Origin of the sequence: Paraburkholderia sp. RL17-373-BIF-A, assembly GCF_046030175.1 — a bacterium.
Classification (GTDB): domain Bacteria; phylum Pseudomonadota; class Gammaproteobacteria; order Burkholderiales; family Burkholderiaceae; genus Paraburkholderia.
This window is the reverse complement of record NZ_JARESO010000052.1, coordinates 1-55,833: the sequence shown is the minus strand read 5'-3', so window position 1 is coordinate 55,833 and position 55,833 is coordinate 1. Positions and strand designations below refer to the sequence as shown.

At 63.3% G+C, this 55,833-nt stretch carries 58 protein-coding genes (1 of these 58 only partly in view); 15 read left to right on the top strand and 43 right to left on the bottom strand.

Features of this window, described 5'->3' with window-relative positions; genetic code table 11:
- The 3 genes from P0D80_RS38425 to P0D80_RS38415 form a co-directional block, all read right to left on the bottom strand.
- On the bottom strand, positions 1-758 hold part of the coding region annotated (locus P0D80_RS38425) for an ABC transporter ATP-binding protein (protein WP_408291621.1) (this coding region is incomplete at its 3' end). Its footprint begins 310 nt before the window's first position; 758 of 1,068 annotated nt are visible.
- 84 nt (positions 759-842) lie between these two features.
- Positions 843-2,012: an extracellular solute-binding protein gene (locus P0D80_RS38420; RefSeq protein ID WP_408175224.1), complete on the bottom strand. Its 1,170-nt coding sequence runs from the start codon at positions 2,010-2,012 to the stop codon at positions 843-845.
- A gap of 239 nt (positions 2,013-2,251) precedes the next feature.
- Entirely contained in the window at positions 2,252-3,190 is a 939-nt protein-coding gene (locus P0D80_RS38415; protein ID WP_408291624.1) for an SMP-30/gluconolactonase/LRE family protein, read from the bottom strand.
- A gap of 41 nt (positions 3,191-3,231) precedes the next feature.
- Here P0D80_RS38415 and P0D80_RS38410 point away from each other — a divergent pair, with 41 nt between their 5' ends.
- Complete coding sequence (locus P0D80_RS38410) at positions 3,232-3,567, top strand: hypothetical protein (RefSeq protein WP_408291619.1); 336 nt, start codon at positions 3,232-3,234, stop codon at positions 3,565-3,567.
- Between the two features lie 333 nt (positions 3,568-3,900).
- Positions 3,901-4,605, top strand: coding sequence for a helix-turn-helix transcriptional regulator (locus tag P0D80_RS38405; RefSeq protein ID WP_408291617.1), 705 nt, complete (start codon positions 3,901-3,903; stop codon positions 4,603-4,605).
- On the opposite strand, the gene P0D80_RS38400 is transcribed toward P0D80_RS38405, so the two are convergent.
- Entirely contained in the window at positions 4,589-4,906 is a 318-nt protein-coding gene (locus tag P0D80_RS38400) for a helix-turn-helix domain-containing protein (protein ID WP_408175227.1), read from the bottom strand. The genes P0D80_RS38405 and P0D80_RS38400 overlap by 17 nt on opposite strands.
- A 154-nt stretch (positions 4,907-5,060) precedes the next feature.
- On the opposite strand from P0D80_RS38400, the gene P0D80_RS38395 reads away from it, so the two are divergent.
- Positions 5,061-5,654: an acyl-homoserine-lactone synthase gene (locus P0D80_RS38395; RefSeq protein ID WP_408291615.1), complete on the top strand. Its 594-nt coding sequence runs from the start codon at positions 5,061-5,063 to the stop codon at positions 5,652-5,654.
- Between the two features lie 134 nt (positions 5,655-5,788).
- Here the strand turns inward: P0D80_RS38395 and P0D80_RS38390 are convergent, their stop codons facing one another.
- Positions 5,789-6,478 carry a FadR/GntR family transcriptional regulator gene (locus P0D80_RS38390; protein ID WP_408175229.1) on the bottom strand — a complete coding sequence of 230 codons (690 nt, stop codon included), beginning with the start codon at positions 6,476-6,478 and terminating at the stop codon, positions 5,789-5,791.
- A gap of 291 nt (positions 6,479-6,769) precedes the next feature.
- Here P0D80_RS38390 and P0D80_RS38385 point away from each other — a divergent pair, with 291 nt between their 5' ends.
- The 3 genes from P0D80_RS38385 (at position 6,770) to P0D80_RS38375 (ending at position 9,730) form a co-directional block, all read left to right on the top strand.
- Positions 6,770-7,237: a universal stress protein gene (locus tag P0D80_RS38385; RefSeq protein ID WP_408291612.1), complete on the top strand. Its 468-nt coding sequence runs from the start codon at positions 6,770-6,772 to the stop codon at positions 7,235-7,237.
- A 250-nt stretch (positions 7,238-7,487) separates the two neighbouring features.
- Complete coding sequence (locus P0D80_RS38380; RefSeq protein ID WP_408175382.1) at positions 7,488-8,291, top strand: helix-turn-helix domain-containing protein; 804 nt, start codon at positions 7,488-7,490, stop codon at positions 8,289-8,291.
- Between the two features lie 131 nt (positions 8,292-8,422).
- Complete coding sequence (locus P0D80_RS38375) at positions 8,423-9,730, top strand: SUMF1/EgtB/PvdO family nonheme iron enzyme (RefSeq protein ID WP_408291611.1); 1,308 nt, start codon at positions 8,423-8,425, stop codon at positions 9,728-9,730.
- 93 nt (positions 9,731-9,823) lie between these two features.
- On the opposite strand, the gene P0D80_RS38370 is transcribed toward P0D80_RS38375, so the two are convergent.
- The 7 genes from P0D80_RS38370 to P0D80_RS38340 all read right to left on the bottom strand — a co-directional run bounded on the left by P0D80_RS38370 (position 9,824) and on the right by P0D80_RS38340 (position 16,908).
- Positions 9,824-10,186: a DUF4387 domain-containing protein gene (locus P0D80_RS38370; protein WP_408291609.1), complete on the bottom strand. Its 363-nt coding sequence runs from the start codon at positions 10,184-10,186 to the stop codon at positions 9,824-9,826.
- 4 nt (positions 10,187-10,190) lie between these two features.
- Complete coding sequence (locus P0D80_RS38365) at positions 10,191-11,549, bottom strand: acyclic terpene utilization AtuA family protein (protein ID WP_408291607.1); 1,359 nt, start codon at positions 11,547-11,549, stop codon at positions 10,191-10,193.
- A 49-nt stretch (positions 11,550-11,598) separates the two neighbouring features.
- Positions 11,599-12,414 (bottom strand): N-acyl homoserine lactonase family protein, encoded by an 816-nt coding sequence (locus P0D80_RS38360; RefSeq protein ID WP_408291605.1) that lies wholly within the window; start codon positions 12,412-12,414, stop codon positions 11,599-11,601.
- Entirely contained in the window at positions 12,415-13,800 is a 1,386-nt protein-coding gene (locus P0D80_RS38355; protein ID WP_408291603.1) for an MFS transporter, read from the bottom strand.
- Positions 13,801-13,868: 68 nt separating this feature from the next.
- Positions 13,869-14,870: a LysR family transcriptional regulator gene (locus P0D80_RS38350; protein ID WP_342960625.1), complete on the bottom strand. Its 1,002-nt coding sequence runs from the start codon at positions 14,868-14,870 to the stop codon at positions 13,869-13,871.
- Positions 14,863-15,687, bottom strand: a complete 825-nt coding sequence (locus tag P0D80_RS38345; protein ID WP_408291601.1) for an HpcH/HpaI aldolase/citrate lyase family protein — start codon at positions 15,685-15,687, stop codon at positions 14,863-14,865. Before P0D80_RS38345 ends, P0D80_RS38350 begins: the two co-directional genes overlap by 8 nt.
- 30 nt (positions 15,688-15,717) lie before the next feature.
- Positions 15,718-16,908 carry a CaiB/BaiF CoA transferase family protein gene (locus tag P0D80_RS38340; protein ID WP_408175238.1) on the bottom strand — a complete coding sequence of 397 codons (1,191 nt, stop codon included), beginning with the start codon at positions 16,906-16,908 and terminating at the stop codon, positions 15,718-15,720.
- Between the two features lie 332 nt (positions 16,909-17,240).
- Here P0D80_RS38340 and P0D80_RS38335 point away from each other — a divergent pair, with 332 nt between their 5' ends.
- Both P0D80_RS38335 and P0D80_RS38330 read left to right on the top strand, forming a co-directional pair.
- A complete protein-coding gene (locus P0D80_RS38335; RefSeq protein ID WP_408175240.1) occupies positions 17,241-18,014 on the top strand; it encodes a carboxymuconolactone decarboxylase family protein in 774 nt (257 codons plus the stop codon).
- 85 nt (positions 18,015-18,099) lie between these two features.
- Entirely contained in the window at positions 18,100-19,386 is a 1,287-nt protein-coding gene (locus P0D80_RS38330) for an MFS transporter (protein ID WP_408291598.1), read from the top strand.
- An 88-nt stretch (positions 19,387-19,474) separates the two neighbouring features.
- On the opposite strand, the gene P0D80_RS38325 is transcribed toward P0D80_RS38330, so the two are convergent.
- The 16 genes from P0D80_RS38325 to P0D80_RS38250 all read right to left on the bottom strand — a co-directional run bounded on the left by P0D80_RS38325 (position 19,475) and on the right by P0D80_RS38250 (position 34,300).
- A complete protein-coding gene (locus tag P0D80_RS38325; protein ID WP_132378295.1) occupies positions 19,475-20,143 on the bottom strand; it encodes a GntR family transcriptional regulator in 669 nt (222 codons plus the stop codon).
- Between the two features lie 109 nt (positions 20,144-20,252).
- Complete coding sequence (locus tag P0D80_RS38320) at positions 20,253-20,975, bottom strand: 2,3-bisphosphoglycerate-dependent phosphoglycerate mutase (RefSeq protein WP_132378297.1); 723 nt, start codon at positions 20,973-20,975, stop codon at positions 20,253-20,255.
- A gap of 13 nt (positions 20,976-20,988) precedes the next feature.
- Entirely contained in the window at positions 20,989-21,204 is a 216-nt protein-coding gene (locus tag P0D80_RS38315) for a hypothetical protein (RefSeq protein WP_408291595.1), read from the bottom strand.
- Positions 21,197-21,982: a carboxymuconolactone decarboxylase family protein gene (locus P0D80_RS38310; protein WP_408291593.1), complete on the bottom strand. Its 786-nt coding sequence runs from the start codon at positions 21,980-21,982 to the stop codon at positions 21,197-21,199. Before P0D80_RS38310 ends, P0D80_RS38315 begins: the two co-directional genes overlap by 8 nt.
- Positions 21,983-22,077: 95 nt before the next feature.
- Positions 22,078-22,470 (bottom strand): cupin domain-containing protein, encoded by a 393-nt coding sequence (locus P0D80_RS38305; RefSeq protein WP_132378303.1) that lies wholly within the window; start codon positions 22,468-22,470, stop codon positions 22,078-22,080.
- The gene (locus tag P0D80_RS38300) at positions 22,467-23,381 is read right to left on the bottom strand and encodes an NAD(P)-dependent oxidoreductase (RefSeq protein ID WP_408291591.1); all 915 of its coding nucleotides are present in this window, start codon (positions 23,379-23,381) and stop codon (positions 22,467-22,469) included. Before P0D80_RS38300 ends, P0D80_RS38305 begins: the two co-directional genes overlap by 4 nt.
- Positions 23,382-23,405: 24 nt before the next feature.
- Complete coding sequence (locus tag P0D80_RS38295) at positions 23,406-24,755, bottom strand: MFS transporter (RefSeq protein ID WP_408291589.1); 1,350 nt, start codon at positions 24,753-24,755, stop codon at positions 23,406-23,408.
- 92 nt (positions 24,756-24,847) lie between these two features.
- On the bottom strand, positions 24,848-25,243 hold the full coding sequence (locus P0D80_RS38290; protein WP_132378308.1) for a carboxymuconolactone decarboxylase family protein: 396 nt from the start codon (positions 25,241-25,243) through the stop codon (positions 24,848-24,850).
- 157 nt (positions 25,244-25,400) lie between these two features.
- Positions 25,401-26,831, bottom strand: a complete 1,431-nt coding sequence (locus P0D80_RS38285) for an aldehyde dehydrogenase family protein (protein WP_408291587.1) — start codon at positions 26,829-26,831, stop codon at positions 25,401-25,403.
- Positions 26,832-26,865: 34 nt separating this feature from the next.
- Entirely contained in the window at positions 26,866-27,765 is a 900-nt protein-coding gene (locus P0D80_RS38280; protein WP_408175251.1) for an NAD(P)-dependent oxidoreductase, read from the bottom strand.
- Between the two features lie 12 nt (positions 27,766-27,777).
- A complete protein-coding gene (locus P0D80_RS38275) occupies positions 27,778-28,104 on the bottom strand; it encodes an NIPSNAP family protein (RefSeq protein WP_132378314.1) in 327 nt (108 codons plus the stop codon).
- A gap of 69 nt (positions 28,105-28,173) precedes the next feature.
- Entirely contained in the window at positions 28,174-29,085 is a 912-nt protein-coding gene (locus P0D80_RS38270; RefSeq protein ID WP_408291584.1) for an NAD(P)-dependent oxidoreductase, read from the bottom strand.
- 64 nt (positions 29,086-29,149) lie between these two features.
- Positions 29,150-30,565 (bottom strand): MmgE/PrpD family protein, encoded by a 1,416-nt coding sequence (locus tag P0D80_RS38265; RefSeq protein WP_408291582.1) that lies wholly within the window; start codon positions 30,563-30,565, stop codon positions 29,150-29,152.
- A gap of 55 nt (positions 30,566-30,620) precedes the next feature.
- Positions 30,621-32,036: an MFS transporter gene (locus P0D80_RS38260; protein WP_408291580.1), complete on the bottom strand. Its 1,416-nt coding sequence runs from the start codon at positions 32,034-32,036 to the stop codon at positions 30,621-30,623.
- 222 nt (positions 32,037-32,258) lie between these two features.
- The gene (locus P0D80_RS38255; RefSeq protein ID WP_408175259.1) at positions 32,259-33,038 is read right to left on the bottom strand and encodes an SDR family NAD(P)-dependent oxidoreductase; all 780 of its coding nucleotides are present in this window, start codon (positions 33,036-33,038) and stop codon (positions 32,259-32,261) included.
- Positions 33,039-33,277: 239 nt separating this feature from the next.
- Complete coding sequence (locus P0D80_RS38250; protein ID WP_408291578.1) at positions 33,278-34,300, bottom strand: LacI family DNA-binding transcriptional regulator; 1,023 nt, start codon at positions 34,298-34,300, stop codon at positions 33,278-33,280.
- A gap of 279 nt (positions 34,301-34,579) precedes the next feature.
- Between P0D80_RS38250 and P0D80_RS38245 the strand changes: the two genes are divergently transcribed.
- Positions 34,580-35,380, top strand: a complete 801-nt coding sequence (locus P0D80_RS38245; RefSeq protein WP_132378326.1) for an N-acyl homoserine lactonase family protein — start codon at positions 34,580-34,582, stop codon at positions 35,378-35,380.
- Between the two features lie 342 nt (positions 35,381-35,722).
- On the opposite strand, the gene P0D80_RS38240 is transcribed toward P0D80_RS38245, so the two are convergent.
- The gene (locus tag P0D80_RS38240; protein WP_408291576.1) at positions 35,723-36,646 is read right to left on the bottom strand and encodes a LysR family transcriptional regulator; all 924 of its coding nucleotides are present in this window, start codon (positions 36,644-36,646) and stop codon (positions 35,723-35,725) included.
- A gap of 108 nt (positions 36,647-36,754) precedes the next feature.
- On the opposite strand from P0D80_RS38240, the gene P0D80_RS38235 reads away from it, so the two are divergent.
- The 4 genes from P0D80_RS38235 (at position 36,755) to P0D80_RS38220 (ending at position 42,221) form a co-directional block, all read left to right on the top strand.
- Entirely contained in the window at positions 36,755-37,849 is a 1,095-nt protein-coding gene (locus tag P0D80_RS38235) for a tartrate dehydrogenase (protein WP_132378330.1), read from the top strand.
- A 152-nt stretch (positions 37,850-38,001) separates the two neighbouring features.
- Complete coding sequence (locus P0D80_RS38230) at positions 38,002-39,342, top strand: glycerate kinase type-2 family protein (RefSeq protein WP_408291573.1); 1,341 nt, start codon at positions 38,002-38,004, stop codon at positions 39,340-39,342.
- A gap of 2 nt (positions 39,343-39,344) precedes the next feature.
- The gene (pyk, locus tag P0D80_RS38225; protein ID WP_408291571.1) at positions 39,345-40,763 is read left to right on the top strand and encodes a pyruvate kinase; all 1,419 of its coding nucleotides are present in this window, start codon (positions 39,345-39,347) and stop codon (positions 40,761-40,763) included.
- Between the two features lie 147 nt (positions 40,764-40,910).
- Entirely contained in the window at positions 40,911-42,221 is a 1,311-nt protein-coding gene (locus P0D80_RS38220; RefSeq protein ID WP_408175264.1) for an MFS transporter, read from the top strand.
- Between the two features lie 9 nt (positions 42,222-42,230).
- On the opposite strand, the gene P0D80_RS38215 is transcribed toward P0D80_RS38220, so the two are convergent.
- From P0D80_RS38215 to P0D80_RS38160, 12 genes are all read right to left on the bottom strand, one after another.
- Complete coding sequence (locus tag P0D80_RS38215) at positions 42,231-42,926, bottom strand: GntR family transcriptional regulator (protein ID WP_408291569.1); 696 nt, start codon at positions 42,924-42,926, stop codon at positions 42,231-42,233.
- 17 nt (positions 42,927-42,943) lie between these two features.
- Entirely contained in the window at positions 42,944-44,035 is a 1,092-nt protein-coding gene (locus tag P0D80_RS38210) for an ABC transporter ATP-binding protein (protein ID WP_408291567.1), read from the bottom strand.
- A gap of 16 nt (positions 44,036-44,051) precedes the next feature.
- Positions 44,052-44,846: an ABC transporter permease gene (locus tag P0D80_RS38205; protein ID WP_408175268.1), complete on the bottom strand. Its 795-nt coding sequence runs from the start codon at positions 44,844-44,846 to the stop codon at positions 44,052-44,054.
- 86 nt (positions 44,847-44,932) lie between these two features.
- Positions 44,933-45,817 (bottom strand): ABC transporter permease, encoded by an 885-nt coding sequence (locus P0D80_RS38200; RefSeq protein WP_408291565.1) that lies wholly within the window; start codon positions 45,815-45,817, stop codon positions 44,933-44,935.
- A 50-nt stretch (positions 45,818-45,867) separates the two neighbouring features.
- A complete protein-coding gene (locus P0D80_RS38195) occupies positions 45,868-46,899 on the bottom strand; it encodes an ABC transporter substrate-binding protein (protein WP_408291563.1) in 1,032 nt (343 codons plus the stop codon).
- 64 nt (positions 46,900-46,963) lie between these two features.
- Positions 46,964-47,278, bottom strand: coding sequence for an NIPSNAP family protein (locus P0D80_RS38190; protein WP_408175272.1), 315 nt, complete (start codon positions 47,276-47,278; stop codon positions 46,964-46,966).
- Between the two features lie 29 nt (positions 47,279-47,307).
- Positions 47,308-48,780 carry an aldehyde dehydrogenase gene (locus P0D80_RS38185; protein ID WP_408291561.1) on the bottom strand — a complete coding sequence of 491 codons (1,473 nt, stop codon included), beginning with the start codon at positions 48,778-48,780 and terminating at the stop codon, positions 47,308-47,310.
- 36 nt (positions 48,781-48,816) lie between these two features.
- Entirely contained in the window at positions 48,817-49,860 is a 1,044-nt protein-coding gene (locus P0D80_RS38180; protein ID WP_408291559.1) for an LLM class flavin-dependent oxidoreductase, read from the bottom strand.
- 115 nt (positions 49,861-49,975) lie between these two features.
- Positions 49,976-50,944: a flavin reductase gene (locus P0D80_RS38175; protein ID WP_408175276.1), complete on the bottom strand. Its 969-nt coding sequence runs from the start codon at positions 50,942-50,944 to the stop codon at positions 49,976-49,978.
- Positions 50,937-51,815, bottom strand: coding sequence for an alpha/beta fold hydrolase (locus tag P0D80_RS38170; protein ID WP_408291556.1), 879 nt, complete (start codon positions 51,813-51,815; stop codon positions 50,937-50,939). The genes P0D80_RS38175 and P0D80_RS38170 overlap by 8 nt, the downstream gene beginning before the upstream one ends.
- Positions 51,805-52,392, bottom strand: a complete 588-nt coding sequence (locus P0D80_RS38165) for an amino acid synthesis family protein (protein WP_408291554.1) — start codon at positions 52,390-52,392, stop codon at positions 51,805-51,807. Before P0D80_RS38165 ends, P0D80_RS38170 begins: the two co-directional genes overlap by 11 nt.
- A gap of 280 nt (positions 52,393-52,672) precedes the next feature.
- A complete protein-coding gene (locus tag P0D80_RS38160) occupies positions 52,673-53,359 on the bottom strand; it encodes a GntR family transcriptional regulator (RefSeq protein ID WP_408175281.1) in 687 nt (228 codons plus the stop codon).
- Between the two features lie 219 nt (positions 53,360-53,578).
- Between P0D80_RS38160 and P0D80_RS38155 the strand changes: the two genes are divergently transcribed.
- Positions 53,579-54,121, top strand: a complete 543-nt coding sequence (locus P0D80_RS38155) for a DUF488 domain-containing protein (protein WP_408291552.1) — start codon at positions 53,579-53,581, stop codon at positions 54,119-54,121.
- Positions 54,122-54,166: 45 nt separating this feature from the next.
- Positions 54,167-54,781 carry a uracil-DNA glycosylase family protein gene (locus P0D80_RS38150; RefSeq protein WP_408291550.1) on the top strand — a complete coding sequence of 205 codons (615 nt, stop codon included), beginning with the start codon at positions 54,167-54,169 and terminating at the stop codon, positions 54,779-54,781.
- Between the two features lie 36 nt (positions 54,782-54,817).
- Here P0D80_RS38150 and P0D80_RS38145 read toward each other — a convergent pair whose 3' ends face one another.
- Together P0D80_RS38145 and P0D80_RS38140 are read right to left on the bottom strand one after the other, a co-directional pair.
- Positions 54,818-55,507, bottom strand: coding sequence for a substrate-binding domain-containing protein (locus P0D80_RS38145; RefSeq protein WP_408291547.1), 690 nt, complete (start codon positions 55,505-55,507; stop codon positions 54,818-54,820).
- A 14-nt stretch (positions 55,508-55,521) separates the two neighbouring features.
- The coding region (locus P0D80_RS38140; protein WP_459252769.1) for an RraA family protein at positions 55,522-55,833 on the bottom strand (312 nt) is incomplete at its 5' end.

Sequence of the window (55,833 nt, the reverse complement as noted above, 5' to 3'; positions counted from 1 at the left end):
AGTTCGAATTCGGCCACGTTGCGATAACCCATGAAGCGCGCGACGTGCAGATTCTGCGGCCGCGTGTAGACCTCTTTCGGCGTGGCAACCTGTTGCACGACACCCTCCCTCATCACGACGATGCGGTCGGCCATGGAAAGCGCTTCGTCCTGATCGTGCGTCACGTAGAGCGTCGCACGCTCGAGCTGGCTGTGGATGCGGCGAATCTCCGCGCGCATTTCGATCCGCAGTTTGGTATCGAGATTCGACAACGGTTCGTCCATCAGAATCAGCGGCGGCTCGATCACGATCGCGCGCGCAATCGCCACGCGCTGCTGCTGGCCGCCGGACAGTTGTCCGGGCAGCTTGCGTTCATGCCCGACGAGTTGCACGAGCTGCAACGCTTCACGCACGCGGCGCACGGCTTCGCTCCTGCCGACGCCGCGCATCTTCAAACCGAAGCCGACGTTGTCGAGCACGCTCATATGCGGAAACAGCGCGTAGTTCTGAAACACCATGCCGAAGCCGCGCTTCTCCGGCGGCAGCACGTCGATGCGTTTGTCGTCGAGCCAGATGCCGCCGGCGCTCAACGGCTGCAATCCGGCGATGCAATTGAGCGCCGTCGATTTGCCGCAACCGGAAGGCCCCAGCAGAGCGATGAACTCGCCACGTTGGATGGTCAGATCGAGGCCGCGCAGCGCCGCGATCGCCTGGCCTTCCGCATTCGTAAAACTGCGGCTCACCGAGTCGAGCCGCAACTGCTCAAAGTGATGCTTCATGGCGGTTTCCCGATACGCGTGGTGCGCCGTGTCACGTATCACGCGTGGATCGCAACATCATGCATGCACGGCCAGACGAGGAGACTATTTGGTCTTCTGCGCGCCGACCTCGGTGTCCCATTTCTTGAAAGCCGCGACCATCGCCGCGGCGTTCAGCGGCAAGACGTGCGGACGCTCGGCCAACAGCTTCGCGTACTCCGGCCGGCCGTATTTCTTCAGCACGTCCTGGCTGTGCGCGGGCGCCTGCTCGACGCTCACGCCCTTGATCGCCGGACCGGGGTAGAAGTAACCGTCGTCATAGGTCATGGCCTGCTGCGCCGGTTCGAGCATGAAGTTCATCAGCTTGTAGAGCACGTCGAGCTTTTCCTTCGGCACGCCTTTCGGAATCACCATGTAGTGCGCGTCGTTCACCCACGTCATGTTGTCGAACGCCTGCACGCGGAATTCCGCCGGCACGATACCGAGCGCGCGCGGATTGATGTCCCAGCCCGTCACGGTCACCGTCATATCGCGGGTGCCTTCGCCAAGCTCCTTCATCACCGCCGACGTGCCGCCCGGATAGTAAGGAATGCAATCGTTCAGTTGCTTGAGAAAGGCCCACGTCTTGTCCCAGCCGTGAATCGGATCCTGCGGATCCTTGTCGCCGAGTATGTAGGGCAAGCCCATCAGGAACGTGCGGCCCGGACCGGAATTCGCCGGGCGTGCGTAGATCAGCTTGTCCGGATGCGCCTTGCACCATTGCAGCAATTGCTCGGGCGTCTTCGGCGGGTCGCTGACTTTGGCGGGGTTGTATTCGAGCAGCGGGCCGGCCGGCATATACGCGACTTCGAGCCCGTAGCCTTGGGCTAGATCCTGCATCTTGCGCGGACCCGGCGCGTACTTATCGAGCACGCCAGGGAACGCCGCCGCGTTCTCGGGCAGCAGCTTCATCCAGAGACTCTGTTCGATGCCGGCGGCAAGCGCGTCGGTGCCGGTCAGCACGAGATCGATATCGGAGCGGCCCGCGGCCTGCATCGCCTTGATCTTGCCGGGCAACTGCGGCGCCGGTGCGTTCGTGAAGGTGAGATTGGCGACGAGGTTCGGGTATTTCGCCTTGAAGGCCTCGAAGCCCTTTTGCGTGAGTTGAAGGTCGCCGGCCACGTCGACGATATTGAGTGTGACCGGATCGGCCGCATGCGCGGCGGATGCGAAAGCGGCGCTCGCCGCGAGACATACGGACACCAGCCTGAGCGCCAACCTGTGTGAAACAGTCATTGCGTCTCCTCGCTTCTTGGTATGGAAATCCGCCGGTCGAATGCGCTGCGGGCGGTGTCTTTCTACCAATGGAACATAGCGAAGCGGAACAGCTGATGTCAAGCAAATACTCGTGGCGGCTCCGGGCTCATGAAAGCCGCCATTTTCGCGGTGAATCCTTGCCGCTCAACGGCTTGCGCGCTGCATCCAAGGGCAAACCCGGAGCCGCTCATGACCTCTGATGACGACTTGTCTGGCAACTAGCCGCCTTGCACGCCTTGCGTATTCACGTAGAGCGAATAGAGGCCGTGGCTTGCCGCCATGAAGAGCCGGTTGCGATGCCGTCCGCCGAAGCATACGTTCGCACAGCGCTCCGGCAATGCTATGTGGCCAAGCGGCTCGCCTTGCGACGTGAAGACGCGCACGCCGTCGAGTTCGTCGGTGCCCATGCCCCAGCCGCACCACAGATTGCCGTGGACATCGACGCGAAAGCCGTCCGGCGTGCCCGGGCCGGCGTCGATCAGCACGCGGTTGTTCGACAGCGCGCCGCCGTCGCCGTCGACATCGAACGCACGGATCTTGCGCGGCTCACCGCGCGATTCGACGATGTACAGCACCGACTCGTCCGGAGAAAACGCCAGACCGTTGGGGCCTAGCACGTCATCGGCGACGACGGTGACTTCGCCGGATTGGCCGTCGACGCGGTACACGCACGCCGTCAGTTCCGACTCCTGCCGCTCGCCCTCATAGAATCCGTCGATGCCGAAGGTCGGATCGCTGAACCAGATCGAGCCGTCCGATTTCACGACCACGTCGTTCGGCGAATTGAAGCGCTTGCCGCGGTAGCGGTCGGCGAGCACGGTGATCGATCCGTCGTATTCGGTGCGCGTGACGCGCCTCGTCAAATGCTCGCAGCTGACGAGGCGCCCCTGACGGTCGCGCGTATGGCCGTTGGCATTGTTCGACGACTGGCGAAACGTCGACACCGTGCCGCTCGGTTCGTCCCAGCGCAGGATGCGGTCGTTCGGAATGTCGCTCCACAGCAGATAGCGGCCGTCGCCGAACCAGACCGGGCCCTCGGACCAGCGGGCGCCCTGATACAGACACTCGACGGACGCGGAAGCCAGGATCAGTGCTTTGAAGCGCGGATCGAACACGCGGATGGAGGGATCGGGATAGCGTCGGTTGTTGTCGGTCATGCTGGTGGCTTCGGGCTCAAGGTTCAGTGGCATGGGTTGGCTTGCGCGAATTCGTGCTCCAACGCGAGCAGCGCCCGCGCGGCGTGCTCGATCTTCGCATGATGCTCGGGCGGCGTCGCGAATCGGGGATTCGTTCACGTGGCCTCACACCGGGAGCGGGACAGAATGGAGCGCTCAAGGTAGCACCGGGCTCCGAATGTTGTCAAACAACTTGGCGGCAAGCCCGGCTTCGCGAATTCTTCGCGCGGATCGCGAAGGCCGCAAACTACGCGGTGTTGCTTTTGTATGACAATATAGCTTGGACGGTGACGTTTATGTCGCGGCAACCGTGCAGCCCGCAAACATTCAATATCGGCAATCAGTGCGATTTTGACTGAAATTTTGGCAGCGGCCGCCAATTAGAATGCTTTCACAATAATGTTGCCAACGAATGGCATCAAAACGGCTACTACGCGAAAATTACCCACATTAACCATCGGTGAATGTTAATTCGGTCAGAAAATCGGATACAAAGCGCGATTCATTCGCATTCTCGCTAAACCATCACCGTCGCCATTTTGTTAGAAATCACTTCTGGCTTTGCGAAATAAATTTTGGTGATAGATTGTGAAGATAAAAACCAACGGACGGAATGCCGTACCGCAATTTACCGCAACGGGATGTTTGCGAGCCTGAGAGAGTAAAAATTGTCGCTACATTTTATCGAGCAGATGGCACCTCTACTGGACGCCGCCGACGATGCGGAATGGTTCGGTGCAATCGCGGGCCTCGCCGAGACGTGGGGCTTCGACAGGCTTTTGATCGCCATGCTGCCGCGCCCGACCATTCGCCTCGAAGACGCTTATGTGCGTAGCACGTACTCCCCCACCTGGCGCCGTACTTATGACGAGCAGGGACTGGTTCACATCGATCCGACCGTCGCGCATTGCGCGACGCGCGCCACGCCGCTGATCTGGTCGCCGGATATCTTCACGACCGCACCGCAGCTTTCCATGTACGAAGAAGCCCGCGCGCATGGGTTGCGCGCCGGCGTGACATTGCCGATTCATGGACCGAACCAGGAAGCCGGCATGATGTGCTTCGTCAATGACAACAATCCCAACGACGAATTCTGGCGCCATATCAACGTGGCATTGCCGAATCTGGTGTTATTGCGCGATCTTGTAATCGATACCAGCCAGCGGCATTTGAATACGCACGCTCAGACCTTATTGCCCAAGCTCACGCCGCGTGAACGCGAATGCCTGAAATGGACCGCACGCGGCAAATCCACCTGGGAAATCTCCCACATCCTGAACTGTTCGGAAGCCGTGGTGAACTTCCACATGAAGAACATCAGGACGAAATTCGGTGTGAATTCGCGGCGTGCGGCGGCCGTGATTGCAGCCCAGCTCGGGCTTATTGACCCGGGTTGAGAAAGGCCGCGGCGTCGCGGCTGTAGAGCACGCGCTCGGCGCGGCCCAGATCGGCGTCGGACACGGTTTTGGTGAAGTACAGACCGAGCAGGATCGACACCGGCGCCGGGATTTCAGCACCCGACTCGAACCGGCTGCCGCGCGACTGCGTGACGCCGAAGCGGGCCCAGAAACGGCGTTGGCTCTCTTTTTTCTTCTTGCGGTAAGCAATGATCAGAACGCGGTCCACCGCCGTGGAAGGCTCCGCCGGGCGGGTTTGAAGACCGGCTTGCGGTTGCCAATGATTGTCGAGGAGTTCCATTTTTTCGGTCCTGTCGGTTGAGTGCAGTGCTTGTCTCGAATTTTGCGTTACCCGATAAGCATGCGCACCTATCCAGGTAGGTAGGTGGCAGAAACATTCAAAATGCATAAGTTTTCTTGCGTATTGGGTACCCCAACACGTTCAGGAGAACGTCATGCAAACAGCAATCCGGATTGGAATGCGTCAGGAATTCGACAACGCGGACATTAACGAGATGTACCGCCTGCGGGCGCGGGTGTTTCACGGCCGGCTCGGGTGGGATATCGCTACCATCGCGGGCATGGAGATCGACGGCTACGACGCGCTCGGGCCGCATTACATGCTGATCCAGGCGGACGACGGGCAAGTGCGCGGCTGTTGGCGCCTGATGCCGACCGAGGGCCCCAACATGCTGAAGGACACCTTCCCGCAGTTGCTGCACGGCGCGGCGGCGCCGGTTGGGCGGCACATCTGGGAATTGAGCCGGTTCGCGATTGAAACCGGCGGCGAGGAGCAATCGTTTGGCTTTGCGGACCTGACCATGCAGGCGATCCACGAACTCGTGACGTTCGCCGACCAGATGGGCATCACGCGGTATGTCACGGTGACCACCACGCCGATCGAGCGGCTGCTGCGCAAGACCGGGATCGAGATCAGCCGGCTCGGGTCGCCGTTGCAGATCGGCGTGGAGCGGGCGGTGGCGCTGGATATCGCTGTGAGTCCCAAGACTCGTACCGCGCTGTTCGGACCGATGGCCGCCGCTGCTTAGCTGTTTTACTTCGCCGGAGGTTCGCTGCCGCGAGAGCGGCAGGTTCTACGCCCTGTCGCACCGTGCGGGAATTACCGCGGCACGGTGGCCCGATGGCGCTGCGGCCCCGCCGCGCGGCGACAGCGCGCGGACACTCAGGAGCCGAACATCCGCTCGAGCGCGTTCTCGAGATGCGCTCGCATGGCGCTTGCAGCGCCCGGCGCGTCCTTGCGCCGGATCGCCTCGAGCACGGCCATATGCTCCGCCTGCACGAGCCGCTGCCGCGCCACAGTCTTCACCAGCGAAAGATTGCGCGACAGGTTCATGCTGAACAGGATTTGCTCCTCGATAAACGACATGACCGTGATGAAAAAGGGGTTCTTCGACGCGCGCGCCACCGCCAGGTGAAACATGAAGTCGTCTTTCGCGCCGATACCCTGCGTCTCGATGATCCGCTCCAACTGGTCCCAGGCGTGCTGGATGGCGGCGATGTCGTCGGCGTCGGCTTTGAGCGCCGCCTGCTCCGCCGCGCCCGCTTCTGTCACGATGCGAAATTCATAGCAGCGGCGGATGTCGGACAGCGTTTCGAGCGGCGCGAAGCGGCGCACGTCCGGATCCGGCCGCCGCGCGACCGTCGTGCCCGATCCGTGCCGCGTCATGATGATGCCGTCCGCCCGCAAGCGCGCCAGCGCTTCGCGCACCGTCGGCCTGGACGTCGCGAATCGCTCCGCCAGCGCATGCTCGGTCGGCAAGCGCTCACCTTCCTTGTACTCGCCCTCGACAATGCGGTTGAGAATGTCGCCGTAGATCTTGTCGGGCAAGCCCGTCGTTTTGCGCTCGTTCATCAGCGGACTGAAGCAGCTTGTCTGAGTAGGCTGTAATTGTAAGGCAAACCCGGCCTTATCTTGGCCGCCGATATGCATTGCAAATTGGAGCGAAGTCCCGCCGACGCTTGCTGACCGGCGCTTGCCGAACAGGACAGCCTCGTCGCAAAATTTGACAAGAGTTTGATTTACATCCAGGTCGAATGCATGTTTTTCAGCGATCATTTAAGCTCGCATCAGCAATGAATCTTCATTGCGCCCAGCCGGTTGGAAACAGCTGCGGCATCCGGATCCTTCAGACGCGGAGTCGATATGTACACACGCATTGTTGTAGCGGTCGACGGCAGCAACACCTCCCGCCGTGCATTCGAAGCAGCGCTCGCGCTCGCCAAATCCAGCGGCGCGGTCTTGCAGCCGTTCTATGTCGTCGAAAACACGCCGATGTATTTCGAAGCGCCCGGTTATGACCCATCCGTCTTGCGTAACCGGCTCGTCGAAGAGGGCAAGGAACTCGGCGCCGAATTCGCCAAGGCCATGACCGAGCAAGGCGTGAAGGGCGAGCTCGTGGTAGGCGAGGCATCCACGATCGACGATGTTTCGGTGGTCGTGCTCAAGGCCGCGGCTGACTTCAACGCCGATCTGCTGGTCATGGGCACACACGGACGGCGCGGTTTTCAGCGGCTGATTCTTGGCAGTGTCGCCGAGCGCTGCGTGCGGCAAGCGACTTTGCCCGTGCTGTTGATCCCATCCGCCGCGGGCAAGTCCGGCGACGCGGATTGATGAACGCGGCGCGAGTGAGCAACGCGCGCTTTACATCGGCGGCAGGTGTTCCAGGTTGCCGATCTCCTTTTCGCCAAAGTGTGAGCAGGGTCTGCCTGCTCGCACTCCATAGCAGTCCATAAACAAATTCACCGACGCCGGTGTGACACTGCTCAACGTGCCTGACTGCCTGAACGCGTCATTTTGCCGCGAAGCGGGCAACGTGGTCGATGGGACAATCTGTCATTACCCTGACCACCGGCTGCTGAACATGCTCACTCCTATCGCTGTTACGCACTCCGCCGGCACTGCCGATTCCGTGGCCTCTGCCGCAAGTTCATCGCCGGCGCGCGGCAGCCGTCGTGCGGCACCGCCACGGGCAAACGCGCGCTCCGCCGCGCGCTGTTCGAGCTGCGCAATGCGGCAGCTCTGCATGCCCCAAGGTTTGTCGCCCGACGAACTGATGAAACTCGAAACGCTCATCTGTTCCGCGCGCTCCGTTCAGCGCGGTGAAGCCCTGTATCGCAGCGGCGACCGCTTCGACAGTATTTACGCCGTGCGCTCCGGTTCGATGAAAACCGTCATGGCGCATCGTGACGGCCGCGAACAGGTCACCGGTTTGCGGCTCGCCGGCGAGGCGCTCGGCCTCGACGGCATCAGCGACGACGTGCATGCCTGCAGCGCGCTCGCCCTCGAAGACAGCACGGTTTGCATCGTCCCCTACACCGCCCTCAAGTCACTGTGCCGCGAAATCAGTTCGATGCAGGAGCGCATGCACAAACTGCTGGGCGAGCAGATCGTCCGTGAAGCCGCGCAGATGATGGTGCTTGGGTCGCTCTCGGCGGACGAACGGGTCGCGGCATTCCTGCTCGACGTCTCCGAGCGCAACGCGCGGCGAGGTTATTCGTCGGCGGAATTCAATCTGCGCATGACGCGCGAGGACATGGGCAGCTACCTCGGCATGACGCTCGAAACCGTGAGCCGCACCCTGTCAAGATTTCAAAAGCGCGGCCTGATCGACACACACGGCAAGCACATCCGGATCGTCGATCTGGACGGCCTGCGGCAAGTCTAGGCCACCGACGGGAGCCCGGCCCGCGCCGCCGCGCCCCCCGCCCACTTCCTTTTTTACGCGCTTTCGTCTTGGCATGGCTCCTGCAAGCAGGTACAGTCTTTAGTCCCTCCCCCGCAAGGAGACCCGGCGAAATGAATCGCGACCCCGCCCCGCATCACCCGCTCGTCCAGCGGCTGATCGAAGCGCGTCAAGTGACTGACGCACTGTTTTCCATCGTCAAGCCCGAGTTTCTGTATGAACGGCCGATCCGTGAACGCCACCGGATCGTGTTTTACATCGGCCATCTGGAAGCTTTCGATCGTAATCTTTTCGATCAACGCCTGTGCGACCTGCCGGCGTTCGATCCGCACCTCGACCAGCTTTTTGCCTTCGGCATCGATCCCGTCGACGGCGGTTTTCCGACCGATCAACCCAGTGACTGGCCGTCGCTCAACGCCGTTCGCGGCTACGGCTCGCGTGCCCGCGAGCAGATCGACCGCGAGCTCGATGCGCTGACGCACACCGCGCAACTCGGCCGCAACGGTGCACAAGCCGATGCCTCCGAGCAGTTGCTGAACGTCGCGATCGAGCATCGGTTGATGCATGCCGAAACACTGGCGTACATGCTTCACCAGTTGCCGCTTGCGCAGAAGGTCACCGAATTGCGCGAGCCTGTCGTGACGCGTGCGGAACCGCGCGACGCGTTGTCGTCGATGGTCAGCGTACCGGCCGGCACGGCCGTGCTCGGCATGCCGCGCGACGGCGGGCGCTTCGGCTGGGACAACGAGTTCGGCGAACTGCATGTCGATGTGCCGGCCTTCGAAATCGATCGCCATATGGTGACGAACGGTGCATTCCGCGAGTTCATCGAGGCAGGCGGCTATCGCGAAGCGAAGTGGTGGTCGGAGAAGGATTGGGCGTGGAAGGAAGCCGAGCATATCGAGCATCCCGCGTGCTGGTCGCGGCACGACGCAGGCGGCGAAGCATGGACGCTGCGCACCATGTTCGACGAGGTCCCGTTGCCGCTCGACTGGCCCGTGTACGTGAGCCACGCCGAAGCCAGCGCCTACGCGCGCTGGGCAGGCAAAGCGTTACCCACCGAGGCGCAGTGGCAACGTGCGGCACACGGCGCGCCACACGCCGCGTCGGGTAATTTCGATTTTCGCAGCTGGGATCCGCAACCGGTCGACGTGCATCCGGATAACGTCAGCGCGTTCGGCGTGGAAGGACAATTCGGCAATGGCTGGGAGTGGACTTCGACGGTATTCGACGCGCTGCCCGGCTTCGAAGCCTTTCCGTTTTATCTCGGCTATTCAGCCAACTTTTTTGATGGCCAGCACTACGTGATCAAAGGCGGCTCGGCACGCACCGCGCAGTGCATGCTGCGGCCGGCTTTTCGCAATTGGTTTCAGCCGCATTATCAGTATGTGTATGCGGGGTTTCGGTGTGTGAGGTGGTGACGAATAAAGCACAAGTCGACGCGCTTGTGATTCATCTCGCTGAGTGACACGGAGGCGATCTTCCCAACGCGCGCGCCCCGTGCGCGAAGCGTGTCAGTCCGCCTGCGCTGCCGGTGGAATGCGCACCCCGATCAGCGGTTCATGCTGTTGAGCGCCATACACGTCGCGATCGCCGGGCGCGCCGGATGTGGGTCCGGTGCGGGGAATGGTGATCTTGATCGCGTTGGCGGCATCGAACGAAACGATGCTGACATCGCCCGCATCCACCTGATAGAGCGCGCTCACCAACTCAGGCGTCAGCACGTCGCTGTCGCGCACGCGGCGATATACGGCGGCATCTGGAAAGATCATGTCGAAGGTCAGATATAGCGGGCCAGCGTTCTTGCTGCGCATCACTTCGGCGAGGTCGTAAACGGTGTCGCCGCGGGAAGGATCGAATACGTGGGTCAGATTCATCGCATCACCCGATCTGGGTCGTGGTTACGGGAAAGAGCGCGGCCGGGTCGGCAACCTGCATCACGTGATAAATCGTAAATTCGTACACGGGTCCGCCAACCAGATCCGATGGTGAAAACGGAAATGCGAGGTTGCCGGCGGTCGCCTTGCGCCCCTTGAAATAGCCATGCAGGAACGAACTACGCGCGAGCGAAAGCGCCATGTTCGCGAGTTCCTGCGTGGGTGCAATCGCCTCGATCACCATGCCGATTTCATGAGCGAGACGCGGCTCGCGCTGATCGACGCGTACGCCATTGCGGCCGTAGTAGATGAAGTTGAGCTCGTACTCGCCCGGCTTCATGTCGAGCGCGGTCAGACGCGCAACGTCGTCGCGCACCCGCGCTTCGACCTGATCGACCGCCGCGAGCAGGCGTGGATCGGTCATGCCCGCGATGGTGATCGTCCGGTAGCCGCGCAGCTTCACGCCTTCGAGCTTGATGCTCGGTGGCATCTCGACCAGCTTGCTGCCGGTCACCCGCACACGGCGGTCGTCGAGCTTTTCGATGTGCGTATGTTCGAGATCGACCAAACCTTCCGGCTCGTAAAAATGGTGCGGATCGGGCTGTTCGTACATCATGTGCGCGGCAACGGAAACAGGCGTCACGCCCCGCTCCGGGTTCATCGGCTCCAGTTCGAAGTGATCGCGGCGCAGCGTGCCGAGCAGGCAGTCGTTCGCGGCGAGCGGCACGGCGCATTGCGCGCCGCATTCGAGCAGCTTCGCCATATGAAACGCGAGGCCCATGTCGAAACCGCGCCAGGCGGCAAGACTCGCGTAAATCGCGGTATCGCACGCTCGACCGGCGATGACCACGTCGGCGCCCGCCTCGAACGCGTTGACGAACGGATCGGTGCCCATCTGCGCGACGATGCGTGTGGCGTCGTCCACGGCCTGTTCGGTCAGTTCGGGCAGCACGCCCATCGATTTCACGCGGCCTTCGCGAATCGCCTGCTTGATGACGTTCTTGTCGATCTCCGCCGGAATCGTCGCCAGCTTGTAGCGCAAGCCGTCGCGTCGCGTGACTTCGTCGAGTACATCGAGAAACTCTTCCATATGCGGCTTGCCGCCCGCCGTGCCCGCCGTGCCGATCACGTAGGGCACGCCAGCGTCGCGCGCCGCTTTCAGCGACAACCCCAGATCGCGGCGCAACTGCTCGCGCTTGATGAGCGACTTGCCGCTCCCGAGATAGTACGGTCCCGGATCGGACGAGCCGTTGTCGGCGCCGATCACGTGCGGCTTGCGCGCGATGCCGTTACGCAGCGATGCTTCGGGAAAGCCGTAGCCGAGATTGCCGGCCACGGCCATGATGCGCAGTTCGTCTTCCATAGTCGTTCTCTTGATGAGCGTTCGCGTGTTCAGGCGGCGTTATCGGTCGTTACCGGGCGATCTCGTTCGGCGCCACGTCGAGTCGCGCGACAATCCCTTCCAGTTCGCGCGTCGGCGCTGGATAGCGTTCAAGCACCTGCGGGTCGTGGCCAGGAATCACGTGCTGCTTCGAATCGGCGAGTCGATAGACGGTGTCGTACGCTTCGAGCATCGTGCAAACATCGCAAGCGTTCGAAAATGGCCGGCGATTTTCGATGTTGTCGTAGAAGTGCGAAGCATCGGACGCGACCACGACCCAACCGCGAGCGGTCTTCACGCGCACGACCTGCAAACCCGGCGTATGGCCGCCGACCGGCTGCAGTTGGATACCCGGCGCGAGATCGACTGGACCGTCGTGCATCACCACGCGTTGCGCGAAATTCATCTTCACCATCGCGGCGACATCGTCGGGCTCGTAGTGGTGCGCAAAATGCCGGTATTTCATGTGACGCCCCGTGGCGAAATGCATCTCCGTTTCCTGAAGATGGAAACGCGCAGCCGGCAGCAGCGTGAAATTGCCGACATGGTCGTAGTGCAAATGCGTGATGACCACGTCGCTGACGGCATCGGGATCAATGCCGACGAGTCTGAGCGAATCGATCGGACAGCGCAGCACGCCACGCCCGCGCTTCACGGCAACCTCGGCGTTGAAGCCGGTGTCGATCAGCACGGCGCGCTCACTGTTTCTCGCGACCCACACGTAGTAGTCGAGCGGCATCGCGCTCTGGTGATCGTCGTCGCCGCCAATGAAGTTGTCGCAGCGCCAGCCGTCCCGCCGTGCGTACTTGATCGCGAATAGTTCGTACGTATCCGATGCGTTGCTCATTTACATGCCTCCGATGTTGATGGGTTTTTCCACGCCGATGACGGCTTCCGGCGCGGTACTCGCCTGCACCTCCTCGAGCGTGCGCTTCCTTGTTTCGATGCCGAATATAGAGAGAATTACCACCAGCAGCGCGAACAGCGCGGCAATGAAGGTCACGACGCCGAGCAGTCCGGCCAGCGCATAGACGCTCGCCACCACGTACGGCACGCCGACGTTCACCGCACGTCCAGCCGCGTTCGCGAGCCCCACGCCGCGCAGTCTCAGCCGTGTCGGGAAAAGCTCGGTGACGTAGCACGCAACGCCCAGCGCGGAGGTCACGTAGATGCATGTCGTCACACCGAAGCCGACCAGCGCGATCGTCGCCGCGTGAGTGGCATACGGGTACGCCATGCCGATCGCGGCGCCCAATGCCGAAAAGATCACGAGTCCCCACTTGCGGCCGATCCTGTCCGCGATCGCCATGCTGATCAACGAACCCGCGGGACCGCCCGCGAACATTGCCGACGTGATCAGCAGTGAGTGCGAAATATCGAAGCCCTGCTTGACGAGGAAGGTCGGCACCCACGCGACGAACGCGTACATCGCCGTGAACGAAATGCAGACCACCGCGATGCCGACCAGCGTGCGCGACATCTGTCGCGCCGCGAACAGATCGCGCAGCCGTCCCGGTTCTTCTTCCTGCGGCGCATTCGGAATCGGCGCATCGCGACGCACGCTTTGCGCCTCGATCCGCTCGACCACTTCGCGAGCCTCCTGATGCCGCCCGACCGCCGCGAGCCAACGCGGCGATTCCGGCATCGACTTGCGCAGATACCAGATCACGAGCGCGCCGATGCCTGGAATCGCGAACATCCAGCGCCAGCCGAAGTGCGGAATGATCAGGAACGCGCATGCGGACGAGACCAGCACCGACGAGTTCGTAATCAGATTCAGCAACGACGAGAAGCGGCCCCGCGCATGCGCCGGTGTGAATTCGTTCAGCGTGCTGTAGCCGACGACGATTTCCGCGCCCAGCCCGATACCCATGATGAAACGCAGCACGATCAGCCACGTCATCGAAGGCGCGAGCGCCGCGGCAATCGACGTCACGCCGAAGATGAGCAGATTGAACTGGTAGGAGAAGCGCCGCCCGAAGCGATCGCCGATCACGCCCGCGCCCCACGCGCCGAGTGTGAGTCCCGCAAAGCTCATCGAAATGAACAGCGCGTTCATATGCATGTCCGACAGGCCCTGTTGCACCAGCGCGCCGAGCACGCTGCCCGCGAGGAAATTGTCGAATGCATCGAAGAACATGCCGCCGCCGATCAGGCCCAGCAGACGCCAGTGAAACGGTCCGGTCTCGAGCGCGTCGAGCCGTTGTGCCACGTTTGCTCCATAAGCCGGCATGGTCTGTCTCCTATGTTGTCGGTCGCTGCGAGCGCCTTCGAAACTGCCTTTCCCGCACTCTCCCGCGTTCAGGCGAACGCCATCTGCGCGGCGTAGAACATTGCTTCGATCAACGGCTCCTCGCGCCGCCGCGCGAGGCTGATGAACGACAGCGGAATCTCGATCGGCACTTCGCGCGAGATCGCCGCTCCGTACTTCTGCGCTTCGTCGATGGCGACGGATTCGCGCGCGAGCGAGAGCCCGACGCCCGCGCGCACCAGTTCGATCATCGACGCTTCGAGATCGACCTCCGCCACCACTTGCGGCTTCGCGCCGACCGAGTCGAATGCGCTCGTGAGCAGCCGGTTATGCATCGACGACGACGGCGTCCAGATCCACGGCAGTTCGGCAAGTCCGGCCCAGCCGAGTCCGTTGATGCGCTCCTGCCAGCCTTTCGGCGCAATGACGCAATAAGTGATAGGCATCAGCGCCACTGCGTGCAGTTCGACGCCGTCGCTTTCAGCCGGCGTGCCGAGGTAGAAGCCGACGTCGAGCGCGCCGTTGGCGAGCCGTTCGATCACGTGCCCCGTCATCGAATGACGTAGACGGGTGCGCACTTCCGGATAGCGATTCGCCATGTATTGCAGGATCGCGCCCAGACGAATCGTCTGTGGATTGAGAATCGTGCCGATCGACACGGTGCCCGACAGGATGCTGACGAGGTTGTCCGCGGCCACTTCGAAGCTGCCGATCGATTCGAGAATCTGCTCGGCGTACGGCAGCAGCTTGAGGCCGTCAGGGGTGAGCGCCAGGCCGCGCGGCGAGCGCACCAGCAGACGCAGCTTCAACTGGTCCTGCAGGCTCTTCAGTTGCAGGCTGACGGCAGGCTGCGTCAGATTGAGCAGCTTCGCCGCCTTGGTCAGACTGCCTTCGTGCGCCACCGTGACGAACGCGCGGATATGCTGCAGATCGTTGATGCTCCGGCTCGACGGCTTACCGGGAAAAAGCTTCGAGAGGTTCATCGGCAGGCCAACAATAGGCCGCAAATGCGGCACGGTCAGCGCGCCTGAGTTCAGTGCCTGCTCACGCATGGCCGGCCGCCTCCAGAATGCGGCGCGCTTGCGCGAGCACCGGCGCATCGACGAGCTTGCCGTCGACCGCCACCGCTGCGCCGCTCTGAGCGACTTCGCAGACCCGCGTCGCCCATTGCACCTCGCGCGGCGCCGGACCGAGCCCAGCGGTGACCGGCGCGATCTGCTTCGGATGCACGCACAGCTTGGCCCCGAAACCGAAGGCGCGAGCGCGTTGCACTTCAGCGTCGAGCGCGGTGGCATCGCCGAGATTCGTGCAGACGCCGTCCACGGCCGGCAGCAATCCTGCCAGGCGCGTAAACAGCAGGATCTGCGAGCGATAGTAATGCAACGGCTCACCAATTTCATTCGCGCCAAGGTCGAGCGCCAGATCGACGGTGCCGAGCATGAGGCGGGCGACGTTGGGCGCACGCGCCAGTTCGGCGAGACGGTCGAAGCCCGCCGCGGTTTCCATCAGCAGATGCAGCGCCCAGCGCGGCTCCATCGATGCGATGCGGGCGATCTCGTCCGCGTGCTCCGCTTTCGGAATCACGATGCCGTCGAGGTCAAGCCCGGCGCACGCGGCCAGATCGGCGTCGTACCACGGCGTACCGTGGCTATTGATGCGGACCAGCAACTGCACCTTCAACGCACGCGCGGTGTCCGCCAACGCCGGCAACGTGTTCGCGAGCGAGGTCCGCGCGTCGTCCTTGCGCGCGGGCTCGACCGCGTCTTCGAGATCGACGATCACGGAGCCGGCGCCCGCGCGCGCGGCTTTGTCGAAGCGCTCGGAACGCGTCGCGGGTGCGAACAGATAGGTGCGAAGGAAGCGGGACATGAGAGCCGTCGGTAATGGTGAGTTCGATCGCTAGATCACGCCGGCCGCGCGCAACGCGGCAAGGTCCGAGCCGGTGCAACCGAGCAACTCGCCGAATACGTCCTCGTTATGGCTGCCGAGCGCCGTTCCGAGCCATTCGATGTCGCCGGGCGTTTCCGATAAACGCGGAATCACATTCGGCACCGCCACGTCGCCTGCCCGCGACGGCATCGTCCGGATATTGCCGCGCGCCTGATATTGCGGATCGTCGAAAATGTCGGCGACGCTATATAGGAGGCTCGCCGGCACCGAGCCCTCGTCGCACAAACGCAGCACTTCGTCGTGGTCGCGCGCGCCGACCCATTCCTGCACAGTTGCATTGACTTCATCGATCGCGGCGATGCGCGCCGACGCCCGGCCCCAGCGGTCGTCGTCCGCGAGTTCAGGTTGCTGAAGCACGTGCGCGAAGCGGCGGAAAATCTTGTCGTTGGTGCATGCAATTGCGACCCAGCGCTCGTTGCGTGTGCGGTAATGCGCATGCGGCGCGACGTTCACCGCGTTCGCCCCCATCCGCTCGCGCACCTTGCCGAACATCTGGTACGCAGGGACCATCTCGTCGAGAACACGGAACATCGGCTCGTAGAGCGCAAGATCGACACATTGACCGCGACCGGTGCGCTCGCGTGCCTGCAACGCGATCAACGCGCCCACCGCCGCGTACATGCCCGAGCCGTAGTCGGCGAGCGACGTCGAGCCGGGCGTGACTGGAATCCGGCCCGGCTCGCCGGCCAGATAGGCGAGCCCCGAAAACGCATGCGCGACCCGTGCGAACCCTGGTTTGCCGCGGCTCGGCCCATCCTGTCCGTAGGCGGAGATCCGCACGAGAATCGTGCGCGGATTGCGCTTGTGCAGCGATTCGAAGTCGAGGCCCCACTTCTCGATCACGCCCGGCCGGAAATTCTCCACGACGATGTCGCAACTCGCCGCCAGATCGCGAAGCATCTGCTGGCCGCGCTGGTCGGCAAGATTGAGCGTCACGCACTTCTTGTTGCGGCTCTCGGTGAGCCACATCAGCGTGTCGCCGCAATCCGTTCCGGTGCCGAACCGGCGCAGCGAATCGCCGGTTTGAGGCGGCTCAACCTTGATCACTTCCGCGCCGAACTCGGCAAGGATCGTCGCACAGAACGGCCCGGCCACGAAGGTTCCCAGATCGAGCACTCGCAAGCCTTCCAGCGCTTTCATGCGGATTCCCATTGCAGTTGTCGTGAGTGAATGCTCGGCGCGGCGACCGTCAGCGTCCATTGAAATGTGCAAAAGGGATGTATAAGCAGCGCTTAATAATGCGTCGCGTCATAACCGCGAGAACCGGGGAGTCGGCTCGTGGTAAAGGCGTTGGGAGGCTTTGGCCATGGCGGCTGCGCTGCAAAGCAACAACTCATTCCAGGGCATGCATCGGTTTGCGGTTCCGCCGGGCCGCTCATAAGATAAGCAGCACCTCCTGCGCGTTTCTGCTTGATTGCCGTCATGGCCAGAGATCTCGCGCGGAGCCGTTCACACATCATTTCGGATACCCAATGACTTCGTCGTCACTCAGGAAACAGATCGCATCGTTCGTCGCCGATGGCGGCACATGGCCCGCGTCGCTCGATCCGCTGATCGAAATCAGTCCCGCCTTCGTCGACGCGTATCTCGCGTTTGCGGGCTGCGCCTATCGCAATGGTCCGCTCGAGCCGAAAGTGAAGGCGCTGGTAAGTTTCGCTCTCGAAGCATCGGTCACGCATCTGAACGCCAGCGGCGTGCGGCGCTTTTGCCGCGAAGCGCTGCGCCTCGGCGCGACTCGCGACGAACTGCTGGAGACGCTGGAACTCATCAGCGTAATCGGCGTTCATGCATGCGTGATCGGCATGCCGGTGCTGGAAGAAAAAGTCGCCGGCGATCCGCGCAACGCAATCGATACGCGTCACGCCGATCCGCGGCGCCAGGCGATCAAGCGCGAGTTCACGGAGAAACGTGGCTACTGGAGCGCGATCTGGGACGGCACGCTCGCGCTCGATCCGGATTTCTTCGAAGCGTTCACGACGTTCTCGTCGGTTCCCTGGGTACACGGCAAGCTTGCGCCAAAGGTGAAGGAGTTCATGTACATCGCCGTCGACGTGTCGGTGACGCACCAATACGTGCCCGGCACGCATGTGCACATCGAGAACGCGCTGAAGTATGGCGCGACGCCAGCCGAGATTCTCGAAGTCATGCAACTGGCGAGCACGATGGGCATGGCGAGTTTCGAACTGGCGCTACCCATCGTGCTGGAAGAAATCGCGGCGCTGGAGAAGCAGGCGGCCGTTTCCTGACCGGCAGTTTCCTGACCGGCCGTTTCCTGACATCACACAGCCGGATCGCCAACTACTACGACGTCACAGACGGAGGAGACACACGATGGACACCGCACTCGACACGGCACGAATCGGCAGGTCACGCTGGCTGCGTGTGGGCCTGATCGTATTCGTCAGTTACCTGGTTGCGTTCGCGGATCGCACCAACATCGGCGTGGCGGCGCCGCAGATGGCGCGCGACCTGCAACTCGGCACCACGATTACCGGCGCGCTGCTGGGGGCGTTTTTCTGGGGCTACCTCGTCACGCAGATTCCCGGCGGCTGGCTCTCGACGCGCATTGGGCCACGCCGCGTGATCGCCGTATCGATGCTCATCACGGGCGTGATGGCGTGCCTGACCGGGATGGTGCACACGCTGCCCGCGTTGATCACTGTTCGCGTCATCATGGGGCTCGCCGAGGGCGTGATATGGCCGTCGTTTTCGGTCATCTTCGTGCGCTGGTTCCCGGCGCGCGAACGGGCGCGCGGCATCGCATTCGCGCAATATGCGCTGCCGCTGTCGTCGGTGGTCATGGCACCGCTCGCGGGCTGGATGATCGACGTGTTTCACTGGAAGACGATGTTCATCCTGCAAGGTTTGCCGGCCATCGGGATGGCGGTGCTCGTGTGGCTATTCGTCTCGGACGACCCTGCCACAGACCGCTGGCTGTCCACGTCCGAGCGCGATTTCATCACGCAGCAGCGTCTTGCCGGCACCGGCGCCGACGACAGTTTTGGCAGTGTGCTGAAGCAGTCCACCGTCTGGTTGCTGGCAGTCGTCGCGCTCTCCTGGATCATGGTGATCTTCAGTTTCGGCCTGTGGATGCCCAGTCTCATCAAGCAGTACTTCGCCCACGGCTATGCCGCAGTTGGCTGGCTCACCGCGCTGCCGTCGCTATTCGGAGCGTTTTCGATGTTCATCAACTCGTGGTTATCCGACCGGCCGTCATCTCTCTCGCGAGGTTGGTTCGTCGCCGTACCGCTGGTGGTCGCGGGCGCGGCGCTGCTGGCGCAGCACTATATCGACGGCGGCCTGGTGTTCACGATGATCATGTTCTGCATCGCCGGCGCGGGGCTGTTCTCGCCGAGCGGCACATGGTGGGCCTGGGTGATCAGCAAAGTGCCGCGTAATCAGGCCGCGCCTTCGATCGCCCTGATCAACATGTTCGCGAGTTTCGGTGGCGTGGTTGGGCCGCTTGTCGTCGGCTTCTATGCACGCGGCGGCAATCTGTCCAGCAGCTTCTATATTCTCGGATATTTTCTGTTTGCGGCGGCGATCGTCGTTACGTATCTGATCCGGCGCACGCCTTTGCGCGACGTGACGTCCGCGGAGACGGTCCTGCTACATTGAAGACTCCAGAGGCGAGATGGCTTGCGTATTCGCCCCTGCTTTCAATGAGAGAGGCGACCTTGCCGGAGAAGGCATGGTCGCCCACCGACTACTCCGCCTTATCCAGCATCCGTAGCGCCGCCTTCTCGGCATTGGCGACATGCAACCGTGCAAGGTTCTGCGCGGCCTCGCCGTCTCTTGCCTTCAAGGCCTTATAAAGACGGTCGATTTCGCGCAAGCTGTTCGGCAGCCGCTCCGGATGCATCAGCGAAGTGGAGCGCAACAGATTGATGCGCGAATAGAGACTATTGAGGATTTCCTGGATTAGCGCGTTGCCGCAGTTCTCCAGCAGCAAATCATAGAGCGCGGTTTTCGCGCGTAGCACGCCTTTCTGGTTTTGCGCCGTTGCCTCGGCGCGCAGTTCCTTCGCGACCTCGCCAAAGCGAGCAACGGCGTCGTCGCTGGCAAGGCGGGCGAACTCATGGGCGGCAAAACCTTCGAGTAGCCCTCGCAACGCATACAACTCGACGGCCTCTTCTTTTGACATCACCGCGACGACGGGGCCTTTGTGCGGGACGCTGCGTACCAGCTTTTCTGCCTCGAGCTTGCGCAGCGCTTCGCGCACGGACGTCCGGCTTACACCGAGCGTCTCGCACAACTCGCGCTCGATCAGGCGCGCACCCGGCGCGAAACGCCCGCTTACGATAGCCTGGCGCAGCACGTTTTCCACCTGATGCCGCAGCGTCTCAGGTCTGATCACGTCCATGTCTGTTGACATTATTGTATTCCCGTCCGACAAGATCCAGCCTCCATGATACGTGAGCGGGCATCGTTGCAGGCAGCTTTTGACTCGCACCGCGCGTAAAAATGGCGAGCCAGCGCGGGTTTCAGCGGCGGGCCGGCAGAGCTGCCAGCGGCACGCGGGAAGTGACGCGAAGCGTTGCGTCGAAAGTCATGACCAACGGTTCCGCATGCGCGACTTCAACCGAGGCGATTGCGTCGTCGCCGATGCCGTCGAGTTGCTTGAAGAGCGCGCGCAACGAGTTGCCATGCCCCACCATCAGTACCGACTGTCCGCGCGTCAGTGCAGGAGCAACGCAGTCGTCCCACAGCGGCAGCACACGCCGCAATGTGTCGCGCAAGCTTTCGGTGCGCGGCAGCGCATCGACGCTGGGCATGGCATCGTCATGTAACGCGTGCACCAATGCCGCGTGCAGGTCCGCATCGAGCGCCGGCGGCGCAAGGTCGAAGCCGCGCCGCCATTGCCGCACACGGTCCGCACCGTAGGCGAGCGCGGCCACGTCTTTTTCCATGCCCGTCAACGCGCCATAGTGGCGATCGTTCAGCCGCCACGAGCGCACGGTTTCAGGCTGTGACTGGTCGAGGGTGCGCAGCACGTGAGCGAGGGTATCGGTGGCGCGCGACAACGCCGACGTCACCGCCAGATCGAAACGGAAACCCGCTTCACGCAAACGCTCGCCGACGCGCCGGGCATCGGCCTCCCCTTGATCCGACAGACCGACATCGCTCCAGCCGGTGAAGCGATTGGCACGATTCCAGACCGACTGACCGTGACGCAGCACGACAAGCGTGGCCGATTGAGAGGTCATATCGACGGACACGCTAGTTGTAGCCAAGAATCGCGACAGCGAGCACGTGCGCATGCTCGCTTTCGTTCGACGCAAGTACCGAAAGCGGCGCCGACTGCATCGCGCGCCACGCCGAATGCGGCGCACCGGCCCTCGCGTTGCGCTGCACAGACCAGGCATTTGACGCAGCCCGCTCGCGCGCCACCGGATAGACAGAAAACACGGACGCGCGTCTCGCTGGATTATGCATGCGCGTTCCCCACCGCCTCGTTGCGCGCGAGAGCGGCTTCCAGCAACGGCGCGCCCAATTCCGCGCCGTGAATCCCCGTCACGCTGACGATCTCCAGCAACTCCATCAGTTCCTCGGCGCTCGCGCCGTAGCGCAGCGCGTTGCGCATGTGCAGCTTCAGGCCCGGCACGTAGAGATGCGTAGCGGATGCGTCGAATGCGCAGTACATGAACTCCTTGATTTTCGGGCTCAGCACACCGGTGCGCCACGGCACCGAAGAAAACTCGACATACGCTTCGAAAAGATCCGGATCCAGTTCGAGGAGACCTTCCCATGTCGGATGCCAGTAGCCGCGGTTTGTCTCGAACTCGGCTTTCAGTTTTTGCCGGCGCTCATCGGGTTGAGGCGCGCCGTGACGCAAACCTTCTTCTTCGAGCACTTCGAGCAATACCGGCACGCCGACATTACTGGTGTGAATGCCGATCGTGCTGATCAACTCCAGCACTTCGATCAACTCGTCGCGGGTCGCACCGAACGACAACGCCCGTTCGATATGGCGCGCGACGCCCGGCGCATACAGTTGCGTCGCGCATGCGTCGGCGGCGAGCGCGATGAACGCGCGCGTCTTGTCGTCGAGATGATTCCTGCGCCGCGGCACGCCCGCGAACTTCAGGTAGGCGTCGACGAAACGCGGGGCGAGGCGCACGAGGCTGTCCCATTCGGGACTCGCCTTGCCGTGCAGGTCGACGAGTTCGTCGCGAAGGCGCGACAGGTCCGGCTGCGGCATAGTCTGGGTCATGACGTGATTCCATCGACGGAAATACGGTGGATGTTGTTTGCGCGTGCGGGGCCACCCTGCGCACCGCACGCGCATCCAGTGCGCTCGTGCTCGCGCTAGCGGGCCGCGGCAGCCGGATAATCTTGCGCTGCCACCTCTTCCTGCCACGTGCCCTTGCCGATCGACGTCGCGATATGGACCATGTAGCTGTTTTCGCTCGCGCCGTGCCAGTGCCGCTCGTTCGGTCCGATGAACACGATGTCGCCCTGGCGGATCGGCTGCGGTTCTTCGCCGTCCAGACAGATCCAGCCCTGACCGGCCGTCACCTGCAAGACCTGGCCGAACTCGTGCGTGTGCCAGTAAGTGCGGCCGCCCGGTTCGAACAGCACGGTATTGATGGTGACGCCATTGGTTGCCGGCATGACCGGGTCGGCCCAGACGGTGCCGGTGAACGTGTCGCTGCGGCGCTCGGATATCGCGCCGGCCGCTCTGCCGTGAAAGACCTTCATGCGTTTTTCTCCTTGTGTGATCCGTCGAACAGCCGCACGCCGCCCGACACGTCGCCGATCGCATCGACGACACGGTTGCTGATCACGTCGCCGTAACCCAGCGCAGTGCCCAGGCCGAAGCTCGCGAGCGGGCCGGCCGAATTCAGCGACATCACGCCGAGTTCGCGCGCGCGGTCCACGTACAGCACCACGTCCTTGGTCATCAGCTTGCCGGTCAGGCCGCCTTCCAGATAGTCACCATCGACGATCTTCGGGAAACGGTTGAGCGTGGCGAAATTGACACCGCTGCTGCTGTTCAACACATCGAGCAGCAGATGCAGGTCGAGCCCCGCCTTCTTGCCCGCCACCATCACTTCGGCACTGGCGGCGAGGCTCACCGCGTTCAGAAAATTGTTCAGCAGCTTGGTGGTGTGGCCCGCGCCGCTCTCGCCCATGTGCGCGACCTTCGAACTGATTGGCGCGAAGGCCCATTGCAGCGCGGCGACGGCGTCGGCATCGCCGCCCACCATCAACGTGAGCGAGCCCTTCTCCGCAGCCGCCGCGCCGCCCGAAATGCCGGCGTCGACGTAATGCACGCCGCGCTCGGCAAAGCGTTTGGCGAGGCGAATCGTCGAGCTGGCGGCGGCCGTGCTCAGATCGACGACGATCTGCCCAGCGCGACAATGCGCGAGCACGCCGTCCTCGCCTTCCACGACGGCCTCGACGACCTTGCTGTCCGGCAGCGACATCATCACGACGTCCGCATATGCGATCACTTCGCCCACGGTGCCGGCTGCTTTCGCGCCGGCGGTGTCGATGCGTTCACGCACGGTGTCGTAGCCCAACACGGCGATGCCCGCGTCGACGAGACGCCGTGTCATGCGTCCACCCATGTTGCCGAGACCGATGAAGCCGATCCGATTCTTGTTCATGAGTTGTGTTCCTCTGCTTCGAAATTAGAAATCCACATCTTTCGTTTCCGGGCCCATCAGCGCGCCGACCATGCCGATCAGGCCACCCACGCACAGCAGCACGACCGAGGTCAGCCGCAGCGGCATGAAGGCGCCGAGCCAGTTCATATAGAACGCGTAGAACGAAGGGATGATCACCGACAGACTGAAGCCGACACCGAAGCCGGTTGCACGCACATCGGTCACGAAACGCTCGTTGATGTACGTGACGATCACGCCCCACGGCGACGTGACGAGCACCGCGAGCACGCACACCAGCAGCATGATGGTCGACAGCGAGAGCCCGTCGACATTCGCCAGCACGTACAGCAGCGCCGCGCCGACCGTCGCGATCAGCGGACCGACGATCACGAAGAAACGGCGTCGTCCGATGCGCTGCGCGATCATCCCCGAACCGATGTAGCTGAAAAACAGCACGAAATACGTGAGCATGAGCGTCGCGGTCATCTGGAAGCCGCTCAGATGCAGCGTCTTCACCAGCAGGCCCGTCGGCAGGAAAATCGTGATGATGTTCTGCGTGAGCCAAAAGCCCGTCATCATCACCAGCACCTGCAACAGATTGCGGCCGCTCTTGCCGCGCAGCAGATCGGAGAGCGGCAGCTTTTCGGTGACGGTGGCCTTGTCGGTGGCTTCGCTCTTCCAGATTTCCGATTCGGAAACCTTGCGCACGTAGTACATCGTCAGCAAACCTGCCAATGCCGCGCCGAGCACGAACGGAATGCGCCAGCCCCATTGCGCGTACGGCGAGTGCATGCCGTTGAGCGGAAACAGCACGAACATCAGCATCGCGACGAGGTTGATGGTCACGTATGCGGCCGGAAATCCGGAAATGATGAAGCCGCCTACGAAACCGCGCTGCTCTTTCTTCGAATACTCGATCGCGAGCGGCATCGCGCCCGTGTAGCCGCCACCCAGAAAAATCCCGTCGACGAAACGCAGCAGCACCAGCAGCCAGTACGACACGATGCCGAGCGTTTCATAGCCGGGCAGCAACGCGATGAGCAGCGTCACCACGCCGAAGCCGGACACGGACCAGATCGACGCCTTGCGACGGCCGACGCGGTCCGCGATCATGCCGAACAGCAACGCGCCGACCGGCCGGCCGAGCAGCGTCGTGATAAAGACCAGCGACGCGAGAATCGTCTCCATGCCGGCCGAAAGATGCGGCGGCTGGAAAAATCCCAGCACCGGCGACAACACCACCACCGGCAGATAGATATCGAACATGTCGATGAACTCGGAGAAGAACGCGCCCTTGATGGCGTTGCGCCTCCTCGTTTCGATCGACTGATCGGTCTCCGCCGTTACGACGTCATTCGCAGTCAACGCTTTCATACCTGTCTCCGTTCGTTATTCGCACCGCTTTGCGATGCGAGTTCTCCTTGCGCTGCCCCGTTTGCCGTTGGCCGTCCGCGCTGCGTGCCGCGTCAGGCGGCGGCCGTTTCCGCTTCGTAGGCCTTGATCGCCTCGCTCGCGACACGGAATGCCGCGAGCGCGAGCGGTGCACCGCAGTAGACGGCGGCCTGCATCAGCACCGCGCGGATTTCTTCCTTGCTCACGCCATTGCGCAGCGCGCCCTTCACGTGCACCGACAATTCGTGGTGCTGGCTCATCGCCGTCAACATGCCAAGATTGAGCATGCTGCGCGTCTTGAAGGACAACGTCGGGTCGCCCCAGATGTCGCCCCAACAGCATTCGGTGACGAACTTCTGCATCGGCCGGTTGAAGTCGTCGGCATTCGCCCACGATTTTTCGACGTGCCCGGCGCCCAGCACCTCCTTGCGATTTTCGAAGCCTTTGTTGAAGCGGTCATTGGTGTCCATCGTGCTTCCTCTGTGGTTCAAACTGATTGCGGACAGGGTTGGCTCGTGCGTCCGACCTCGGGAACGGCATTGCCTGCCTGAATGATTGTCGGACAATGCATACGGCCAAATTTTTTTGGCGTGGCTAGCCAATCGTCATGCGCCACGCCGCCATCGTTCAATCCGCGCCGTAACCCACCAGCGCCTTTGTCTCCAGATACTCACGCAGCCCGGCTTCGCCCCATTCGCGACCGTTGCCCGAGCGTTTATAGCCGCCGAACGGTGCGCCGAAATCGGCGGGCGGATAGTTCAGGTGCACGCCACCCGCGCGCAGTGCGCGGCCGACCCTGCGCGCCCGCGCGACATCCGCCGATTGCACGTATGCGGCGAGACCGTAGTCGGTGCCGTTCGCAATCTCGATTGCCTGCTCTTCGGTGTCGTACGGAATCATCGACAGCACCGGCCCGAAAATTTCCTCGCGAGCGATGGTCATGTCGGGGGCGACGTCGGCGAAGACGGTCGGGCGCGCGTAATAGCCCTTGTCGATGCCTGCCGGCCGGCCCGTGCCGCCTGCGACGAGGCGCGCGCCTTCGTCGATGCCGGTCTGGATCAGCGACTGCACGCGCTTGAACTGGTTGGCGTTGACGAGCGGCCCGAGTTGCGTCGACGGGTCGTCGGTCGGTCCGAGCCGATATGCCTGCGCCGCGCGCTTCGCGATCTGCGCGGCGTCGTTCATGAGATGACGCGGCACCAGCATGCGTGTCGGAATCGAGCACGATTGCCCGGAGTTCGTGAAGCAGGCGGCGACGCCGCGCGCGACCGCCTGGTCCAGATCGACGTCGTCGAGCAGAATGTTGGCCGACTTGCCGCCGAGTTCCTGCGCGACCCGTTTGACGGTTTCCGCCGCCGACTGCGCGACCAGCACGCCGGCGCGAGTCGAGCCGGTGAACGACACCATGTCGATATCCGCATGACTCGCGATGGCCGAGCCGACACCCGGACCATCGCCGTTGACGAGGTTGAACACGCCCGCCGGCACGCCGGCTTCATGCAACACCTCCGCAAACAGCAGCGCACTGAGCGGCGAATATTCGCTCGGCTTGAGCACCATCGTGCAGCCCGCCGCCAGCGCGGGCGCAATCTTGACGACGATCTGATTGACCGGCCAGTTCCACGGCGTGATCAGGCCGCACACGCCGATCGGTTCGAGCACCACGCGCGTGCTGCCCCGCTGCTCTTCGAATTCGAAACGTTCGAGCACCTCGATCAGCGCATTCAGATGCGCGGGACCGCGCACCGCCTGGCCGTTGCGGGCGAACGTGATGGGCGCGCCCATTTCGCGACGCATGGCCTCGGCGAATTCGTCGTAGCGGCGCTCGTAGATCGCGACGATGCGCTTGAGCAGCGCGACACGTTCGGGCACGCTCGTCGCCGACCAGGCGGGAAACGCGCGGCGCGCGGCCGCAACTGCGCGATCGACATCTTCGGCGTTGCCCATCGCGAGTTTGTCGAACGCCATTTCCGTCGACGGATCGACGACGCCAAACCAGACCGCGGACGCAGGTTCGACCCAACGTCCGTCGATATAAAACTGGGCTGCATGTGACATGACAGGCTCCGGAATCAATGAATCAGAGGCACGCTCAGGATGCCGCGCCGGGCAGGAGGCGGTACATCTCGGTGTGGTCGGTGGCGGGCGTGGCGTGTTGCGCCGCCTCGTCCCATACCTGCGTACACGTCGCGCCGAACGTCATGGGATGACCGACCGCCTGCGCGAGCGCGCGGGCGATCTTGAGGTCCTTGTTCATCAACTGCAGCGCGAAGCCGGATGCGAAAGTGCCGCTTAGCATGAACTGCTTGACCTTGTTTTCGGACGTATTGCTGCGGCCCGTCGACGCGTTCAGCACGTCCGTCATCACCGCCGGTTCGATGCCGAAGCGGCTCGCGATCTGCAACGCCTCCACCGTGGCCGCGAGGCCTGCCGCCGACACGTAGTTGTTGAGCGCCTTGGCCGCGTGACCCGCGCCCGCCGCGCCGATATGCAGCACGCTCTTGCCCATCGCGTCGAGCACCGGCTTGCAGCGCGTCAACACCTCGGCCTTGCCGCCGACGAGAATCGCCAGCGTGCCGTCCTTCGCGCGCTTGACGCCGCCCGACACCGGTGCGTCCAGATACGCGAGACCCTGCGCTTCCAGCGTCTTGCCGAGCTCACGCGAGCGCTCCGGTTCCGACGAACTCATGTCGATCACCACCGCGCCCTTCGCGAGCCGCGCGGCCCAGCCCTGATCGTTGCCCTGGTTGCCATCACCGAGCAGCACCTTCTCGACGATCGCCGAATTTGGCAGCATCGTGATCAAAGCGTCGAGCGACGCGGCGTGGTCCGCGTTCAGCCGCTGCGCGCCCGTTTGATCGGCCAGCGCATCGGCACGGTCCGCGTCGGCGTCGTCGATGAACAGTTCGAAACCGGCGTTGCGCAGGCACTGCACCATCGGTGCGCCCATCATGCCGAGACCGATGAATCCGATCCGTTTGGGTTGTGTCATGAAATATCGCTCCTAGCGCAGCGCCGAAAATGCCGTTGGCGTGAGGAAATGATTTTCGATGCGCTCGACGATCGGCTTGTCGGCTTCCGTCGCCGCGCGTTTCGCGATCCATTCGGGATCGGCCTGGAACGCGTTCCACTTCTGCTCGCGCTCGGCCAGACTTTCCCACTTCACCATATATGTCAGCGCGTGATTGCTTGGACCGATCAGCGTCGTCCAGAAGCCGATCTGCTGGATGCCGTACTTTTCGAAAAAGCCGAGCGTGGTCGACGTGAAGCGGTCGAGCAGCGCCGGCAGACGCGTCGGCGCACAGTGGTAGATACGCATTTCAACGATCATTCAGGTCTCCGTTACCGATGTGAGATGGCCGCAGCCAATGAGTGTTTCTGGATACGCCTGGTAGCGGATTCAGTCCGCGAGACCTTCGCCCGACGACCAGCGTTCGACGTATTTGACGAGTTCGGTCATGTCGCGCTTCGAGCCGTCCTGCATCGCGGCGTAATTCCAGACCTGACGCGCGACACTGCCAACCCACGTCGGCACGCCGAGCGCCTGGCATTCGTCGACCGCGAGTCCGATGTCCTTGCAGACACTGCCGACCGGAAAGCCGAAATCAAAAGTTCCCGGCAGCACGTGCTTCGGGAATTTGTCCATCGTCGCGCCGTTCTTGCCGCTACCCGAGTTGATCACCGCCATCATCACTTCCGGGTCCAGTCCGCCGCGCACGCCGGCGACAAATGCTTCCGACGTGATGGCAAAGGCGGTCGACGAGAGCATGTTGTTCAGCAGCTTGAGCAATTGCCCCTGGCCCGGCTGATCGCCGACCACAAAAACCTTGCCGAGCACTTCGAACAGGCTGCGCACCTGATCCAGCGCAGCCGGCTTGCCGGCCATCATGATGGCGAGGGTGCCCTTTTGCGCGCCGGCGGCGCCGCCGCTCACGGGCGCATCCACGGTGTCGATGCCCTTCGCGAGCAGACCGTCCGCCACTTCTTTTTCCATTCGCGAACCAACCGTCGACAGGTCGACGAGAATCTTGATAACGCTACCCTCGATCAACCCTCCGTCGCCCAGCGCGACCTGCCTGAAAACCGCCGGCGTGGGCAGACTCGTGAACACGATGCGTGCGCTGTCGGCCACGTCCCGCACCGATTTCGCCGCGCGCGCACCGATTGCGGCGAGTTCCGCGACCGCCTGCTCGTCGCGATCGAACACGACGAGCGAATGGCCCGCCTCGATGAGACGACGCGCCATAGGCCGTCCCATCACGCCCACGCCGACAAAACCGATAGTGCTGTTTCCTTGACCACTGCTCGACATGACTGTCCTCATTCGTTAGGAATCTGTTTCGATGCGCTGTTCGATGCACCGTTTCGTATGCGGTTCAAGTCGCGCGCGCGAGCCGCATGAGCGCGGCGGCGTCCGTTGCGCTGTCGAAGCGCCACAGCGCGTCGATGAGCGGTTGCGGTGCGACGCCCGAGCCGCCATAGTCCGCCAGTTCGCGCAACTTTGCCGCGAGTTCGACATCGGCAAGCGGCGCCGCAAGACTGCCGCGCGCCGCGTGAATGCGTCGCGACAACGTCTCGCCCGAGCGCAACACGACAACGACCTGCGCGGACTCGACCGGCCACGACGCGTCGTCGATGAAACGCAGACGCGTGTCGAATGCGCGCAGCGCTGGGTTCGTCACGGCGCTATCGCTGAATTCCGCCAGGCTCGCTTTGCCCGTCGCCAGCGTGACCGCCACCGCATGCTGCGCGCTGACCTGCGACTCACGACCGGTGCGCACGTTGGGCCGGTCGGTGCGTTCACGCAGCAACGGGTGTCCGGTCAATTCCACGCGCTCGACGTCATTCAGCGTCCACCGCGCGTCGCGGCGCAGATCGAGACATGCGTCGATCACGGGGTTCAGCACCACGCCGCACGGATAGGGCTTATAGGTGTTCGACAGCAACGCCCATTCGTGGCCGAGCTCGCGCGACAACGCATCGGCATCCGGCTTCGACGCGGTGACACGCAGGAAACCGCGCTCGCCTTCGAGCGGCGAATCGGGACCGGAGAAATCGTCGGCGGCGAGCAGTGCGGACAGCAAACCGTTGCGCGCGGCATTGCCGACGCTGATGCTCTTCGACATCGTGCCGAGCGTTTCCACCAGACCGCCGGCCTGCGCCGACGCGTTGCCCAACGCCCATACGATCTGCTGTGCGCTCAAACCCAGCACCTTCGCAATCGCCGCCGCCGCGCCGAATACGCCGCAGGTCGACGTGATATGCCAGCCGCGCTGGTAGTGCTCAGGCGAAACCGCGTTGCCGATCCGGCACTCCACTTCGACGCCGATTACGAATGCAAGCAGCAAGGCCTCACCCGTCATTGCACTTGCATGAGGGCCGCTGTCCGCGAGCGACTCGGCAAACGCGAATAGCGCGGCGGCAACGGGCGCGGTGGGATGAATGATCGTCGGGATATGCGTGTCGTCGAAGTCGAACACGTTCGCGCTCATCGCATTGAGCGCCGCCGCGTTCAGCAGGTCGACGCGCTCGCTACGACCAATCACGCTCGAACTCTGCCCTGCGCTGAAACGCCGATAGTTGCGCACGGCCTTGTCGAGCGTTGGGTCGGCGCAGGCGGCGAGCGCGACGGCTACGTAGTTGACGAGCGCGCGCTTCGCCTCGTGACGCACGGCGGCCGGCACGTCGCGCCACGTCGTGTCGCCGATCCATTGCGCGAGCCGCCGCGTCGCGTGTCCCGCTTCGCTGTGCGTGTCCGTCTGGCTGAAGCTTCTGTCTGCCTGCGCTGCCATGTGCTGGATTTCCCTTTACCGGATTACGCTTTCGATTCAGTGGATGCGGCCGCGATTACGGCCTCGTCACCGAAGCCGTGCGTGCATTCACCGCGTTATCTGACGCGTCCACCGTATCGCTCACTTCCGCAGCGATCGACTCGAGCGAACGTTTGCGGGTCTCGGTGCCGAGCACGCCGACGATCAACGCCTGGACCAGCAACGTGCCGACGATCAACGTCAACACACCCGCAATGCCGAAGCCCGTGAATGCCCACGCGACGGCGTACGGCACAGCGATGCTGACCGCTCGCCCCACGGTATTCGACACGCCCGATCCGCGCAGACGCAGTTCAGTCGGGAACAACTCCGGCACATAGGTTGCCACGCTAAACGACGACAGTACGTAGATACAGCAGGTGATCGCAAAGCCAAGCGCGGCGATCGCCACTTCCGTTTGTGCAAACGGATAGGCCGTGCCGAACGCGGCGCAGATCAGGGAGAACAGTACGATGCCCCACTTGCGGCCAACGCGTTCGGCCAGCACGAAAGCAATCAGCGACCCGATCGGACCGCCGGCAAACATGATCGCCGTCAGTCCGAGCGAGTTCGACACGCTGTGCCCCTGCTTCACCAGGAACGTCGGAATCCAGCTGACGAACGCGTAGTTGACGATGAAGAGTCCAACCAGCACGGTGATGCCCGTCACCGTGCGCGCCAGCAGACGGCGCGTGAAGAGGTCGCCGAGACGGCCGCTATCCGGCGCATCGGCGCGATACGGCTGCTGCGCAGCAGCCGAGATAGCCGTTTCTGGATCGATGCCGCACGCCGTTTCGATGTTCGACACGATCGCGTTTGCTTCAGGCAAGCGATTGCGCGAGGCCAGCCAGCGAGGCGACTCCGGCATCGACTTACGCAGAAACCACACGAACAGCGCACCGCAACCGGCGATGGCGAACATCCAGCGCCAGCCGTATTGCGGCACGATCAGCCAACCGAGGAACGTGGACAGGAATAGCGACGTGTTGATGATCAGATTGAGGATGGTGCCGAACCGCCCGCGCCACGCCGCCGGAATGAACTCGCTCAGCGTGCCGTAGCCGACCACAATTTCGGCGCCCATGCCGACGCCCATCACCAGCCGGAAGAAAATCAGCCAGTACATGGACGGCGCGAACGCCGCAGCGATCGACGCGAAGCCGTAAATCCCGAGATTGAACTGATAGCAGAAGCGCCGCCCGAAACGATCGCCGAGAAGACCCGACAGCCACGCGCCCGACATCATGCCGATAAACGTGACGGACACGAACATCGCATTGAGTTTCAGCGTGGATTCGCCGCTGTGGATCATGGCGGCGAGCACGCTGCCCGCGATGTAGATATCGAACGAATCGAAATACATGCCCGCGGCAATCAGCCCGAGCAACCGCCAGTGATAGCCGGACAGCGGCAGGCTGTCCAGTCTGTATCCGATACTCGCTTGGTTCTGCATGGATGCTATCTCCGTCGACTTCGTTGTTGTAGTTTTACTGGTTGGTGGCGCTTGTCGCCGCCGGTCTATGTGAGCGCTAACAGCAAGAGTAATTATATTCCTGTCATACAATCAGTCAAGGATGAATTGCAGCTTCGAAGTGTCGACTTCATGATGCAGCGCTTGAATACCGGGGGTGGCGTCGGCCTCGCGGCACTCTCGTCAGTGACCGCCTGACGAACGTCAAACCGCCAGCCAACCGCCTTCGACCGGCAGCATCGCACCGGTCATTTGCGCTGCTGCGTCGCCGCATAGAAACACCACCAGATCGGCGACATGCGACGCCTGGACAAAGTGGCCGGTCGGCTGCTTGCCCGTCAGAAAGCGTTCGATTGCCGCTTCGCGATCCAGACCCTCGTTCTCCATCAGCGCCTGAATGCGATTTTCGCTCGTCGGCGTGTGCACCGCGCCCGGGCAGATAGCATTGCAGGTAATGCCCTGCCCCATCGTTTCCGCGGCGACCGCGCGCGTCAAGCCAAGCAGCGCGGATTTGGTCGTCACGTAGTCCACGCGATTCACCGTGCCGCGCATGCCATACACCGACGTCATATTGAAGATTCGGCCCCAGCCGCGCTCGCGCATGCCCGGCAGCGCGAGGCGGATTGCATGGAAGGCCGCGCTCAGATTGACCGATAGCGCCTGCTCCCATTTGTCGACTGGGAACGCTTCGATTGGCGCGAAGTGGCGCACCACGGCATTGTTAATCAGCACATCGATTGGGCCGGCGCGCTCGATCGTTTCGAACATCATCCGTTCGACGGCTCGTGCATCGCCAAGGTCCGCCTGCAGATAGTCGGCACGGTAACCCTGCGTCCGCTCGAATTCCGCACGCATCGGCTCGACCTGTTCGAGCGTTTCGATCCCATGCAGCACGACCCGACAGCCAGCGGCCGCGAGCGCGTTGGCCATCGCAAGACCCAGCCCATGCGACGAGCCCGTTACGAGTGCGATTCTCCCTTTCATTTTGTATTGTCCTTGTCAGCACGCACGTCCGTTGCAAGGCCGCGGCGAAGTGCGAAGCGCTCGCGGCCAAATAAATGATAGCGCTAACTTAACTGAAAAGACCGAGGGGCGCAATACGGGACGCTGGGCATGCCGTGCGTCCAGCTCACAGGGAAATCGCGCAGGGAAATCAGATTGGCGGACGCAAAAAAGGGCGCAGTATGCGCCCCGTCTTGTTTCCCGGTCTTAAAGCCGCTGCCTCAGGTGCTTTCCCGCTGGATGATTTCGAATCCAAGATCGAGCTTCGTCGGCACGGCGGGTTCATTGCTGCGCATTCTTTGCAGCAGCGCCTCGGCGCTACGTCGGCCGATCTCGAGACGCGGCAGATTCAGACACGTCAGCCGCGGCACCGTGTGCCGCAGAATGTCGAGATCGTCGAATCCGGCGATGGCGATGCGCTCGGGCACCTTCCAGTTGCGCCGCTGCGCCTCGAAAAGCGCGCCGACAGCAAGCACGTCGCCGGCGAAGAAGATCGCGTCTACTTCGGGCGCACGCTGCATCATGTCGACCATCGCATGCGCGCCAGAGGTCAAACCGCCCTCCACTTCGCGCACGAGGCCCGGGTTGCGCTCGCGGCCAAGGGCGGTGAGCGCGGCGTGATAGCCCTTCAAACGCTCGCGGGCGCGCATGTTGTTTTTGGTAGTCAGGCAGACAAAGCCGATCGACTTATACCCACGTCCGGCCAGGTACAGGGTCATCTCCTTCGCCGCGTTGAAGTTCGAATAGCTGACCGCCATGTCGATCGGCGTACGCGCCAGGTCGCCCGTTTCAACGATGGGTATGCCGGCGGCGCGGATCATCTGGGTGGCACGCGGCGTATGAACGGTGTTGTGCAACACAAGGCCGCACACGCGCTGCGCAAGAAACGCGTCGATCAGTGCCTCTTCATCTTCGAGCGAATAGCCGCTGTCGGCCAGCAGAAGCTGCACGCCTGCTGTGCGAAGGACGTCCGCGCAACCTTTGATGCTATGGGAATACAGAGAGTTCTGGATGCTCGGCACAATCTGGCCGACCACATTCGAACGAGCCGATGCGAGGTTCGACGCGATGTGATTCGGAACGTAGCCGACCCGGCGCACCGTATCGAGCACCAGCTTGCGGGTTTCCTCCGACAACAGTGCGGGTTCCTTGAGCGCGCGCGACACGGTCATCAAGGACACATTGGCTGCTCTCGCGACGTCGATCATGCGAACGGCGTGGCCGCCCGGACGAGTCTTGCCCATGCTTGCGCCGGTTTTCGACGCTGCCCTCCCTCCGGCTGCCGGCCTGCCGGCCGTCCCTATCTTGCCGTCGTCGACGGCCGCCACACGCTTTTTCACTCGCCCATCCAGCTCTTCAGTTCGATGGCGAATTGTAGCGTATGCCAGGCGGCGTTCCGCACGCTTTGGCGGTGTCCGGCGATACCGGATATCGCCCAACCCGTGCCCGCAACAACACAACACGAGTCGCCATCAGCTTGTTATGATAGCGCTCTCATACGTTGAGGACAGGAGACTGCAGCCATGACAGCCACGCCCGAAAACTACAAGATCTTCGCGATCAAGTACGCGCATCACGACCGGCCCGCGCGCGACAATTTCATCGGCGGCGACCCGCACGATGTCAACATGCCGCTCGACTATTTCGTGTGGGCGGTGGTCGGCGAAAGCCGCACCTTCCTGGTCGATACCGGATTCGACGCCGAAGTGGGTGCGCAGCGCGGGCGCATCATCACACATTCCGTCGAAGAGGGCCTCGGCGCAATCGGCATCCGGCCGGAGACGGTCGAAGACGTGATCGTCACGCACATGCACTACGATCACGCGGGCAACCGCTCGCTATTTCCGAAAGCGCGTTATCACGTGCAGGATCGCGAAATGGCGTATTGCACGGGTCGCTGCATGTGCCACGGCGCACTGAATCATCCGTTCAATCCCGAAGATGTGAAGTCGATGGTCGGCCGCGTTTTCGACGGTCGCGTGGCGTTTCACGACGGGGCATCGAACCTTGCGCCGGGCCTAAGCGTGCATCGGGTCGGCGGTCATACCGACGGTCTGCAGGTCGTGCGTGTGCACACCGAGCGCGGCTGGGTCGTGCTCGCGTCCGACGCCTCGCATCTTTACGCGAACATGGAACAGAGCCGCCCATTCCCGGCTGTGTACAACGTCGGCGACATGATCGAAGGCTACCGCCGCGTGCACGAACTGGCGGATTCCGCGCAGCACGTCGTGCCTGGCCACGACCCGGCGGTATTGACGCGTTATCCGGCGGAGAACAGGGAGACCGAAGGCTGGATCGTTCGGCTCGACGCGACGCCACGGTAAAGGACGTGCTTTTGGCATAGCACGCTGAAGTCCTCGAATCAGCATGGAAGGCCATTCGTAGCTCGGGCCTGCATTCTGAAAGAAGACGGTGAATCCGTCTCATCGGGTGACCTGGGTCAGTTCGCAAGCCGGAACTGCGCATATGAGTTCGCCGTGCGCTGTGCACGCGCTTTTGTAGATGGCGTGCCCATGCCCCGGTCGCCTTTCAGCCGATCATCGGAACTGGAGGAAGCGGCAATAGCGGCATCCGCAAAACGCGCGCAACAGGGTTGACGATTGCCTCCGAGTAAGTTGCACCTCAATGCGAAAGGCGATCGAATCCCGAACCCTCCCCAACAAGGACTACAACGCGCCCGCCTCGCTCCTAAGAGCTTGCGCGACAAAATCGACGAACGCGCGAATCCGATTGGACATCTGGTGCCGCTGCGAATAGACGGCAAAAATATCGGCGTTCGGCGTGTCATGCTCGGGCAATACCTGAACCAGCGAACCATCGGCGAGGTACTGCTTGATGTCCCACTCGGCCCGCATCAAGATGCCGTGCCCTTCGAGCGCCCACTTCACCGCGATCTCGCCATCGTTCGTGGTCAGCGACCCGTTGATACGCACGGCCTCCGTTTTACGCGACGCGCCTCTGCCCGAAGTCAGACGCCACACGCCGTAGGCTTCGTCACCCTGGCGGATGCCGATGCAGTTGTGCCGCGTCAGGTCGTGCGCGGTCACCGGCATCCCATGTGACGCGAGGTACGAAGGCGCGGCGCACAGCAAGCGCCGGTTCGTCGCCAGCCGGCGCGCGACCACCCGCGTATCGGGCGGCTCGCCGAAGCGGATGCAGACGTCGAACGTATCGTCGGTCAGCGGCGGAGGCGTGACCGACAACTGAAGCTGAACCGATACCTGCGGATACCTCGCGACAAAGCGCGAGATCGCAGGCGCGACATGGCTGCGCCCAAAGCCGAGCGTCGCGTTCACGCGCAGCAATCCCTTCGGGCTTTGCTTCGCGGCCCCCAGCAACTCGGCCAGTTCATCGATCTCGTCGAGAATCCGGCGCGCGTGTTCGAGGTATAGCTCGCCCTCCGGCGTAAGCATCATCCGCCGCGTGGTCCGGTTGACGAGCGCAACGCCGGCGCGGCTCTCCATCTGCGTCAAATGCTTGCTGACGGCCGCTGCCGTCAAACCCAGCTCCCGCGCGGCGGCGCTCAGGCTACCGGATGCGGCGAGCGTCGAAAAGAAACTCAGATCAGACGGTTCGACGGTGTCGCGCATGGCTTTCACTTGTGAATCAAAGTTAAAGATGCTTTGAGTTTAGCACCGGTTTTTGCGTCCGGAGATAGGTAAAGTTCGCTCACACCCCAACACATGAAGGACGGAGACATGAAGACCTATCGCATCGCAACCATCCCCGGCGACGGCATCGGCAAGGAAGTCGTACCGGCCGGCGCGCAAGTTCTCGAAGCACTCGCAAAGACGACCCGGTCGTTCGCATTCGAATTCGAAAACTTCGACTGGGGCGGCGACTACTATCGCGAGCACGGCGTCATGATGCCGGCCGACGGGCTCGACGCCATCCGCGACAAGGACGCGATCCTGTTCGGCTCGGCCGGCGATCCGGACATTGCCGATCACATCACGCTGTGGGGTCTGCGTCTGAAGATCTGCCAGGGCTTCGACCAGTACGCGAACGTCCGTCCGACCCGCATCCTGCCGGGCATCGACGGGCCGCTGAAGCGCTGCAAGCCGGAAGACCTGAACTGGGTCATCGTCCGCGAAAACTCGGAAGGCGAATATTCCGGCGTGGGCGGCCGAGTCCATCAGGGCCATCCGATCGAAGCCGCGACCGACGTGTCGATCCTGACGCGCGCCGGTGTCGAGCGGATCATGCGATTCGCGTTCCGTCTCGCGCAATCCCGTCCGCGCAAACTGCTGACCGTGATCACGAAGAGCAACGCCCAGCGTCATGCGATGGTGATGTGGGACGAGATCGCACTCGAAGTCTCGAAGGAGTTCCCGGACGTCACATGGGACAAGGAACTGGTGGATGCATCGACCGCGCGCATGATCAATCGCCCCGCGAGTCTCGACACGATCGTCGCCACCAATCTGCACGCCGACATTCTCAGCGACCTCGCCGCCGCTCTCGCCGGCAGCCTGGGCATCGCGCCGACGGGCAACATCGATCCGGAACACCGCTTTCCGTCGATGTTCGAGCCGATCCACGGTTCCGCATTCGACATCATGGGCAAGGGACTCGCCAATCCGGTCGGCACCTTCTGGTCGGTCGTCATGCTGCTCGAACACCTGGGCGAAGCCGACGCGGCAAAGCGCGTGATGCAAGCCGTCGAAGCGGTAACTGCGGACACCTCCCTTCACACCCGCGACCTCGGCGGCACGGCAACCACGGCGCAAGTAACGGCTGCTGTTTGCGCGTTCATCGAGAAAGCCGCAGCGCCCGCAGCGAACGCGGCCTAAGCCTCATCAGCGGCTCCGCTGGAGCCTGGTCTGCACGGCCCGCCAAGCGGCGGCCGTGACCCGGCTCGTCCCGCGCACGGCAAATACAAGGTATCCGACACCATGTCCACTTCCTTCAAGCAAGGGCGGTCCCTTTCTGTGCGAGCACGCAAATGAGAACCGCCGCCCAACTCAAGCAGCCGGCCAGCCGCGATGCCACCAGCGAACTCGACGTCGACCGCCTGCTGCAGGACATGTTCGACGCCGCGATAGCAACGGCACAACCCGCGCTGCGTGTTCCCGATTTCCTTCCCAAGGCGCCGCGCGGCCGCACGATCGTCGTCGGTGCGGGCAAGGCGTCGGCGGCGATGGCAAGAGCGGTCGAAGATCACTGGACCGGCCGCCTCGAAGGTCTTGTCGTCACACGCTACGGATACGCGGTGCCGTGCGAACACATCCAAATCGTCGAGGCCGCGCATCCCGTGCCGGACGAGAACGGCCTCGCGGCGGCCACACGCATGCTGGAACTCGTCTCGGACCTGACCGCCGACGACCTCGTCATCTGCCTGATCTCAGGCGGCGGCTCCGCCCTGCTCCCGCTTCCGGCCGAAGGCCTGACGCTGCAGGACAAACAGGAAATCAGCCAGGCACTGCTCGCGAGCGGTGCGACGATTTCCGAAATGAATTGCGTGCGCCGGCATCTCTCGGCGATCAAGGGCGGCCGGCTCGCGGCGGCCTGCCATCGGGCGCGCGTGGTCAACCTGATCATCTCGGACGTGCCCGCCGACGCCGCCAGCGACATCGCCTCCGGCCCGACCGTACCCGACACGACGACGTGCGCGGATGCGCTCGCGGTCTTACGGCGCTATGAGATCTGCGCGTCGCCCGCGGCAATCGCACTGCTCGAAAACGGCAGTACGGAAACGCTGAAGCCTGACGATCCACATCTGCCCTGCATCAAGACCCATCTGATCGCGACGCCCCAACTCGCGCTCGAAGCCGCGGCGAGCCAGTCGCGCGCAGCCGGCATCGACGTCCACATTCTCAGCGACGCCATCGAAGGCGAAGCCCGCGACGTCGGCGCCGTCATGGCCGGCATCGCCAGACAGGTGAGCCGCCGCGGCCAGCCCTTCCAGGCGCCCTGCATTCTCCTCTCCGGCAGCGAAACGACCGTCACGATTCGCGGCGACGGCCGCGGCGGACGCAATGTCGAATTCCTGCTGTCGCTCGGCGTCGCGCTGAATGGCGAGCCCGGCGTGTTCGCCATCGCGGGCGACACCGACGGCGTGGACGGCCAGGAAGAAATCGCCGGCGCACTGCTGCGGCCGGACACGTTAAAGCGGGCGCGCGAGCGCGGCATCCGTCCCGCCGAGCGACTCGAAAACAACGACGCGCACGGCTTTTTCCAGGCACTGGGCGACTCGGTCATCACCGGGCCGACGCTGACCAACGTCAACGACTTTCGTGCCATTTTCATTGCCGCTCAGCACGGCGATCTTTCAGGGAGTCGATAAAGATGCGCCGCAACCGTAATGCCAAAATCGTCGCGACGCTGGGGCCGGCGAGCACCAGCCGCGACACCATCGAAGCGCTGTTCAACGCGGGGGCCGATGTGTTTCGGCTGAACTTCAGCCACGGCACACATGACGATCACCAACGACGTCTGAACATCATCCGCTCGATAGAAAAGGACGCGGGCCGCCCGGTCGGCGTACTGCTCGACCTGCAAGGTCCGAAGCTGCGGATCGGCACATTCGCGAACGGCCCGATCGTGCTGGAGAAAGGCGCCGCGTTTCGACTCGATCTCGACGCGCAAACGCCCGGCGGCAACACCCGTGTCTCGCTGCCGCATCCGGAAATCTTCGCGGCGCTCAAGCCACACACGAATCTGCTGCTCGACGATGGCCGGGTCCAGTTGCGGGTCGAACGCTGCGGTCCCGATTTCGCCGAAACGACGGTCGTCGTGGGCGGTCCACTGTCCGAGCGCAAGGGTGTCAACGTTCCGGACGTCGTTTTGCCGCTGTCCGCAATGACGGAAAAGGACCAGCGCGATCTCGAGTTCGGCATGACGCTGGGCATCGACTGGCTCGCGCTCTCTTTCGTGCAACGCGTCGAAGACATCATCGAGGTTCGCAAAATCGTCGGCGAGCGCGTCGGCATTGTGGCGAAGCTCGAAAAGCCGGCGGCGATCCAGAGCCTCGACGCGATCGTCGAGGAAGCGGATGCCGTGATGGTCGCGCGTGGCGATCTCGGCGTCGAGATGCCGGCCGAACAGGTGCCGGCGATCCAGAAGCGCATCGTCCGCGCATGCCGCAAGGCGGGCAAGCCCGTCATCGTGGCGACGCAGATGCTCGAATCGATGGTCGCCGCGCCGGTGCCGACGCGCGCCGAAGCGTCGGATGTAGCCACCGCCATCTACGACGGCGCCGACGCCGTGATGCTGTCAGCGGAATCGGCAAGCGGCAAATACCCCGTGGAAGCCGTGCGAATGATGGACTCGATCATCTCGCAGACCGAACGCGATCCGTACTACCGCGAAGTCATCGCGGCATCGCACGCGGCACCCCGCGCGAATATGTCGGACGCGATCGGCTACGCGATGCGGCACGTCACCGGGCTGCTCGACGCGGTCGCAACCGTTGCCTACACGAGCTCCGGCTATTCCGCGCTGCGCATGGCGCGCGAGCGGCCCTGCGCGCCGATCGTCGGCATGACGCCGCAACAGGGCACGGCGCGCCGCCTCGCGCTGGTGTGGGGCGTCCATCCCGTGCTGTGCAAGGAGGTCGTCGACGCACTCGAAGTGAGCGACCTTGCCTGCGAGACCGTGCGCACCGAAGGGTTCGGCGAACCGGGACAAACGGTCGTCATCTCGGCCGGCATGCCGTTCGGCACGCCAGGCACCACCAACCTGCTGCGCATCGCGCAGATTCCCTGAGGCATCGCATGTGACTTTGGTCCACCACGTTTTAAAGGTGTAGACGCGCCGGACAAGACAAGAGCCGCACTCGACGGCCGCGGCGCGCACCGCACTCCCACTCCGTTTCTGAATAGAGCACTGCTCGATACCTCCCAGGAGGAGACAATGATTTCCGAACTCGAAAGCCGGGTTTCCCGCAAGCTCATGTTGCGGATCATCCCGTTTGTGATGCTGCTGTATTTCGTGAGCTTTCTCGACCGCGTCAACGTGGGTTTCGCCGCGCTCTCGATGAACAAGGCCATCGGCCTTTCGCCGACCGCGTTCGGTCTCGGCGGCGGCTTGTTCTTCATCGGCTATTTCCTGTTCGAAGTGCCGTCGAACCTGATTCTTCACAAGGTCGGCGCGCGCCGCTGGATTGCCCGCGTGATGGTGTCGTGGGGGATCGTCTCGTTCGCGTCGGCGTTCGTGGTCGGGCCGAACAGCTTCTACGCGCTGCGCTTTATTCTGGGTATCGCCGAAGCGGGCTTCTTCCCCGGCATCATCCTGTATCTGAGCCTGTGGTTCCCGTCGCGGCAACGCGCGGTCGCGGCGGCATGGTTCATGGCGGCCGCGCCGATCTCCACCGCAATCGGCTCGCCGCTGTCCGGCGCGATCATGAAGCTGCCTCCGATCGCCGGACTTGCCGACTGGCAGATGCTCTACATCCTCGAAGCGGTGCCCGCGATCATTCTCGGCTTCTTCGTGTTGAAGTACCTGACGGACACACCGGCGAAAGCGCATTGGCTTCAACCGGAAGAACGCGAATGGCTGATCGCGAAGATGAAGATGGAAGCGGAGGCGAAGCAGTCCCATGCGGGCCACACGGCCGGCGCGCTGAGCGCCCTGCGCGATCCGCGTGTGCTTGCGCTCGCACTGATCTACTTCGGCACCTCGGCGGGGCTGTATACGCTCGGCTTGTGGGCACCGCTGATCATTCGCCAGTATGGCTTCGGGTCGTTCGAAACCGGTCTGCTGGCCGGCGTGCCGAGTGTCCTCGCGGTGGTGGCCATGATCCTGTGGGCGAAACACTCGGACCGTACCGAAGAGCGCACGTGGCACGTCGTCATTCCGTGCGTCGTGGCATGCCTCGGCTTCGTCTTCGCCGGTGGTGCGACGACGGCGCTGATGATCATTCTGGCGCTCGTGATCGTGAACATCGGCATCAGTGCGGCCAAGGCGCCGTTGTGGGCGATGCCCAGCATGTTCCTGTCAGGCGCTGGCGCGGCCGCGGGCATCGCGATGATCAACTCGGTCGGCAATCTGGGCGGCTTCGTGGGTCCGTTCGTGATCGGCTGGCTCAAGAACGTGACGGGTGGATACTCAGCGGGCCTGTACGTAGTGGGCGCCACGCTGGCCGTGTCCGCCGTCGTCACGCTGATGCTGAGCCGGCAATCGAAACAGACGGCGGTCGCGGTCGAAGAGCGGCACGGGCACTGAGCTCATCCATCAAACCGACGTCTCGCCAACCGCCTGCTGCAGTAATTCCGCCGCAATATCCGCGACCCGGGCCACATGAGCGGTGGCCGCATCGCGCGCTCGCTGCGCGTCGCGGGCGCGGATCGCATCGAGAATGCGGTTCATCTCCTCCACGGCCTGGCGGCCGCGGTCGTCGGAGGCGATTGTCATCGCGCGCAAACGGTTGATCCGCGCATTGAGCGTTTGCACGATTTCCCACGACACTCGCTTGCCGCCACCATGGAACATGGCCTCATAAAACATGGTGGTTAGCTCACGCACCGTCTGGTGCGCGTGCGCTTCGAATGCCTGCTGGATTCGTGTGATGCACTCGGCCAGCAGCGCAATCACCGTTTCATCCGCGCGCTGCGCGCAAGCCATCGCCGCATCGCCTTCCAGCAGCGCGCGAATTTCGTAGATCTCGGCGGCCGTCTCGGCATCCAGCCTCGCAACGATCGGCCCCTGGTTCGGGATCGAATCGACCAGGCCTTCCGTCTCCAGATGCCGTAGAACTTCACGCACGACGGTGCGGCTCACGCCCAGTTCCTCACACAGCGAACGCTCGACCAGCCGTTCGCCCGGACGAAAATGCGCCTCCAGAATCGCCGTGCGCATTTTCTCGAGCGCGAGTTCGCGCAACGTCGTGGTGCGGCGTTCGACTTTCAGCGAAGGCAGAGCGTCACTCATATTGTGCATGACCGTGCTCACGCCTGCGCGAACAGCCGCACATCGCGCGTGTCCCAATCGACGAGCGCCTGCGTGCCGATCGACAAGCCGCTGTCATGGCGATGTCCCGCCGGCATGCGAATCGAAATTTCCTGTTGCCAGGGCGTCGCGACGGCGTAATGCATCGCGTCGCCGAGATACGTGATGTCGCGCACGGTGACCGGTAGACCCGCCGCACCACTTGCGTCGCGCTGTGCCTGAATACGCATCTGCTCCGGGCGAATCATCAGCGTGCCTTCGTCGCCTGCCGTGAGCACCGGATTGAAGCTGCCCGAACTCACCGTATGGCCGTTCGGGAACACGCCGTTCATCCGGCCGTCGTTGCTCGACGTCACACGCACCGGCAGGAAATTGGAATTGCCGATAAAGCTCGCGACGAAACGCGACGCCGGATTCCCATACAGTTCCTCGCCCGTGCCGACCTGCTCGATGCGCCCCTTGTTGAACACGGCGATGCGATCCGACAACCGCAACGCCTCTTCCTGATCGTGCGTCACATAGAGAATCGTGACGCCCGTCTCTTGATGAATGCGGCGCAGTTCGAGCTGGATTTCCTCGCGCAGTTTCTTGTCGAGCGCGGAGAGCGGTTCGTCCATCAGCAGCACGGGCGGATCGTAGGCGAGCGCGCGGGCAATCGCGACGCGCTGCTGCTGTCCGCCCGACAATTGCGCGGGCATCCGGTCGCGGCACTCGGACAGATGCACGAGCTTCAGCATCTGTTCAACCTTGGCCTTCACTTCGGCATCAGGACGGCGGCGCACGCGCAACGGGAATGCAATGTTCTCGCCCACCGTCAGATGCGGAAACAGCGTATAGCGCTGAAACACCATGCCGATGTGGCGCTTGTTGGGCGCGACGGAGAGCAGCGGCTTGCCGTCGAGCAGCACGCGCCCTTCGCTCGGCTCCTGAAAGCCCGCGACGATATACAGCGTGGTGCTCTTGCCCGAACCGGACGGTCCGAGAAAAGTCATGAACTCGCCTTTGCGCACATCGAGCGATACTTGGTCGATGGCGACGACGTCGTCGTAGGTCTTGCGCAGGCGCTGGATTTGCAGGAATGCGGCAGTCATGGCTGATTCACCTCGGTTATCGTGCGCGGCGCAGCATGGCGCCCGCCAACATCAATACGGTCGTCAATCCGACGAGCAGCGAAGACGCCGCCGCCACGACGGGCGTCAGGTCCTGCCGCAGCGTTGCCCAGATTCGCACGGGCAGCGTCTGCAAGGTCGGGCTCGACATGAAGATCGACACCACCACTTCGTCCCACGACGCGAGGAACGAGAAGATCGCGGCGGCGAACAGGCCGAGCCGGATCGCGGGCAACGTGACGCGCAGTTTCACTTCCAGCGGCGACGCGCCGCAGATCAGCGCCGCGTCTTCGAGCGCCGTGTCGAAACTCGACAGCGAGTTGCTGATCGAGATGATCGAGAACGGCAACGCGATGATCAGATGGCCGATCACGAAGCCCGTCATCGTGCCGTTCAGGCCGATGCGAAGAAAGAACGCGTACAGCGCGACGGCCAGCACGACGACCGGCAACACCATCGGCGTGAGAAAGAACGCCTGCACGGCATTGAGTCCGCGAAACCGGCCGCGCACGAGCGCCAGTGAAGCAAGAAAGCCGATCAACACCGACAGCACCGTGACGATTGCCGCGAGCTTCGCGCTTGTCAGCAGCGAATCGATCCAGCCCGCGTCGGTGAAAAGCTGGCGATACCACTCCAGCGTCCAACCCGGCGGTGGAAAGATCAGCCACTGCGAATCGCCGAACGACAGTGCGACGATGAACACGATCGGCAGCAGAAGAAAGAGCGCGACGGCGGCGCCGATGGCAAGCAACATATAGCGCAGCGCGCCCAGACGATCGAAATCGAGCAACATGTCAGTCCTCCCTCCGGGCCGCCGCAAGGGAGGCTGACGCCACCTCGGGGAGCAGCGAAGTTAATGAGCGTGGGGGTCGTTGCATCTCAGCGGCCTCCCGGATTGGCGCGCGCACTGCCCGTGAAGCGCAGTTGCAGCGTGTACAGCGCCAGCGTCACGGCGAGCAGCACGAAGGCGGCCGCACCTGCGAGGCCCCAGTTCAGCAGCTGCTGCACGAGCTGGGCGATCAGTTCCGCGAGCATCATGTATGACGCGCCACCGAGCAGCGCGGGCGTGACGAAATAGCCGAGCGCCATCACGAACACCATCAACGCGCCCGAGGCGATGCCCGGCATCGCGAGCGGCACCAGCACGCGCCAGAATGCTTGCCAGCGGCTCGCGCCGCAGATTGTGGCGGCACGCAAGGTCGACGGATCGATGCCGCGCAGCGTCGCGTGCAGCGGCATCACGAGGAACGGCAGCATGATGTACGTCATGCCGATGGTCACGCCGATCAGGTTGTTGACGAGCGTCAGCGGCTCGCTGATCACGCCGAGCGCCATCAGCAGACGGTTGATCGGTCCAGTCTGCTGCAGCAGCACCATCCAGGCGAAGGTGCGCGCCAGCAGGTTGGTCCACATCGACAGCAGCAGGATCGCGAACAGCAGCGAACTCAGCTTGCGCGGCGCGATGGCGAGCAGCCATGCGGTCGGAAAGCCGATCGCGAGCGTCGCCGCCGTCACGACCGTCGCCACCAGAAACGTATTGCCGAACACCCGCAGATAGGTGGTCGAGCCAAGCAGTTGCGCGTAATTGTTCAGCCCCGGCGTCGGTTCGAGGACGCTGCGCAACAGCAGCGACAGCACCGGCAGCAGAAAGAAGATCACAAGCAGCAGCAGCGCGGGCACGAGCAGGCGGATGCTGCGCCAGTCGCGCCGCCGGCGCGTGGCCGTCGCGGGCGGATGCGCGACGGTACTCAGAACATTAGGCATGGTGTCTCCCATCCACTCCGATTGCTATGCGACGCTCACGTGCCGCGCGCTTATTTCGACTGCCACGCATACCAGCGCTTGGCGATCGCATCGCGGTTCTCGGCCCAGTACTTCATGTCGAGATTGATCTGCGAGCTCTTGTACTGATCGGGCAACGTCTTCGCGATGGCGGGCGACATCAGTGCGGCCGACTTCACGTTGATCGGCGCATAGCCGGTATCCGTCGCGAACTTTGCTTGCGCCTGCGCGCTCGTCGCGGCGGCGAGGTACTTCATGGCTTCGGCCTTGTGCTTCGCGCCCTTCGGAATCACCAGCATGTCGGCGGCTGTCAGGTTCTGGTTCCACGAGATGCCGACCGGTACGCCGGTCTGTTCGAGCGCATGCAAACGCCCATTCCAGAACATGCCGATAGGCGCTTCGCCCGAAGCGAGCAGTTGCTGCGATTGCGCGCCGCCGCTCCACCAGACGATATCGCCCTTGATCGTGTCGAGCTTCTTGAACGCGCGGTCGAGGTCGAGCGGATAGAGCTTGCTGGGCGGCACGCCATCGGCGAGCAGCGCGATTTCGAGCACGCCGGGCGCCGACCATTTATAGAACGTGCGCTTGCCGGGGAATTTCTTCGTATCGAACAGATCGGCCCACGTGGTCGGCTGCGCGGCGGTGTACTTCGCCTTGTTGTAGCCGAGCACGAACGAGTAGTAGAAGCTGCCCACCGCATCCGATGTCGCGAAGCGCGGGTCCAGATCGTCTTTCTTGACGATGGAATAGTCGATCGGCTCGATCAGTCCTGCCTGCTGCGCGGCATATGCGAAATCGCCTTCGACATCCACTACATCCCAGTTCACGTTGCCGCTGTCGACCATCGCCTTGAGCTTGCCGTAGTCGGTCGGACCGTCCATCAGCACGTTGACGCCCGTGGCTTGCGTGAACGGCTGCGCCCAGTTCTTCTGTTGCGACGACTGCGTGGTGCCGCCCCAGCTCGTGAAGACGATGGGGTCCGCGGCCAGTGCCGGCGCCGCCGCGAGCGTCGCCGCGCAGAACGCGATCAGCGGCGCGATTGAGGAGGTGGTTCTGCTGCTCATGTGTGTCTCCAAGAATGTCGGTTTGTATCGTGGCAACGTGTACGGCGGCCGGTAGCCGGCTCTCTCAGGCAAGCGGCGAAAAACGCGCTGGCTTCATGATCTTGTTTTCCATCTCTTCCATCAGCGCCTGAATCTTCGGCGCGAAGGCCTGCCACGCGCGATCTTCAGCGAGCGCGGCACGGCGGCGTTCGCGTTCGTCGAGACTCGGATAGGCCCAGATATGCACGATCTGGTTCTGTGGTCCGATCTCCGAAAAGAAGTAGCCGACCAGTTGACCCAGATAGCGCTTCTGCAACTCGATGCCCTCTTCCTCCACGAGTTTCAGATAGGCGGGCACGGCGCCCGTCTTGATGCGGTAGGTGCGGATTTCGTAGAACATGCTGGCTCCCGGTTTCTCGTGTTGGTGGCTCAGCGCATCACGAACGGATCGGCGATCGGTTCGTCCGACGTGCGGATCCACACCGACTTCGTGCGCGTGTATTCGAGCACCGCTTCCAGGCCGCCTTCCCGGCCGAGGCCGGACAAGCCGTAGCCGCCGAACGGCACGATCGGCGACACCGCGCGATACGTGTTGACCCACACGATGCCGGCGCGCAGCGCGCGCGTGAGCCGGTGCGCGCGCGTCAGGTCGCGCGTGAACACGCCTGATGCGAGGCCGTAACGCGTGTCGTTGGCAAGCGCGATGGCGTCGGCTTCCGTGTCGAACGTGACGACGCTCAGCACCGGTCCGAACAGTTCTTCCACCACGCTCGGCACTTGCGCACTCGCGCAATCGACGATGGTCGGCAAAAAGTAATTGCCTTGGGCGATGCCGTCCGGTTGCTTGCCACCAGTGACAATGCTTCCACCTGCTTCGACGCTCGCGCGCAGCACCTTTTCGATGTGTTCAAGTTGACGACGCGTGGCGAGCGGTCCCATCTCGGTGGCCATATCCTGCGGATTGCCGATGCGAATCGCTTGCGCCTTCGTCACGAGCCGCTCGATCAGCGCATCGTGAATACCGCGCTGCACGACTAGGCGCGAACCCGCCACACAGCTTTGCCCCGTCGCCGCGAAAATACCGGCGATGACGGCGTTGCAGGCGCTGTCGAGATCGGCGTCGTCGAACACCAGCACGGGTGACTTGCCGCCGAGTTCCAGCGACATCGCCGCAAGGTTCTCCGCCGAATTGCGCACCACGTGACGCGCCGTTTCCGGGCCGCCCGTAAAGGCGATACGCGACACGAGCGGATGACTCGTCAGCGTGCGCCCGCAATCGTTGCCGAAGCCGGTCACGATATTGACGACGCCTTTCGGAAAGCCCGCTTCGTGCACGAGCCGCGCGAATTCGAGCAACGGCGCGGGACCGTCCTCCGACGCCTTGAGCACGATCGTGCAACCCGCAGCGAGCGCGGGACCGACCTTCACCGCCGACAGGAACAGTTGCGAATTCCACGGCACGATGCCCGCGACCACGCCCACCGGCTCGCGCCGCAGCGTGACTTCCATATCGGGTTTGTCGACCGGCAGCCACGCGCCCTGAATCTTGTCCGCGAGGCCCGCGTAATAGCGGTAGTACTCGGCGACATAGCCGATCTGGCTGCGCGTCTCGCGGATGATCTTGCCCGTGTCCTGAGTTTCGAGTTCCGCAAGCCGCGGCGCATGTTGGGCGACGAGATCGGCGAGCTTGTACAGCAGCTTGCCGCGCGCACTAGCCGTCAGATTCGCCCATGCGGAATTGTTGAGCGCGCGATGCGCCGCCTTTACCGCGCGGTCGACGTCGTCCGCGCTGGCGGCCGGCATGCTCGCCCACACGTCGCCCGTCGATGGATCGACGCTGTCGAAATGCTCGCGCGCATCTTCGAACGCACCGTCGATGTATTGCTGGAACCGCTGGACCATGTCAGCCACTCCGTGGAGTTAACAAAGGCGTGCGCATCAGCGCGCGTCGAACGCGGGCATCACGTCGGAAATGAACAGCTCCAGCGACTTGCGCTTGCGCTCGAAGCTCATATGGCTGTCGAGCCAGAAGCTGTACTGGTCGTAGCCAAGTTCCTCGTAACCCTTGATGCGCGCGATCACCTGCTTCGGCTCGCCGATCACGAGGTTCTTGCGAATCGCTTCGGGCGAGTACTGCGGGAACATCGCGACGTCGGCATCCGTCAGCGGCTCGATGAAGCCCTGCTCGACCGGCCGCTCGTTCTTGAACCATTTGCTGAAGTAGCGATAAAAGCGCGCGAGGTCTTCCACCGCGTCGTCCACTTCGGCGGCATTCGCGCCGACGAACGTGTGCATCAGCATCATCACCTGCGGACGCGGCACGTCCGGATGCGCTGCGCACGCGGCGTTGAAGCGCTCCATCAGGCTCACGACCTCGGCGTCGCCCTGGGCCAGCGACGTCACTTGCACATTGCAGCCGTTAGCGATGGCGAACGCATGCGAGTTCGGATCGCGCGCGGCGAGCCACATCGGCGGATTGGGTTGCTGGATGGGACGCGGCACGGGCGTCGTCGAAGGCCATGACCAGAACTCGCCCTGATGCGCGTAGTCGCCCTTGAAGAGTTTGCGCAACGCGGGCACCAGTTCGCGCATGCGCGCACCGGCGCCCATCGCGTCGAGGCCCGGCAACAGGCGCTCGTATTCGAACGAATATGCGCCGCGCGCGATGCCCAGATCGAGCCGGCCGTTGCTCGCGACATCGACCATCCCGGCCTCGCCCGCCAGCGCGATCGGATGCCAGAACGGCGCGATCACCGTGCCCGTGCCCAGACGAATGCGTTGCGTCTTCGCGGCCAGATACGACAGATTGACGAAAGGATTCGGCGCGATCGTGAATTCCATCGCGTGATGCTCGCCGATCCACGCTGTTTCGAAACCACCGCGCTCGGCGAGCTGCACGAGCTCGGTCATCTGATCGAACAGTTCGCGATGCGACGTCGTGTTGTCGTACCGCTCCATATGCAGGAACAACGAAAACTTCATGATGATTCCCCTCCCGTGTCGACCGGCGTTCGTGCTTTAGCACTGACTCCGGTCCCATGCTGCGGCTGCGCATCGTGCGCAGCAGGATTTGTCGGCGGATTGATCCGTGGTGTCCTCAATGCGCAAGCGCGAGTGTCTGCACCTTGCCGGCTTCCGTGTCGCCGACGTAGATGCCGAACGCGTCTTCGCTGCGTTCGCGCACATAGCGTTCGAGCATGGAGCGCACCGCGTCGTCGCGCAGTTCGTTCCACGGAATCTGCGCCAACGGGACGATGCGGATCGTGCTGTCCATCCACGCCGCGCCGCTGTCGATCACGCGGCCGCGATAATAGATTTGTACACTCGACGCCGGCCCGCTGCCCGCTTCGAATACGGCAAAGATAAAGTCGAGATGCGCTTCGAGGCCGAGCTTCGCCAGCACGCCGCGCAGGCTTGCCGCGTCGCTCGCGGGTTCGAGCTTGATGCCCGTTGGCAACTGCAAGCCTTTGGGCGTATCCAGCAGCACGAGTCCATCGCGATGTTCGAGAATCGCGCCCACTTGCGCGCGCGATCCGGCGGCAGCCAATGCATCCTGCGACAGGCTGAAGTTCACATACGCGCCCCGGCAGTAACCGAGCGGCGACGAGCTGGTATGAAGAAAGTCGACTACACGTCCGATCAGAATGATGTGATCGCCGGCATCGACAACGTCATGCGTCGTGCAGTCGAAAGTCGCGGCCGCATCGTTCACCACGGGCGCGCCTGTTGCACGCGTCTGCCATGCGACTTGCGCGAACTTGTCCGCCGCTTTCGATGCGAACACGCCGGACACGGACTTCTGATCTTCGGCGAGCACGCTCACGGCAAAGTGGCGTGTCTGCGAAAACACTTCATAGCTCGACGCGGTCTTCGCGATGCACACGAGAATCAGCGGCGGATCGAGCGACACCGACGTGAACGAGTTGGCCGTGAAGCCGCGCGGCGAACCGTCCGGCTGGATCGTCGTGACCACCGTCACGCCCGTCACGAACGCGCCGAGCGCGCGGCGGAATTCGGCGAGGTCGAAAGTCTGTTGGGCGGTTTGGTCAAACTTCGGCTCAGTCATGGCGTTCTCCATTGATCGATTCACGCGGCGCGTCCTCTGCCGATGCTTCGGCGAGAAACGCGAGCAGCCGCTCGTTGACGCCCTCGGGATCGGTGAGGTTCATCATGTGCCGCTCGTTGGCGATGATCTCCGCGCGGCCGAACGGCGTGGCCGCAGCCATGGCGCGCGACATCGCCGGGCTCGAATTCGGATCGCACTCGCCCGTGAGAAACAGCGCGGGCACGGCGAGGCTGGCGAGACGGCCGACGTGCGCATCGTCCGAACAGGCGAAGAGCCGGTACGTGCGTGCATAACCGACGGGATCGACCGACAGCAGCAACCCGCGCACGGCTTGCGCCGCCTGGGTCAGATGACCCGGCACCGGATCGCCGAACCAGCGCGACAGCGTGGCATCGACGCCCGTATCCAGCGGCACGTCGCCGAGCGTCGCGGCGCGCGTCATCACGGCCTCGCGCTGCGCCGGCGTGCGGTCGTACACCGCGTTCAGCGCGACGACGCTCAGCGTGCGTTGCGGATGCCTGAGTGCGAATTCGAGCGCGACCAGTGCGCCCATCGAATGTCCGACTACATGCGCGCGTTCGATGCGCATCGTGTCGAGCAGCGCTTTCAGTTGCGACGCGTATTCGTCGAGCGTCGGCGCGGCTGTCGGCAACGCGCTGTCGCCGTGACCGAGCATGTCGTACACGACGACCTGATAGCTCGCCGTCAATGCCTCGATCTGCGGCGACCACACGGTCTGGTTCATGCCCACGCCGTGGATCAGCACGACCGTGGCGCGCGCTGCTTCCGACTGCGGCGTGTAAATGCTATAGCTCGTGTCCGCGGCCTCGCCACGCGACACGGCACGCCCGGAAGCGAGTTCAGGCCTCATTGGACTCGAGCTCCTTCAGGTCCTGATAACGGTCGCCAATGCGGTGATGCGGGCGGCCGCCGATCGATGCGCCGAGCGCGATCACCAGTTCGTCGGGAGCAGGCGCATCGACGATCGAAAACTGCACGGTCAGGTAGTGCGAGCGCATGCCTTCGTCGTGCTTGTGCATCAGCGGAATCGAGATCGGGCAGTTCGGGCCGCCGCGCAGGTTCGTGAAGCTCAGATAGCTTTTCGCGCCGACCGCATTGCGATAGTGGTTGCCGAAGCGCAGCGTGTGAATCAGCGCCGACGCGTGCTCGATCTCGCCCGACGTGCCGACGATCGCCGCCTTGCCGTAGCCTTCCACCGCATCGCCGGAACCGGCTACGCGCAGTACTTCCGCCGTCAGCATTTCGCCCAGTTGCGGCGCAAGCGCATGAATCTCGGGCTTCAAGTCTTCGACGAAGCCGCGCCCCGCCCACGGATTACGCAGCACGGCCGCCGCGCCGAACAGCTTCAACGGCCGCGCTGCCTCCTTGCCGCCTTCAATGAAAGTCTCTTCGACGTAAGTGACCAGCTTGCGCACTTCCAGCTTCATATCGTTCTCCTGACGGGGGGCCGAGGCCGTGAATGTCGTTCGTTGAGATTATGGTATTCCATCTTATGGCCCACACCAAGAAAAATGGTGTTATGGAATACCATGATACGAAGCACGCCGCTTCAGGCATGTTTTCGGCAATGGGGGACAAGCGTGTTCGCTTGTGCGGCGCAACATGTCTAGGCGGGATTTGTCAGGGGAGAACGCTTTGCCGGCGGAATCCGCAAAGCAAAAGGCCCGCCGATTGGCGGGCCTTTGTGTGAACGGGGTGGAATGTGGCTCAGGCGTCGCCGGCGGGCTCGCCTGGCTGCGCGAGCGTGCTCAGCGCCAGTTCGGCGGTCCGCTTGATGTGCGCGGCCGACGCGGCCGACGCCGCATCGCCGTCACGCCGCTCGATCGCGTCGAGCAGCTTGTTCATCTCGCGATTGGACTCGCCGCCGCGCCCCGGCGTGGCGATGGTCAGCGCGCGCAAGCGGTTGATGCGCGCGTTCAGCGTTTTGACGACAGCGAGCGATACGCGCTTTTGCGCGCCCTCGAACATCGCTTCGTAGAAACGCTCCGTGTAGTCGAGCACGCGCGGCAGGTCCTGCTTCGCGAACGCGTCTTCGATCACCGCGCGAATCTCGCGCAACTGCCGTACGAGTTCGGGCGTCGATTGCTCGGCGCACGCGCGCGCGGCATTGGCTTCGAGCAGCCCGCGCAGCTCGTAGATTTCGCCCACCTGTTCAGGGTCGAGCCGCGCAACGATCGGCCCTTGCCGCGCGACGATCTCGACCAGCCCTTCCGTCTCCAGATGCCGCAGCACTTCGCGCACGACGGTGCGGCTCACCCCGAGTTCGTCGCACAGCGTGCGTTCGACGAGCCGCGCGCCTGGCCGGAAATACCCTTGCACTATCGCGCCGCGTAGCTTGTCCAGCGTGAGTTCGCGCAGTGTCTTGGCATTGCGGTCGATTCTGAGGTCTGACATGGGCGGCAAAAGAGAAATGGACGATGGCTGTGCCGCGTACTCGATACGCCGAGGCACGAGGACTGGAATGCCATATTATCGTTCATCTCGTCTTCATGCCTATCGGGCAGGCTTTGCCGCCGCGGATTGCAAAACCTCCGAGCGCGGGGGATGGTTGACCTTTAGAAACCCAGGCTGTACACATCACAAAATGGACGCCACGGTTTCGGAGAGGCATCGATGAGCCGCCCTTTTTTCACGATTGGTCATTCCAACCGTCCACTGCCCGAATTCGTGAGTCTGCTGAGAGAGGCGGAGATCGCGACGCTGATCGATGTGCGCAGCATTCCGCGCTCGCGAACCAATCCACAGTTCAATCGAGACACGTTACCGGATGCGCTCGCGCCGGAGCACATCGATTACATGCATCTTGCCGAACTGGGTGGACGCCGCAGCAGGCGCAAAGACGAAGCGCCGTCGCTCAATGCGTACTGGACTCATCCAGCGTTCCGCAATTACGCGGACTATGCGATGAGCGACGTTTTCCGCGCGGGTCTGACGCAGCTTCTCGCGCTCGGCCATCGGCGCCGTTGCGCGATCATGTGCGCGGAGGCGGTCTGGTGGCGCTGCCACAGGCGTATCATTACGGACTACCTGCTGCTGCACGACGAAACCGTGCTGCACATCATGGACGCGCGTCACACAACCATCGCGACGATGACACCGGGCGCGCAACCTCAACCCGACGGCACGTTGATCTATCCGGCTCAAACCACGACCTGAGCCGGCACACGACTCGACTGCCCGTCAGCCGTACTGCCCGACTGCATGACTGTCTCTACGAAACCCACATCGCTCGATATCCTGCTGCGCGAGATTCGCGCCTGCACACTCTGCTCGCCCGTGCTGCCGCACGCCCCGCGGCCGGTGCTGGCGGCATCCGAGCAGGCGCGCATTCTGATCATCGGCCAGGCGCCGGGTGCGCGAGTGCATGCGTCCGGCGTTCCATGGAGCGACGCGAGCGGTGCGCGGTTGCGCGCGTGGCTCGGCGTCGACGACACCACGTTCTACGACGGTTCGAAATTCGCCGTCGTGCCCATCGGCTTCTGTTTTCCGGGCCGGGGCCCGAGCGGAGATTTGCCGCCACGGCCCGAGTGTGCCGAGCGCTGGCACAAGGAGTTGCTCGGGCACATGTCTTCGGTCCAGCTCACGCTGCTGGTCGGGCAATACGCGCAGCGATTCGGACTGGGCAAGGCGTTCGGGCCGACCTTGACGGACACGCTCGTCCGGTGGCGCGAACTCGGCCCACAGGTCATGCCGCTGCCGCACCCGTCGCCGCGCAACATTGCCTGGTTCAAACGCAATCCGTGGTTTGACGCGAGCGTTTTGCCGACGTTGCGCGAGCGTGTCGCGGCGGCATTGGCGACTCCTCGCGCGGCCTGACATCCGACGGCCGTCGGATAGAGTTGGTCACCCCTGTCATGCCGGCTCCATGCCGTGACGAAGCTTCGCGAAGCGTGCCTCAGAGGATGCCAGAAACGAGAGCACTGCCTTAGCGGCATCTCTCTGTCTGGATGCGGTGCATATGGCAGCCGCAAAGACCGTGACGATCTGGACTTCGTGAGGCAACGAGCCGATGACATCGATTCCCGGCAGATGCATCAACTCGCTCAACTGCTGGAAACCCAGCTCGACTTCCCCGCGTGCGACGAGCGTACCCACCGGCACGCCGGGCGGCGCCTGCACGACGCGCGGCGCGATCGTTTCCGCAATGCCCCAGCGCTCGAACAAACGGCTCAGGTGCGAACCGCTCGGGCCCGTCGAATAGCCGATACTGCGCGCCGCCAGAATCGTTTCTCGCAGCGCGGCTTCAGTGCCGACATCAGGCCGCGGTGCGCCGGCTGCCACCGCGATCGCCACGCCCGAACGAGCCAGATCGACCCGACTGGCCGGCTCGATCCGGCCGGCTGCTGCAAGCCGCTCGATCGCGTCGGCCGCGAGCACGACGATATCGAACGACTCGCCTTGCTGGACGCGCTGCGCCGCGGCCACGCCGCCGACCGACTCGACGGCCACCCGCCGCCCCGATACCCCTTCATATTCTTCGACCAACTCGGCGAGCACCTGGCGTGTGGCCATCGACGAGATGCAGGTGATCTGCTCACTCATGGTTTCTCTGCCTCTCAATCGATGTAACGCAGCCCGGCCTGTTTTAGCGGTTCGCGCATGCTGTACATGTCGAGGCCGAGCACACCCGAAGCCAGCTTCGCACGCTTCTCGCCTTCGTTGGCTTCGCGCGCCGCGGCCTTGTCGAGCACCTTCCGCGCCGACGCCGCGGGGACCACCACCACACCGTCTTCATCCGCGACGACGACATCGCCCGGATTCACCAGCGCTCCGGCGCATACCACCGGAATGTTCACCGAACCGAGCGTCGCCTTAACCGTCCCTTTGGCCGAGATCGCCTTGCTCCACACCGGAAATTTCATTTCCGT

What these genes read in the sequence shown, in the direction of transcription:
- P0D80_RS38420 (WP_408175224.1), bottom strand. Translation starts at nt 2,012, where the DNA reads ATGACTGTTTCACACAGGTTGGCGCTCAGGCTGGTGTCCGTATGTCTC.
- P0D80_RS38415 (WP_408291624.1), bottom strand. Translation starts at nt 3,190, where the DNA reads ATGACCGACAACAACCGACGCTATCCCGATCCCTCCATCCGCGTGTTC.
- P0D80_RS38405 (WP_408291617.1), top strand. Translation starts at nt 3,901, where the DNA reads ATGGCACCTCTACTGGACGCCGCCGACGATGCGGAATGGTTCGGTGCA.
- P0D80_RS38400 (WP_408175227.1), bottom strand. Translation starts at nt 4,906, where the DNA reads ATGGAACTCCTCGACAATCATTGGCAACCGCAAGCCGGTCTTCAAACC.
- P0D80_RS38395 (WP_408291615.1), top strand. Translation starts at nt 5,061, where the DNA reads ATGCAAACAGCAATCCGGATTGGAATGCGTCAGGAATTCGACAACGCG.
- P0D80_RS38390 (WP_408175229.1), bottom strand. Translation starts at nt 6,478, where the DNA reads ATGAACGAGCGCAAAACGACGGGCTTGCCCGACAAGATCTACGGCGAC.
- P0D80_RS38385 (WP_408291612.1), top strand. Translation starts at nt 6,770, where the DNA reads ATGTACACACGCATTGTTGTAGCGGTCGACGGCAGCAACACCTCCCGC.
- P0D80_RS38380 (WP_408175382.1), top strand. Translation starts at nt 7,488, where the DNA reads ATGCTCACTCCTATCGCTGTTACGCACTCCGCCGGCACTGCCGATTCC.
- P0D80_RS38375 (WP_408291611.1), top strand. Translation starts at nt 8,423, where the DNA reads ATGAATCGCGACCCCGCCCCGCATCACCCGCTCGTCCAGCGGCTGATC.
- P0D80_RS38370 (WP_408291609.1), bottom strand. Translation starts at nt 10,186, where the DNA reads ATGAATCTGACCCACGTATTCGATCCTTCCCGCGGCGACACCGTTTAC.
- P0D80_RS38365 (WP_408291607.1), bottom strand. Translation starts at nt 11,549, where the DNA reads ATGGAAGACGAACTGCGCATCATGGCCGTGGCCGGCAATCTCGGCTAC.
- P0D80_RS38360 (WP_408291605.1), bottom strand. Translation starts at nt 12,414, where the DNA reads ATGAGCAACGCATCGGATACGTACGAACTATTCGCGATCAAGTACGCA.
- P0D80_RS38355 (WP_408291603.1), bottom strand. Translation starts at nt 13,800, where the DNA reads ATGCCGGCTTATGGAGCAAACGTGGCACAACGGCTCGACGCGCTCGAG.
- P0D80_RS38350 (WP_342960625.1), bottom strand. Translation starts at nt 14,870, where the DNA reads ATGCGTGAGCAGGCACTGAACTCAGGCGCGCTGACCGTGCCGCATTTG.
- P0D80_RS38345 (WP_408291601.1), bottom strand. Translation starts at nt 15,687, where the DNA reads ATGTCCCGCTTCCTTCGCACCTATCTGTTCGCACCCGCGACGCGTTCC.
- P0D80_RS38340 (WP_408175238.1), bottom strand. Translation starts at nt 16,908, where the DNA reads ATGAAAGCGCTGGAAGGCTTGCGAGTGCTCGATCTGGGAACCTTCGTG.
- P0D80_RS38335 (WP_408175240.1), top strand. Translation starts at nt 17,241, where the DNA reads ATGACTTCGTCGTCACTCAGGAAACAGATCGCATCGTTCGTCGCCGAT.
- P0D80_RS38330 (WP_408291598.1), top strand. Translation starts at nt 18,100, where the DNA reads ATGGACACCGCACTCGACACGGCACGAATCGGCAGGTCACGCTGGCTG.
- P0D80_RS38325 (WP_132378295.1), bottom strand. Translation starts at nt 20,143, where the DNA reads ATGTCAACAGACATGGACGTGATCAGACCTGAGACGCTGCGGCATCAG.
- P0D80_RS38320 (WP_132378297.1), bottom strand. Translation starts at nt 20,975, where the DNA reads ATGACCTCTCAATCGGCCACGCTTGTCGTGCTGCGTCACGGTCAGTCG.
- P0D80_RS38315 (WP_408291595.1), bottom strand. Translation starts at nt 21,204, where the DNA reads ATGCATAATCCAGCGAGACGCGCGTCCGTGTTTTCTGTCTATCCGGTG.
- P0D80_RS38310 (WP_408291593.1), bottom strand. Translation starts at nt 21,982, where the DNA reads ATGACCCAGACTATGCCGCAGCCGGACCTGTCGCGCCTTCGCGACGAA.
- P0D80_RS38305 (WP_132378303.1), bottom strand. Translation starts at nt 22,470, where the DNA reads ATGAAGGTCTTTCACGGCAGAGCGGCCGGCGCGATATCCGAGCGCCGC.
- P0D80_RS38300 (WP_408291591.1), bottom strand. Translation starts at nt 23,381, where the DNA reads ATGAACAAGAATCGGATCGGCTTCATCGGTCTCGGCAACATGGGTGGA.
- P0D80_RS38295 (WP_408291589.1), bottom strand. Translation starts at nt 24,755, where the DNA reads ATGAAAGCGTTGACTGCGAATGACGTCGTAACGGCGGAGACCGATCAG.
- P0D80_RS38290 (WP_132378308.1), bottom strand. Translation starts at nt 25,243, where the DNA reads ATGGACACCAATGACCGCTTCAACAAAGGCTTCGAAAATCGCAAGGAG.
- P0D80_RS38285 (WP_408291587.1), bottom strand. Translation starts at nt 26,831, where the DNA reads ATGTCACATGCAGCCCAGTTTTATATCGACGGACGTTGGGTCGAACCT.
- P0D80_RS38280 (WP_408175251.1), bottom strand. Translation starts at nt 27,765, where the DNA reads ATGACACAACCCAAACGGATCGGATTCATCGGTCTCGGCATGATGGGC.
- P0D80_RS38275 (WP_132378314.1), bottom strand. Translation starts at nt 28,104, where the DNA reads ATGATCGTTGAAATGCGTATCTACCACTGTGCGCCGACGCGTCTGCCG.
- P0D80_RS38270 (WP_408291584.1), bottom strand. Translation starts at nt 29,085, where the DNA reads ATGTCGAGCAGTGGTCAAGGAAACAGCACTATCGGTTTTGTCGGCGTG.
- P0D80_RS38265 (WP_408291582.1), bottom strand. Translation starts at nt 30,565, where the DNA reads ATGGCAGCGCAGGCAGACAGAAGCTTCAGCCAGACGGACACGCACAGC.
- P0D80_RS38260 (WP_408291580.1), bottom strand. Translation starts at nt 32,036, where the DNA reads ATGCAGAACCAAGCGAGTATCGGATACAGACTGGACAGCCTGCCGCTG.
- P0D80_RS38255 (WP_408175259.1), bottom strand. Translation starts at nt 33,038, where the DNA reads ATGAAAGGGAGAATCGCACTCGTAACGGGCTCGTCGCATGGGCTGGGT.
- P0D80_RS38250 (WP_408291578.1), bottom strand. Translation starts at nt 34,300, where the DNA reads ATGGGCAAGACTCGTCCGGGCGGCCACGCCGTTCGCATGATCGACGTC.
- P0D80_RS38245 (WP_132378326.1), top strand. Translation starts at nt 34,580, where the DNA reads ATGACAGCCACGCCCGAAAACTACAAGATCTTCGCGATCAAGTACGCG.
- P0D80_RS38240 (WP_408291576.1), bottom strand. Translation starts at nt 36,646, where the DNA reads ATGCGCGACACCGTCGAACCGTCTGATCTGAGTTTCTTTTCGACGCTC.
- P0D80_RS38235 (WP_132378330.1), top strand. Translation starts at nt 36,755, where the DNA reads ATGAAGACCTATCGCATCGCAACCATCCCCGGCGACGGCATCGGCAAG.
- P0D80_RS38230 (WP_408291573.1), top strand. Translation starts at nt 38,002, where the DNA reads ATGAGAACCGCCGCCCAACTCAAGCAGCCGGCCAGCCGCGATGCCACC.
- pyk (WP_408291571.1), top strand. Translation starts at nt 39,345, where the DNA reads ATGCGCCGCAACCGTAATGCCAAAATCGTCGCGACGCTGGGGCCGGCG.
- P0D80_RS38220 (WP_408175264.1), top strand. Translation starts at nt 40,911, where the DNA reads ATGATTTCCGAACTCGAAAGCCGGGTTTCCCGCAAGCTCATGTTGCGG.
- P0D80_RS38215 (WP_408291569.1), bottom strand. Translation starts at nt 42,926, where the DNA reads ATGAGTGACGCTCTGCCTTCGCTGAAAGTCGAACGCCGCACCACGACG.
- P0D80_RS38210 (WP_408291567.1), bottom strand. Translation starts at nt 44,035, where the DNA reads ATGACTGCCGCATTCCTGCAAATCCAGCGCCTGCGCAAGACCTACGAC.
- P0D80_RS38205 (WP_408175268.1), bottom strand. Translation starts at nt 44,846, where the DNA reads ATGTTGCTCGATTTCGATCGTCTGGGCGCGCTGCGCTATATGTTGCTT.
- P0D80_RS38200 (WP_408291565.1), bottom strand. Translation starts at nt 45,817, where the DNA reads ATGCCTAATGTTCTGAGTACCGTCGCGCATCCGCCCGCGACGGCCACG.
- P0D80_RS38195 (WP_408291563.1), bottom strand. Translation starts at nt 46,899, where the DNA reads ATGAGCAGCAGAACCACCTCCTCAATCGCGCCGCTGATCGCGTTCTGC.
- P0D80_RS38190 (WP_408175272.1), bottom strand. Translation starts at nt 47,278, where the DNA reads ATGTTCTACGAAATCCGCACCTACCGCATCAAGACGGGCGCCGTGCCC.
- P0D80_RS38185 (WP_408291561.1), bottom strand. Translation starts at nt 48,780, where the DNA reads ATGGTCCAGCGGTTCCAGCAATACATCGACGGTGCGTTCGAAGATGCG.
- P0D80_RS38180 (WP_408291559.1), bottom strand. Translation starts at nt 49,860, where the DNA reads ATGAAGTTTTCGTTGTTCCTGCATATGGAGCGGTACGACAACACGACG.
- P0D80_RS38175 (WP_408175276.1), bottom strand. Translation starts at nt 50,944, where the DNA reads ATGACTGAGCCGAAGTTTGACCAAACCGCCCAACAGACTTTCGACCTC.
- P0D80_RS38170 (WP_408291556.1), bottom strand. Translation starts at nt 51,815, where the DNA reads ATGAGGCCTGAACTCGCTTCCGGGCGTGCCGTGTCGCGTGGCGAGGCC.
- P0D80_RS38165 (WP_408291554.1), bottom strand. Translation starts at nt 52,392, where the DNA reads ATGAAGCTGGAAGTGCGCAAGCTGGTCACTTACGTCGAAGAGACTTTC.
- P0D80_RS38160 (WP_408175281.1), bottom strand. Translation starts at nt 53,359, where the DNA reads ATGTCAGACCTCAGAATCGACCGCAATGCCAAGACACTGCGCGAACTC.
- P0D80_RS38155 (WP_408291552.1), top strand. Translation starts at nt 53,579, where the DNA reads ATGAGCCGCCCTTTTTTCACGATTGGTCATTCCAACCGTCCACTGCCC.
- P0D80_RS38150 (WP_408291550.1), top strand. Translation starts at nt 54,167, where the DNA reads ATGACTGTCTCTACGAAACCCACATCGCTCGATATCCTGCTGCGCGAG.
- P0D80_RS38145 (WP_408291547.1), bottom strand. Translation starts at nt 55,507, where the DNA reads ATGAGTGAGCAGATCACCTGCATCTCGTCGATGGCCACACGCCAGGTG.